This is a genomic window from uncultured Roseobacter sp. (genome assembly GCF_947496515.1).
Taxonomy (GTDB): Bacteria; Pseudomonadota; Alphaproteobacteria; order Rhodobacterales; family Rhodobacteraceae; genus Roseobacter.
Genome location: NZ_CANMDB010000003.1, coordinates 1 through 57,671, shown reverse-complemented (window position 1 = coordinate 57,671; position 57,671 = coordinate 1). Strand labels below are relative to the sequence as shown.

The 57,671-nt window shown below is 60.0% G+C and carries 50 protein-coding genes and 1 pseudogene; 32 read left to right on the top strand and 19 right to left on the bottom strand.

Going from position 1 to position 57,671, the window contains the following annotated elements; genetic code table 11:
* Positions 1–42 precede the first annotated feature (42 nt).
* Together Q1A53_RS07410 and Q1A53_RS07405 are read left to right on the top strand one after the other, a co-directional pair.
* Positions 43–1,212 (top strand): Hint domain-containing protein, encoded by a 1,170-nt coding sequence (locus Q1A53_RS07410; protein ID WP_299964601.1) that lies wholly within the window; start codon positions 43–45, stop codon positions 1,210–1,212.
* Between the two features lie 508 nt (positions 1,213–1,720).
* Entirely contained in the window at positions 1,721–4,207 is a 2,487-nt protein-coding gene (locus Q1A53_RS07405; RefSeq protein WP_299964599.1) for a hypothetical protein, read from the top strand.
* A 497-nt stretch (positions 4,208–4,704) separates the two neighbouring features.
* On the opposite strand, the gene Q1A53_RS07400 is transcribed toward Q1A53_RS07405, so the two are convergent.
* Entirely contained in the window at positions 4,705–5,676 is a 972-nt protein-coding gene (locus Q1A53_RS07400; protein WP_299964597.1) for a sulfotransferase domain-containing protein, read from the bottom strand.
* A gap of 213 nt (positions 5,677–5,889) precedes the next feature.
* Between Q1A53_RS07400 and rfbC the strand changes: the two genes are divergently transcribed.
* The 6 genes from rfbC (at position 5,890) to Q1A53_RS07370 (ending at position 11,360) form a co-directional block, all read left to right on the top strand.
* Entirely contained in the window at positions 5,890–6,447 is a 558-nt protein-coding gene (gene rfbC, locus Q1A53_RS07395; RefSeq protein ID WP_299964594.1) for a dTDP-4-dehydrorhamnose 3,5-epimerase, read from the top strand.
* Complete coding sequence (gene rfbB, locus Q1A53_RS07390; RefSeq protein WP_299965260.1) at positions 6,444–7,490, top strand: dTDP-glucose 4,6-dehydratase; 1,047 nt, start codon at positions 6,444–6,446, stop codon at positions 7,488–7,490. The genes rfbC and rfbB overlap by 4 nt, the downstream gene beginning before the upstream one ends.
* Positions 7,491–7,537: 47 nt before the next feature.
* On the top strand, positions 7,538–8,584 hold the full coding sequence (locus tag Q1A53_RS07385; protein ID WP_299964592.1) for a glycosyltransferase family 4 protein: 1,047 nt from the start codon (positions 7,538–7,540) through the stop codon (positions 8,582–8,584).
* Positions 8,581–9,429: a dTDP-4-dehydrorhamnose reductase gene (rfbD, locus tag Q1A53_RS07380; RefSeq protein ID WP_299964590.1), complete on the top strand. Its 849-nt coding sequence runs from the start codon at positions 8,581–8,583 to the stop codon at positions 9,427–9,429. The genes Q1A53_RS07385 and rfbD overlap by 4 nt, the downstream gene beginning before the upstream one ends.
* The gene (gene rfbA, locus Q1A53_RS07375) at positions 9,426–10,328 is read left to right on the top strand and encodes a glucose-1-phosphate thymidylyltransferase RfbA (RefSeq protein WP_299964588.1); all 903 of its coding nucleotides are present in this window, start codon (positions 9,426–9,428) and stop codon (positions 10,326–10,328) included. The genes rfbD and rfbA overlap by 4 nt, the downstream gene beginning before the upstream one ends.
* A gap of 297 nt (positions 10,329–10,625) precedes the next feature.
* Positions 10,626–11,360, top strand: coding sequence for a VPLPA-CTERM sorting domain-containing protein (locus tag Q1A53_RS07370; RefSeq protein ID WP_299964586.1), 735 nt, complete (start codon positions 10,626–10,628; stop codon positions 11,358–11,360).
* Between the two features lie 78 nt (positions 11,361–11,438).
* Here the strand turns inward: Q1A53_RS07370 and Q1A53_RS07365 are convergent, their stop codons facing one another.
* From Q1A53_RS07365 to Q1A53_RS07350, 4 genes are read right to left on the bottom strand one after another with little or no spacing between them, the layout of a single operon-like run.
* Entirely contained in the window at positions 11,439–13,220 is a 1,782-nt protein-coding gene (locus tag Q1A53_RS07365; protein ID WP_299964584.1) for a hypothetical protein, read from the bottom strand.
* The gene (locus Q1A53_RS07360) at positions 13,220–13,510 is read right to left on the bottom strand and encodes a hypothetical protein (protein WP_299964582.1); all 291 of its coding nucleotides are present in this window, start codon (positions 13,508–13,510) and stop codon (positions 13,220–13,222) included. Before Q1A53_RS07360 ends, Q1A53_RS07365 begins: the two co-directional genes overlap by 1 nt.
* Positions 13,510–13,923 carry a hypothetical protein gene (locus tag Q1A53_RS07355; protein WP_299964581.1) on the bottom strand — a complete coding sequence of 138 codons (414 nt, stop codon included), beginning with the start codon at positions 13,921–13,923 and terminating at the stop codon, positions 13,510–13,512. Before Q1A53_RS07355 ends, Q1A53_RS07360 begins: the two co-directional genes overlap by 1 nt.
* Before the next feature lie 49 nt (positions 13,924–13,972).
* The gene (locus Q1A53_RS07350) at positions 13,973–14,233 is read right to left on the bottom strand and encodes a hypothetical protein (RefSeq protein ID WP_299964580.1); all 261 of its coding nucleotides are present in this window, start codon (positions 14,231–14,233) and stop codon (positions 13,973–13,975) included.
* A gap of 342 nt (positions 14,234–14,575) precedes the next feature.
* Between Q1A53_RS07350 and Q1A53_RS07345 the strand changes: the two genes are divergently transcribed.
* From Q1A53_RS07345 to Q1A53_RS07330, 4 genes are read left to right on the top strand one after another with little or no spacing between them, the layout of a single operon-like run.
* The gene (locus Q1A53_RS07345) at positions 14,576–15,991 is read left to right on the top strand and encodes a hypothetical protein (protein WP_299964577.1); all 1,416 of its coding nucleotides are present in this window, start codon (positions 14,576–14,578) and stop codon (positions 15,989–15,991) included.
* A gap of 9 nt (positions 15,992–16,000) precedes the next feature.
* Positions 16,001–16,963: a glycosyltransferase family 2 protein gene (locus Q1A53_RS07340; RefSeq protein WP_299964575.1), complete on the top strand. Its 963-nt coding sequence runs from the start codon at positions 16,001–16,003 to the stop codon at positions 16,961–16,963.
* Position 16,964: 1 nt separating this feature from the next.
* A complete protein-coding gene (locus tag Q1A53_RS07335; protein WP_299964572.1) occupies positions 16,965–17,822 on the top strand; it encodes a sulfotransferase in 858 nt (285 codons plus the stop codon).
* Entirely contained in the window at positions 17,819–18,787 is a 969-nt protein-coding gene (locus tag Q1A53_RS07330) for a glycosyltransferase (RefSeq protein ID WP_299964569.1), read from the top strand. The genes Q1A53_RS07335 and Q1A53_RS07330 overlap by 4 nt, the downstream gene beginning before the upstream one ends.
* 18 nt (positions 18,788–18,805) lie before the next feature.
* On the opposite strand, the gene Q1A53_RS07325 is transcribed toward Q1A53_RS07330, so the two are convergent.
* Both Q1A53_RS07325 and Q1A53_RS07320 read right to left on the bottom strand, forming a co-directional pair.
* Entirely contained in the window at positions 18,806–20,236 is a 1,431-nt protein-coding gene (locus Q1A53_RS07325; protein WP_299964567.1) for a hypothetical protein, read from the bottom strand.
* Positions 20,233–21,375 carry a glycosyltransferase family 2 protein gene (locus Q1A53_RS07320; RefSeq protein ID WP_299964565.1) on the bottom strand — a complete coding sequence of 381 codons (1,143 nt, stop codon included), beginning with the start codon at positions 21,373–21,375 and terminating at the stop codon, positions 20,233–20,235. The genes Q1A53_RS07325 and Q1A53_RS07320 overlap by 4 nt, the downstream gene beginning before the upstream one ends.
* A gap of 274 nt (positions 21,376–21,649) precedes the next feature.
* On the opposite strand from Q1A53_RS07320, the gene Q1A53_RS07315 reads away from it, so the two are divergent.
* Both Q1A53_RS07315 and Q1A53_RS07310 read left to right on the top strand, forming a co-directional pair.
* Entirely contained in the window at positions 21,650–23,020 is a 1,371-nt protein-coding gene (locus Q1A53_RS07315; RefSeq protein ID WP_299964563.1) for an oligosaccharide flippase family protein, read from the top strand.
* A 133-nt stretch (positions 23,021–23,153) separates the two neighbouring features.
* A complete protein-coding gene (locus tag Q1A53_RS07310) occupies positions 23,154–25,403 on the top strand; it encodes a hypothetical protein (RefSeq protein ID WP_299964560.1) in 2,250 nt (749 codons plus the stop codon).
* A 71-nt stretch (positions 25,404–25,474) separates the two neighbouring features.
* Here the strand turns inward: Q1A53_RS07310 and Q1A53_RS07305 are convergent, their stop codons facing one another.
* Complete coding sequence (locus tag Q1A53_RS07305; protein WP_299964558.1) at positions 25,475–26,356, bottom strand: hypothetical protein; 882 nt, start codon at positions 26,354–26,356, stop codon at positions 25,475–25,477.
* Between the two features lie 389 nt (positions 26,357–26,745).
* Here Q1A53_RS07305 and Q1A53_RS07300 point away from each other — a divergent pair, with 389 nt between their 5' ends.
* The 3 genes from Q1A53_RS07300 (at position 26,746) to Q1A53_RS07290 (ending at position 29,844) form a co-directional block, all read left to right on the top strand.
* The gene (locus Q1A53_RS07300; RefSeq protein ID WP_366872471.1) at positions 26,746–27,960 is read left to right on the top strand and encodes a glycosyltransferase family 4 protein; all 1,215 of its coding nucleotides are present in this window, start codon (positions 26,746–26,748) and stop codon (positions 27,958–27,960) included.
* Entirely contained in the window at positions 27,957–28,892 is a 936-nt protein-coding gene (locus tag Q1A53_RS07295) for a sulfotransferase (protein WP_299964556.1), read from the top strand. The genes Q1A53_RS07300 and Q1A53_RS07295 overlap by 4 nt, the downstream gene beginning before the upstream one ends.
* Before the next feature lie 109 nt (positions 28,893–29,001).
* Positions 29,002–29,844, top strand: coding sequence for a sulfotransferase (locus tag Q1A53_RS07290; RefSeq protein WP_299964554.1), 843 nt, complete (start codon positions 29,002–29,004; stop codon positions 29,842–29,844).
* A 31-nt stretch (positions 29,845–29,875) separates the two neighbouring features.
* Here the strand turns inward: Q1A53_RS07290 and Q1A53_RS07285 are convergent, their stop codons facing one another.
* From Q1A53_RS07285 to Q1A53_RS07275, 3 genes are all read right to left on the bottom strand, one after another.
* A complete protein-coding gene (locus tag Q1A53_RS07285) occupies positions 29,876–32,506 on the bottom strand; it encodes an AMP-binding protein (protein WP_299964552.1) in 2,631 nt (876 codons plus the stop codon).
* A 240-nt stretch (positions 32,507–32,746) separates the two neighbouring features.
* Positions 32,747–35,152 (bottom strand): tetratricopeptide repeat protein, encoded by a 2,406-nt coding sequence (locus Q1A53_RS07280; RefSeq protein ID WP_299964550.1) that lies wholly within the window; start codon positions 35,150–35,152, stop codon positions 32,747–32,749.
* Positions 35,153–35,397: 245 nt separating this feature from the next.
* Positions 35,398–36,090, bottom strand: coding sequence for a sugar transferase (locus Q1A53_RS07275; RefSeq protein ID WP_299964548.1), 693 nt, complete (start codon positions 36,088–36,090; stop codon positions 35,398–35,400).
* Between the two features lie 473 nt (positions 36,091–36,563).
* On the opposite strand from Q1A53_RS07275, the gene Q1A53_RS07270 reads away from it, so the two are divergent.
* The 4 genes from Q1A53_RS07270 (at position 36,564) to Q1A53_RS07255 (ending at position 40,878) form a co-directional block, all read left to right on the top strand.
* Positions 36,564–37,445 carry an AAA family ATPase gene (locus Q1A53_RS07270; protein WP_299964546.1) on the top strand — a complete coding sequence of 294 codons (882 nt, stop codon included), beginning with the start codon at positions 36,564–36,566 and terminating at the stop codon, positions 37,443–37,445.
* Positions 37,442–39,004 (top strand): chain length-determining protein, encoded by a 1,563-nt coding sequence (locus tag Q1A53_RS07265; RefSeq protein ID WP_299964544.1) that lies wholly within the window; start codon positions 37,442–37,444, stop codon positions 39,002–39,004. Before Q1A53_RS07270 ends, Q1A53_RS07265 begins: the two co-directional genes overlap by 4 nt.
* A gap of 51 nt (positions 39,005–39,055) precedes the next feature.
* Positions 39,056–39,841 carry a CpsD/CapB family tyrosine-protein kinase gene (locus tag Q1A53_RS07260; RefSeq protein ID WP_299964541.1) on the top strand — a complete coding sequence of 262 codons (786 nt, stop codon included), beginning with the start codon at positions 39,056–39,058 and terminating at the stop codon, positions 39,839–39,841.
* A 500-nt stretch (positions 39,842–40,341) separates the two neighbouring features.
* A complete protein-coding gene (locus Q1A53_RS07255; RefSeq protein WP_299964539.1) occupies positions 40,342–40,878 on the top strand; it encodes a hypothetical protein in 537 nt (178 codons plus the stop codon).
* A 10-nt stretch (positions 40,879–40,888) separates the two neighbouring features.
* On the opposite strand, the gene Q1A53_RS07250 is transcribed toward Q1A53_RS07255, so the two are convergent.
* Genes Q1A53_RS07250 through Q1A53_RS07240 form a run of 3 tightly spaced genes read right to left on the bottom strand, consistent with a single transcriptional unit; the run spans position 40,889 to position 43,596 of the window.
* Positions 40,889–41,683, bottom strand: coding sequence for a WecB/TagA/CpsF family glycosyltransferase (locus tag Q1A53_RS07250; protein WP_299964538.1), 795 nt, complete (start codon positions 41,681–41,683; stop codon positions 40,889–40,891).
* The gene (locus Q1A53_RS07245) at positions 41,683–42,552 is read right to left on the bottom strand and encodes a hypothetical protein (protein WP_299964536.1); all 870 of its coding nucleotides are present in this window, start codon (positions 42,550–42,552) and stop codon (positions 41,683–41,685) included. Before Q1A53_RS07245 ends, Q1A53_RS07250 begins: the two co-directional genes overlap by 1 nt.
* Before the next feature lie 12 nt (positions 42,553–42,564).
* Complete coding sequence (locus tag Q1A53_RS07240) at positions 42,565–43,596, bottom strand: Gfo/Idh/MocA family oxidoreductase (RefSeq protein ID WP_299964534.1); 1,032 nt, start codon at positions 43,594–43,596, stop codon at positions 42,565–42,567.
* Here Q1A53_RS07240 and Q1A53_RS07235 point away from each other — a divergent pair.
* Both Q1A53_RS07235 and Q1A53_RS07230 read left to right on the top strand, forming a co-directional pair.
* On the top strand, positions 43,595–43,864 hold the full coding sequence (locus Q1A53_RS07235; protein ID WP_299964532.1) for a hypothetical protein: 270 nt from the start codon (positions 43,595–43,597) through the stop codon (positions 43,862–43,864). The two genes, Q1A53_RS07240 and Q1A53_RS07235, sit on opposite strands and share 2 nt — an antisense overlap.
* A gap of 102 nt (positions 43,865–43,966) precedes the next feature.
* A complete protein-coding gene (locus Q1A53_RS07230; protein WP_299964530.1) occupies positions 43,967–45,394 on the top strand; it encodes a mannose-1-phosphate guanylyltransferase/mannose-6-phosphate isomerase in 1,428 nt (475 codons plus the stop codon).
* A 128-nt stretch (positions 45,395–45,522) separates the two neighbouring features.
* On the opposite strand, the gene Q1A53_RS07225 is transcribed toward Q1A53_RS07230, so the two are convergent.
* Together Q1A53_RS07225 and Q1A53_RS07220 are read right to left on the bottom strand one after the other, a co-directional pair.
* Positions 45,523–46,272 (bottom strand): hypothetical protein, encoded by a 750-nt coding sequence (locus tag Q1A53_RS07225; RefSeq protein WP_299964528.1) that lies wholly within the window; start codon positions 46,270–46,272, stop codon positions 45,523–45,525.
* Positions 46,269–46,643, bottom strand: coding sequence for a hypothetical protein (locus tag Q1A53_RS07220; protein WP_299964526.1), 375 nt, complete (start codon positions 46,641–46,643; stop codon positions 46,269–46,271). Before Q1A53_RS07220 ends, Q1A53_RS07225 begins: the two co-directional genes overlap by 4 nt.
* Between Q1A53_RS07220 and Q1A53_RS07215 the strand changes: the two genes are divergently transcribed.
* A complete protein-coding gene (locus tag Q1A53_RS07215) occupies positions 46,633–47,283 on the top strand; it encodes a hypothetical protein (RefSeq protein WP_299964523.1) in 651 nt (216 codons plus the stop codon). The two genes, Q1A53_RS07220 and Q1A53_RS07215, sit on opposite strands and share 11 nt — an antisense overlap.
* Positions 47,284–47,341: 58 nt before the next feature.
* A complete protein-coding gene (locus Q1A53_RS07210) occupies positions 47,342–48,220 on the top strand; it encodes a hypothetical protein (protein ID WP_299964521.1) in 879 nt (292 codons plus the stop codon).
* 18 nt (positions 48,221–48,238) lie between these two features.
* Here Q1A53_RS07210 and Q1A53_RS07205 read toward each other — a convergent pair whose 3' ends face one another.
* Genes Q1A53_RS07205 through xrtD form a run of 3 tightly spaced genes read right to left on the bottom strand, consistent with a single transcriptional unit; the run spans position 48,239 to position 52,074 of the window.
* Positions 48,239–49,378 (bottom strand): acyltransferase, encoded by a 1,140-nt coding sequence (locus tag Q1A53_RS07205; protein WP_299964519.1) that lies wholly within the window; start codon positions 49,376–49,378, stop codon positions 48,239–48,241.
* Entirely contained in the window at positions 49,375–50,433 is a 1,059-nt protein-coding gene (locus tag Q1A53_RS07200) for a glycosyltransferase family 4 protein (RefSeq protein WP_299964517.1), read from the bottom strand. The genes Q1A53_RS07205 and Q1A53_RS07200 overlap by 4 nt, the downstream gene beginning before the upstream one ends.
* Before the next feature lie 30 nt (positions 50,434–50,463).
* A complete protein-coding gene (gene xrtD / locus Q1A53_RS07195) occupies positions 50,464–52,074 on the bottom strand; it encodes a VPLPA-CTERM-specific exosortase XrtD (protein ID WP_299964515.1) in 1,611 nt (536 codons plus the stop codon).
* A gap of 350 nt (positions 52,075–52,424) precedes the next feature.
* Between xrtD and Q1A53_RS07190 the strand changes: the two genes are divergently transcribed.
* From Q1A53_RS07190 to Q1A53_RS23395, 7 genes and pseudogenes are all read left to right on the top strand, one after another.
* The gene (locus Q1A53_RS07190; RefSeq protein WP_299964513.1) at positions 52,425–53,771 is read left to right on the top strand and encodes a glycosyltransferase family 4 protein; all 1,347 of its coding nucleotides are present in this window, start codon (positions 52,425–52,427) and stop codon (positions 53,769–53,771) included.
* Positions 53,772–53,785: 14 nt separating this feature from the next.
* Positions 53,786–54,727, top strand: a complete 942-nt coding sequence (locus tag Q1A53_RS07185) for a glycosyltransferase family 2 protein (RefSeq protein WP_299964511.1) — start codon at positions 53,786–53,788, stop codon at positions 54,725–54,727.
* 313 nt (positions 54,728–55,040) lie between these two features.
* Positions 55,041–55,133: a hypothetical protein gene (locus Q1A53_RS23400; RefSeq protein WP_366872464.1), complete on the top strand. Its 93-nt coding sequence runs from the start codon at positions 55,041–55,043 to the stop codon at positions 55,131–55,133.
* A gap of 257 nt (positions 55,134–55,390) precedes the next feature.
* A complete protein-coding gene (locus tag Q1A53_RS07180; protein WP_299964509.1) occupies positions 55,391–55,807 on the top strand; it encodes a hypothetical protein in 417 nt (138 codons plus the stop codon).
* 16 nt (positions 55,808–55,823) lie between these two features.
* Positions 55,824–56,117 (top strand): transposase, encoded by a 294-nt coding sequence (locus tag Q1A53_RS07175; protein WP_299964506.1) that lies wholly within the window; start codon positions 55,824–55,826, stop codon positions 56,115–56,117.
* A gap of 14 nt (positions 56,118–56,131) precedes the next feature.
* The gene (locus Q1A53_RS07170; RefSeq protein WP_299964504.1) at positions 56,132–56,563 is read left to right on the top strand and encodes a hypothetical protein; all 432 of its coding nucleotides are present in this window, start codon (positions 56,132–56,134) and stop codon (positions 56,561–56,563) included.
* 234 nt (positions 56,564–56,797) lie between these two features.
* A pseudogene (locus tag Q1A53_RS23395) lies at positions 56,798–56,848 on the top strand (hypothetical protein); the annotation flags it as partial.
* Between the last annotated feature and the right edge of the window lie 823 nt (positions 56,849–57,671).

The window sequence follows — 57,671 nt, the reverse complement described above, 5'->3', positions numbered from 1 at the left end:
AGCTTATACTGGTACGACCACGCGGTGGTGAAGGAGCGTGGTATGACAGCCAACCTGCAGGGCGTCCGGTTCGATCAGATCTACGCAGATAACAACCCGCAATCCAGCTCTGAGCAAACCCTTGATACCGATGGTGATGGCACCGCCACCCAAGAGGATGAGTTTGTCTCCATCACCAACGACAGCGGTGCGCCGCTGGATGTCTCCGGCTGGCAGATCTGGTCGGATTCGACAGGATATGGCGCGCCCGATACCGCTCAGGACGGGTTGTACCACACGTTTCCACCCGGCACCGTTTTGAAGACTGGGCAAACCCTGCACATCATCAATGAAATCAGCGGTCCCGTACCCCCTTGGGCGCAGGAAGCCTCCGAAGGGGGGGTTGAGTCCGGCTCGGGCGGTGTGAGCACCAACTTGCTGAGCGAAGGTAACGTCGGCTCCCATGATGAGGCCATTGCGCTCGTTAACCCCGCCACGGGCGACTACATCGTCTTCAACATGTCATCGGATCCGCCGGCAATTCAAAACCTGCCGGGCTTTCCCGGTACCAACAACGTGGGCACGGTCGATGGCAGTGCCGTCAGCGAAGATCCGACATCGGGTGTCTCCTACAGGTATCACGAGCCGACTGGTACCTACCGCAGCGAAGCGGCGTCAATCCCCTGTTTCGCCAGCGGTTGCCGCATCGACACGCCACGCGGCCCTGTTGCAGTGGAGGCGCTGCGGATCGGCGATAAGGTGCTGACCGAGGATGCGGGGCCACAGCCAGTCCGATGGATCGGGATGCAACATCTGAATGCCGATGACCTGCGCGCCACTGGCCAATACCCGATAGAATTCAAACCCGGCAGCCTCGGCCCCGGTGCACCGACCAGATCTTTGCAGGTGTCGCCTCAGCACCGACTGCTTTTGGCAGGTTTGTTGGTACCCGCGCGGGGGATAACCGACCTGCCTAGTGTACGTGTGATGTGGGGCCGCCGTCAGGTCACCTACCATCACGTACTCCTGTCACAGCACCATGTCATTCGGGCCGAGGGGGCGAAAACGGAGAGCCTTTTGCCCGGTCGTATGTTTCTGGCGGGGCGCAGTATTGCCGATCAGTTGGAGATCATGCGGATCGCTGGCCCCGACCCCAAGCCGGCCCGCAGCTGCCTCACCGTCGGTCAGGCGCGCGCGCTGGTGGCGGTTGGGGACGTGTCGCTCTCTGGGTGAGAGTTCAGCCTCGTCTTTTGTCCTGTCGGTCTGGCCTCATCGCTTCGACAGGCTTTGGTATGTTGGGCTTCGCTGATCAGGACGTCAGTTGGCCCCGACGTGTCGTCTCCCCAAAAGGGCTGGGGGCGGCGACGCGGTTCAAGGTGTCTGCGGATCTCTATATTAACGGCGTGCAACCAGAGTGATGGCAGAGTGGCGCGGGTGTCGCTCTGCACAACCGAGTACCGCGCCGAATGTAAGAGCTTTGGCCCAGGCATGCGACGCGACTTTTACCTGTCGAAGCGGAATGGGCGGGTCACTCGGGCGGTAACTGGCCTTTCTATACCGTGAGTTTTGGACCGCGCCTCTCCGCCCGTGTTGCACGCGAACGCGCCATATCCTGCGAGAGCCTCACCCTGACAAAACAGGCATCCCGGGGTGCGCACTGTCGTGTAAGAGAGAATTGGCATTTGCAGCAGATAGTGCCGGTTCGCACCGCCCAATCTCTGACTGCAAAAGGAAATCTCTTATGGCTACGTTTCGTTGCAAACCTTTTGCGGGCGGTCATATGCCGCCACCGAATGCCGGGACCGCCATCGCCGGACCAAGCGACTGGTCCGTTGCCGATGATGGATCCGCAAACGGTGATATTCTACGTCTCGATGTAAGCGCGCCACCCCAACCGCTTGATGGCTACAAAGTCGTCTACTATGAGTTGGCCTTGTCAGAGAGGAACGGCGCCACAACGATCCGGCGCGTTCTGGGGGGGCCAGCCCTGAACTATGTGCGGCGCTTTCGCGCCGACAGCCCAACGACGCCTCAGCGTGTGCAGTTGCGCACTGTCTGGCAGCGCCTGAACCAGATTTCCTGGTCCTCTACAAGCAACCCAACCTACACCCCTGCGGCGGGCGATCAGGTGGTCCAACCCACCACCGGTGCGAGCGCTACTGTCCGCACGGTCACCGGTATCAACGCCGGTTCCGACTACCTCACGCTGGAGAATATTTCCGGCAGCTTTGAGGATGAAACCGCGACCATCGTGGCCGGTAACCCCGGCAATCAGGGCAGTTCGATCCACTGCACGCATATTGATGCCAACCGCGAAACGCTGCGCAGCGAATGGTCATTGCCGCGTGATGTTCTGCCGGAGGCTGGCACGCCGCATGTCCAGATCACCGCCTCCAAGACCACCTGTCTGCAGGGTGAGGCCGTGATCCTGACGGCGCTTCCCTTCGGCTTCGAAGCGGAGCGACCCACTCACGATCTGCGGTTTCGTTTCTTTGTGCCAGCCGCGGGCGAACAGGGCGCCTATGCTGCCTTGCCGGACTATTTTGAGAGCTGTTTCGGCGAGGGTGCCAACAACCGCGCCGAAGGGTACGCGCAGGTCTGGGCCTTTGCGCCCCGGACGACAGGCTCTGTCACGGTGCACTGCGAGGTCATCGACGGTGCGGGTAATACGGCCACCGGATCCCTCGATCTCACGGTGATCCCGCCCGTCTCCGATTTTGCGGATGCGGATATTTATGCAGCGTCTGCAGCCCTGACGCCCGTACCGGGTGCCCCCGGCGCCAATGTTTACGCCACACTGGCGGAACTGGAAGCCGCCCTGCCGCAGGGTGGGGAGGGGCTGGTCCTTCTGGACACCAACGACCTGCATGGCCCGGGTGTTTTCACCGATCTGTTCTTGCAGGATTATCTGACAGAGCGGTGCGTCTTCATGCCCTATAACGCGACCGGGGTGGGGCCGTCTGCCGGGGCACGCGCGACGATGAACCGGGCGCTGACGAGCCGTGCCGCCTCCTTTGCTACCTTTGGTCTCAACCTCATTGGTCCCTACAAGCCTGCAGATCCGTTCTCCGTCACCGATTTCCCGCCCCATGGATTCAACATGGATCTGGTGGGCTATAACTCGATCGCGGAGTGCGACATCATCGGGTGGCGCGAAAACGCCAAACTGCCCTTGCCGCCGGGCAAGGCAGCCTACGCTGATGTGTATAGCACGGATTATCACAACTTTGGCTGGTTTGGCAGCGATGTCGGCGAGCATGCCCTGGCGGGCTGCTACACGTACACCAACCCGCTGTCCTGGCGGTCCATCGGCAAGGACCCCGGGAGCGACAATGCGACCGTCGGCTTCTTTGTCGATCATGGACCTTACCGGTCTTCGCGCCCGGATGGTGCACGTGGTTTTTCGAAATGCGCGTTCTTCTCGTGTTGTTCCTGGGGCGGGACCGGCTTTCCGCAGAACACCGTCCGCCTCTTTGGCAACGGCGCCACCGATCGACCGGAGATTACCTACGGCTCCGAAGTCCTGACCGAGGGTGGCTCGATCTCGATCAATTCCACGACCCGCGGCGGAGGCGAGACGACCGGGCATCCTCAGGATCTGGTGTGGGACAAGTTCTTTCACATTACCTCCATGCAGCCGGCGAGCGCGATGTCGATCGGTTTGGGGGGCGTCACGGTGCGCAACGGTGTGGTGGCGACGAGCAGCAACGCTTTCGAAGTCAACGAGGGGGGCGTCCGGACCCATTTTGGTTTTTCGAACGCCAGCCCGATCCCCGGCCAGAACGACAATGAGAACAATCCGGTTCACATCTCTTTCGTCTCCGTCGTCGATTTCAGGCTGGATTCCGGCCAGAACACCCAGGAACTGGTTTTATCCGCCAATGATCCCGCATTCCCGATGAAGAACATCTCCATCGAGAACCTGCTGACCTATGCGCCGAACTTTACCCTGACGGATCGGGGGGCAGAGCCACTGAGCGATGCACCACGTTGGACTCCGCTTTATGCGGGGCAGTACTTCTGGGATGCGACCACCCCGACGGTTGCCGCACAAAACCCGGATACCTCCTGGGCGACGCCGGCGGAGGTGACCGCGTCTTTTGAACCAGCTCCGGGATCGAACGCCTACGAGTCGGCCTCGGGTACAGTCCCCTATGATGATGTCCGAAGCCGGGTTCGTCCTTTGGGGACGGCGTCCAAAGGAGCCTACGACCCGGGAGCGGTTTGAGCCACCGCGTATAACGAGGGATACAGGCGGAAGATCCTGCCGGCTGCATCCCTCGTGTTGCATTTCTACTGCCGGGATTGGTTGGAGGCGGAATAGATCACCGCGCCGGATCCGGTATGAGAGACGCGATTTCCTCCGTCAGCATGGATGGAGCAGCGGCTTATTGTGTCGCGGCATGCTGACGGACCGGGCAGACCCGCATCAGCACTATTCTCGACGGAGGCCATTGTTTGAAATGGGGTGATTGCCGTTAGGGCCAAGCCATTGTTCCGGCAGGTAGACCCCAAGCCCTTGACCGATGCGCCGCCGATTGCAGTGCAGTTGAGGTGCTTTACGGTCTTGTCCGGGACCACCGCAGCCTATTACCCCTCTGGTCGTTTCGGTGGTCGGCACCGCAGAGTGGAGGTGAGGCTGGCGTAGTTGGGGGGGTGTTTTTGCGCCAAGATCGCGACGGGCAACCTCCTGATGCGTGGATCGTCCGATTCTACGGCACCGTTTCAGTTCCACCAATCGCTGAGGTCGAGCCCGGTCAGCGCGGCGAGCTTCGCTGTTTGGGGGCGGAACCTGGCGGTGAGCTGCTCTTCGGTCGCCTTTTCTGGTTGAGGCGGAATGTGGAGCTGGTCGTCTTTGGCCTGTGCTGCCACCCGGGTGCGCAGCTTGTCGCGCAAACCTGCGGGCAACAGCAGGCGCAGGGCCCAAAGGCCACCCAGCTTGCTGCGCATCCGGTGCAGGGCGCGTTCGTGACCGCGCCGCCGGAAATGGTTGGCCGCGACGTTTCGGGTGACGCCTTGCTTGTCGAAAACCTCGGATGACAGCGGTGCTATTCCAAGAAAATCGGTGATCTGGCGCAATGTGCCGGGGCGATCCGTCACGAAGTCCTCGAACTTCAGGAACAGGATCTGAGTGCGCGGAAAGTGAGCGCACCATGCATCGATCTGAGCCAGATAGTCGCTACCGGCCAGGCAAAGCTCTGGCGTGTCCGGCAGATGCGCGTTCGCCTGGGAGAACACCATGTCACGGGGTGCGGCATTGGCGTGCCGTTCAGGGTCGATGAACTCCTCGAAACTGCGATGCACGGAGAGGTCATTCGTCACGTTCTGATAGTTTTTGAGGATCTGTACGTAGAACGAATACGCCCGTTTTACCGGCTGGCGCATGACGTAGATCAGTTTTGCCTGCGGTGCATGTTCGGCCATTCGCGCGGCTGCATCCGGAAAGAAGGGCGAAAGCGTGTAGATGGTGGAAAACTCGCCTGTGATCTGATCCGGGCGGGCATCCTTGAAGTTCTCAGCATAGCTTTCCAGACCTGCCGCGTATTTTTCGTCCCTGGCAAAGAACTCCGGTTCTTTCGCGTCGGGCACAAACACATCGGGGTGTTGCTGAAGCAGCCTGTAAAGGCTGGTTGTCCCGGATTTGGCCGCTCCGATCACGACAAAATCAGGCATCCGCAGATCAGATCTCACTGTCATGGTCGGGCGTTCGAGAGCTGCTTGGGGATTGTTATATATATGGTTTTACGCACTTAGTCCTTGCCTCGATGCCACCCGCTGAGGCAACCACATCGGCGCATCTATTGTCAACGGACCTTGTTTTGCAAGGGGGCGGCCCCGCTTCTTTGGCGTGACAAATATGTGGGACGTTGCTAGAGGAAAGACCATAATTTTGCCAAGGTTTGGTATCCAGTGATTGTAGAGAAGACAAAGCTAGACGGTGTCGCCATCCTGACACCCAAACGGTTCGGGGATGCGCGTGGTTTTTTCTGTGAAAGCTGGAACCGGCAGGCGATGGCCGCGGCAGGCTTTGACATTGACTGGGTGCAGGACAATCACTCCATGTCAGAGCGTACCGGTACGTTGCGCGGTCTGCATTTTCAGGCGCCCCCTCATGCGCAGGCCAAGCTGGTACGGTGCGGGCGAGGCGCTCTCTTCGATGTGGTGGTCGATATCCGTCGCGGCTCGCCAACTTTCGGGCAATGGGCGGGTGCCGAATTGAGCTTTGAGAACGGGCGACAGATCCTCGTGCCGGAGGGCTTTGCCCATGGTTTCGTGACGCTGCAGCCCGAGACAGAGATCATCTACAAATGCTCGGACTTCTATGCACCCGAGGCCGATGGCGCCGTTCTGTGGTCGAGTTGCGGTGTCGATTGGCCGTTGGAGGGGGATCCGGTCTTGTCAGAGAAGGACGCCGCCGCCCCCGCGCTCGCCGATTTTGACGGCCCCTTCACATGGCAGCAGCCGTGAAGCTTCTGGTCACAGGCGGGGCCGGGTTCATCGGGTCTGCAGTGGTGCGCCGGGCGATCGCTGGCGGTCATGATGTCGTCAACCTGGATGCGCTAACCTATGCGGCGTGTCTTGAGAATGTGGCAGAGGTGAAAGGCGCGCCGGGCTACAGTTTTGTACAGGCTGATATCCGGGACCGGGCCGCCCTGGACAGGGTCTTTGCCGATCATACGCCCGATGCGGTGATGCATCTGGCCGCGGAATCCCACGTGGACAGGTCCATCGACGGGCCCGGCGATTTCATCGACACCAATATTGCGGGAACCTACAATCTGCTGGAGGCTGCGCGCAGCTACTGGACGGCACAAGGCACCCCTGAGGCGTTTCGCTTTCACCATATCTCCACCGATGAAGTCTTTGGCAGCCTGGGGCCGGAGGGGCAGTTCACGGAAACGACCCCTTATGACCCGCGCTCACCCTATTCCGCCTCCAAGGCGGCGTCGGATCATCTGGTACGCGCCTGGCACGAAACCTACGGCCTGCCGGTGGTCCTGACCAATTGTTCCAACAATTACGGACCCTATCACTTCCCCGAAAAGCTGATCCCCGTGGTGATCCTGAACGCGCTTGGCGGCAAACCGTTGCCGATCTACGGGGATGGCTCCAACGTGCGCGACTGGCTCTATGTGGAGGATCATGCCGACGCTCTGTTGCTGGTGATCGCCAAGGGGCAGGTCGGGCGGTCGTACAACATCGGCGGTGAGAACGAGTGCTCCAACCTGCAACTGGTGCAGATGCTCTGTGGCATTCTGGACGAGATGCGGCCACGGGCCGGGGGCGGGTCCTACGCCGATCAGATCACCTTTGTGCGCGACCGGCCCGGTCATGACGCACGCTACGCGATTGATCCCACCCGCATCCGCGAGGAGCTGGGTTGGCGACCCTCGGTGACGGTGGAGGAAGGGCTGCGCCTGACCGTGCGCTGGTATCTGGATAACGAGCCCTGGTGGCGCGCGCTGCAAAACCGCGCAGGCGTCGGCCAGCGGTTGGGGGTCGGGTCATGAGGCCTTTGCGGATTGGGTTTCTATCAATTCACAATCCGCATAACCGGATGAATTTCAGCGGTGTTCCTCACTATATGCTGCGTGCTCTGCAGGCACACCCACGGATTGAGGCCACCGTGATGGGAGACCATCCGCGCTATCTGCCCGGCTTTGCGGGTCGCGTTCAAAAGAAGCTCGCAAAGCCGGGGCCTCTTGATCTTGCCGCTGTCGTGGAGCCCGAAAACCTCGATCTGATCCTCAGCGTTGTATCGTCCCGTTTTGTCGCGGAACATGCCGGGCGGATGCGCGCCCCGGTGTTTCATGTGACCGATGCTACGCCGAATTTCCTCAGACAGGTCTACGGGCGCGACATTGCACCGGCGGCGGATGAGATGGAGTCCGCCTGTCTCGCGGCAGCGGCCAAGGCGGTCTACTCCTCTGACTACATGGCCCGGCGCGCGCTGGAGGAGTTCCCGGACCTGCGTCCCGAGCAGGTACATGCTTTCCCCTTTGGTCTCAATCTGGATGACATTCCTGCCGAGACGCCCTCAAAACCGCCGCTGGAGGCGCTCAACCTGCTGTTCATCGGCAGTGATTGGGTGCGCAAGGGCGGCACACTGGCCGTGTCCGTGCTGGATCAGCTGCGCAGTCGTGGGGTTAACGCAACGTTGACAGTCATGGGCAATACAGAAGCGGAAAAGCTCAATCACCCTCATGTCAGAAGCCTCGGGTTCGTTGACAAGAACACGCGAAAGGGGCGCGATATCTTCGAACGCGAACTCACACAGGCACATATGCTGCTGCACCCCACCCGCGCGGATTGCTCCGCAATGGTGGTGGCGGAGGCAAATGTCTATGGCTGCCCCGTGGTGGTGACCGATGTGGGGGGCATTGCCAGCGTGATGGACCCGGGCCAGAACGGACATCTGTTCGATCTTGAGGATGGCCCCGAAGAGATTGCCGAGCTCATCATGTCCATGGTGGGGGATGCCGACCACTACCAAAAGCTGTCCCAGACCAGCCGGGAGCACTACACGCACCGTCTGACATGGGATAAATGGGTCGAGAACCTGCTGGACATAGCCCCTGTCGTGCAGGATGGCCTGCGAAGATGAGGGGGCTTTTGGTATTCGGGCGCACAGGCCAGGTGGCCACGGAATTGGCGCTGCGCCGCCCAGACGCGGTTTTTCTGACGCACGCTGCGGCGGATCTGTCGGATCCCGAGGCCTGTGCGGCCGCACTCCGGGAACATCGTCCAGCGGCGGTGATCAATGCCGCCGCCTACACTGCCGTGGACCGGGCCGAGGAAGAAGAGGCGCTGGCCACTGTGATCAACGGTGACGCCCCCGGCGCGATGGCGCAGGCCTGTGCCGATCTGGATATCCCCTTGGTTCAGATCTCAACCGACTATGTATTTGACGGATCCGGCACACGGCCTTTTTCCACGGAAGATGCGACCGGACCACTCGGCGCCTATGGCCGTTCGAAACTTGCGGGCGAAGAGGCCGTGCGGCAGGCCGGCGGCACGCACGCGATCCTGCGCACATCCTGGGTGTTTTCCGCGCATGGTAACAACTTTCTCAAGACCATGCTACGGCTGGCGCAAACTCGCGACAGGTTGAATGTTGTTGCCGATCAGATCGGCGGGCCGACCCCCGCAGCGGGGATCGCAGAGGCTTGCCTGACCATGATCGAGAGTTTGTCGGAGGATCCGGGCAAGACCGGCACCTACCATTACAGCGGTGCACCGGATGTGTCGTGGGCCGGTTTCGCGCGCGAGATCTTTGCCGCGGCGGGGCAGGAGGTGACAGTCGAGGACATTCCCACCGCCGAGTATCCGACACCGGCGGCCCGGCCGCTGAACTCCCGCCTTGAGTGCGCGGGATTGGATGCGCAGTTCGGCATCGGGCGCCCGGACTGGCGGGCCGCTACCCGTGACATCTTGAAAGGGTTGATATGACCGCTCAGAACGGCGCGGCGCGCAAAGGCATCATTCTGGCGGGTGGCTCCGGCACGCGGCTCTACCCGATCACCATGGCCGTCTCCAAGCAGCTGTTGCCGCTCTATGACAAGCCCATGATCTATTATCCGCTGTCGGTGCTGATGCTGGCGGATATCCGTGAAATCGCAGTGATCACCACACCTCAGGATCAGGCGCAGTTCCAGCGGTTGATGGGTGATGGCAGCCAATGGGGTCTTGAGCTGACCTGGATTGTACAACCGTCGCCCGATGGTTTGGCGCAAGCCTATATTCTGGCCGAGGATTTTCTGGACGGCGCGCCCTCTGCGATGGTGCTGGGCGACAACATCTTTTTCGGCCATGGGCTGCCCGAAATCCTCGCGCGGGCCAATAGCGTGACGTCAGGTGGGACGGTTTTCGGCTATCAGGTGACCGACCCCGAACGCTACGGTGTGGTCAGCTTTGACGAGACGGGCACCCAGGCCGTAGACATCATCGAGAAACCCGAGAAACCGGCGTCGGATTATGCGGTGACAGGGCTTTACTTTCTGGACGGGAGCGCGCCTGAGCGGGCGCGGGCGGTACAGCCCTCCGCCCGGGGCGAGCTGGAAATCACATCGCTTCTGGGAAGTTACCTCGGCCAAGGGACCCTGACGGTTGAGAAAATGGGTCGCGGGTATGCGTGGCTGGATACCGGCACCCACGCCAGTTTGCTGGATGCCGGGAATTTCGTGCGTACGCTGCAGGACCGGCAGGGGTTGCAGATTTCCGCACCGGAAGAGATTGCCTATCGGAGGGGCTGGATTGACCGCCAGCAGCTTGTCGAGCATGCGCGGGTCTTTGCCAAGACCCACTATGGCCGCTTCCTGAGCCGTCTTGCAGAACGAGACGATGGGTAGGCAGCCACCGGAGTGATTCGCGGTCTGGGGCCTGATATTGGTCAATAAATCCGCGTTTGGGGGTTTTGAGTTGCAGACTCAGAGGATTGTCAACTTAGACGGGTAACGATGGGCGGAAATCGCAAAAAAATGCTATTTTGCTCGTTAAGATCTTAACTAATTTTGACGAAGGTAATTCACAAGCTATGGAGATAGTGCTAAATCAGGGTCTGTAGTCCCGGATCAACGATGATCGTCCCGGGTAAATTTGAGCCGTTTCGCGAGTTCGAGGAATGGTGTAATGATGGGTAAGATATTATGAAACATATTTTAGCGACTGCGGCTGCTGCGGTGTTCTCGATGGGCACAATGGCGTCTGCTGCAAGCTTCTCGCTGGATCTGAACGGTCTGGACGGCGTGGGCGGTACAGCAGATGACGCAATTTTGACAACAATTCCTGGCGGCCTCGAAGGTGCTCAGACTGAAACGCCGCTGAACAACGTTCTGCAAGGTCTCGGTCTTGGCACAGACACAGGCGGCGGCATCTTTGAACTGGGCGGCTATCAAGGCGCACAGGTCAACTTCTCCGGCGGTGGCAAGGTTCGTGTTGAACTCTTCGGCTGGGAAGCTGGTTTTGAGAACACATTCTCGCTCGACGGCAACACAGTCGGCAAAGTGAATGGTGATCCAGGTCTCAACGTCGCGGCTGATGTCAACACACCACTGGACTCGTTTGTCACGAGCCTCCTGGGTGCTGGCGCACTGAACTTTGACTTCACCAGCGTGAACGGCCCGGGCCTGACACCTAAAGGTGGCGTCAGCAACGGGACCAACCCAATCGTTGGCCAGAACTTCTTTGCCTCCTTCGGGCCCGGTAACGAAGATGCAACCAGCGGCAACAAACTGTGGCTGTTCTACGATGATGGTGACGTGTTTGGCGACAACCACGACGACCTCGTGATCCGCATCTCGGCTGTGCCACTGCCAGCCGGCGCACTGCTGATGCTCACAGGCCTCGGCGCTCTGGCGCTGCGTCGCCGCAAGAAAGCTTGATCTTTCAGGACTTCTCCGTAGTTAAATAAAAACAGGCCTCCTTTCGGGGCCTGTTTTTTTTTGCAGAGCTGTCAAAGATCAGCTGAAACTGCCCGAAGGGATAAAAGACGCCAGTGATCCGTCGTGGGATCCCGCGTTGTAGGCCGCCGCATTGCCGTCGAAATCCACGAGTGGCTGACCGAGAGCACTGCGTGAGAATGCCGGATCGGTCATACCGGTGGAGCCAGCGAACAACTCACGAACGGCCGGATCAGCGATATCCGCGATCGGTGTCGATCCTGTGCTTGACCAAAGCGCGACACGGTTGACCGTCCCGGCGAACGCATGGTTGGTTTTGTCCGAGCGGGTGAAAAGCCGCAAAGGATCGGGACCAAGCTGCAGGCTCGTGCCTGGCGCAGAGGTGTCCGTGGTGTTGATGACCTCCGCCCAGTTTCCAGTTGCTGCATCCAGCACCCAGCTTGTGACATTCATCACGTTACTGGCGTCAATCCAACCGGAGACAAGCAGGTGATACCGTGTTCCCAGCGTGATCGTTTCGACGTTCTGGCTGATGCTCGCGACACCATCCTGAAGCCGCACCCGCACGCCGCTGGCACCATCACCGGAGCTGTAGTTGGAGTGAATGCCGCCGTTGGTGCCATTCCAGGTGGCAAGCGCTGTTCGTGCGTCAAGCCCCGCATCCTGCGTCAGGGACGAGAAGAACAGCAGTGATCTTGACGTGCCTGGCAGCGGTTCGGCCGAGGTCAGATAGCTGCCTGATGGCACGGTTACGCTGTTTTCGACGAAATTGCCGGTGATGGCGTTTGTAACAGGGAGCGCGGTGAAGGCCGCGACCGGGTTCGCTACCGCATCCGCCAGCCCGTTTCCGGTATAGGACAGCAACAGGGTTTGACCGGTCGTGGCAACATCCGTGAGCGCCAGCGTCACGGCGGATCCGGTGACACTGGTGGTTGCGATGGCCAGAGTGGTCCCGTCCGCCGTCAGCGTCCAGTCGACCACGTCAGTCGTCCCGATCAGGTCTTCGGAGAAGACCAATTCAATCTCGAAACCCGAACCGGACGTTTGTGCCGTTGTTACCTGAGGGGCCGTTGTCTCCAGAAGAAACCCGTTGGAAGAGGCGACATTGGCGTCGCCGCCACCGGCTGGCAAGACATGCAGGTAATAGGTCTCGGGTGCCAAACCGGCCGTAATGTTGGGCAGTGTCTCTGTCCCCGATGTCGTCCAGATGTCGGAAAAACTGCTGGCGACCGGTGCTCCCAGATGATCCTGCCCCGCCAGGATCTGCGCGGCAGAAGGGCTGGTCGCAGCGCGCGTCAGCACACCGGCCACGGTGCTGTTCTGATCAATGGAGTAAGCCAGTTCCACCGTACCGGCAGGGGACTGCTCGGAGGCGAGAAGCCCGGTGATGACGGCTGCGCTGCCACTGGCTGATGTCACGACCTGCGCGGCGGAGGTGGCTGTATCACTGCCCTCTGCATTAGTGTCCGTCTGGCGCACCGAGACGGCTGCACCTTCGTCGGACGCGCCAAGAGCGAACATGTCGGTGGTTGCCCCCGCGACTTCCACGCCGTCGCGCAACCATTGCCATGTCGTTGTGATGGGCGCGGTCCCGGTTGAGGGAGACGCAGTCACGCCGAGCGTTTGGCCCACTTGGGCGATACCCGTCAGCACAGGCACACCGGTGATCACAGGCGCGGACACCTCTACCGTGGGTGTGATGACGAAGTTCTCGCCCGTGTCTGCGGCGACATCATAGGCAAGCCCACCTGTGGCGGGAATGCTGAAGGGCACTTCGCCCTGGTGCTGGGTCCAGGTCCCATTGGGATCGGATTGCAGTTTGGTCCAGATGGTACGGGGCATTAAGCGATCTCCACGATAATGGTGTTCACGGACGGTGTGGCAAAGAGTTCCGGACGATTGGGCAGAGGTGCCAGGGCCTCGACGCTGATTTCATCGGGGTCCGGGGTGATAATGGTCGTCGGGTCAGGGTTCTCCACGAGAGGCGTGATGACAAAGGTGCGTCCACCGTCGGTGCGAACGTCATATGTCAGCCCCCCGGTCACGCTTATGCTGAAGGGCGCTTCCCCTTCGTGCAGTTCCCAGTTTCCATTGGGATCGGACTGTAGCTTGGTCCAAACGGTACGAGGCATTAGGCAATCTCCACGATGATGGTGTTAAAGGTCGGCTGAGGTGACAGGTTCGGCACGGTGGGCAGAGGTGCGAGGCTCTCTACGCTGATTTCGCCGGGGTCAGGGGTAATCACGGTTGTCGGGGCCAGATCGGTCACCACCGCAACAGACGACGCGAAGACATCATCGCCCTGACCAACGGAGAGATAGAGAGTGGTGCCTGCCGCGGCTGACGGCACCTCCAGTTCCGGACGGGTGCCATACTGCGACCCACCCGGAGAGCTGCCCCAGGCATGGGTATCAAACACTGTCCCGTCCGAGAGGCGTGCGCCGAGTATGTTGCCAACAACGGCCTGACCGTTGCGGAGGCCCGTCACGACGAGACCGGGTTCACTTGTAGTGCCAGCCACAAAACCGACTGAAATTGAGATCATGAAGGCCTCTCCGGGTTTTCCGCGTGTCGTGGTGACTGGCGAGCGGTTGTCACGCCAGCGCCGTGATGTCGGTCGCCGTCGTTCCGCTGTTCCAGATGCGCGCAGCGCGGACGGGAAAGGCGCTTCCCGCGGCCACGTAGATGGTGGCCGTGGTCCCATCGACAGTTGTAATCCGGACGGTCCCGCTCGTGGCCACATTTATCGCCCGGCTGGCTTCGTCCATGTCATCTCTGTCGTTGGGCGTGACCTCCCATATCCGGGTAGCCGGGCTTTCAAGGCCGACCTGGTACTGCGCAAAGGCGTCCGTCATCTCTGAACTCTCCTCGTGACTATTTGTTTTCGTTAGGGGGCTAAGGACCCTGCTGACCTGAGCGGGCCGAGTCTGGAAAAAATTGGTTAAGATAATCGGAGACGAGCGCGCGCATGAGGCAAAGCACCCTGGCAGGAGCATTCCCGCCGGTGTCATGCAGAAGTGATGCATCTTTGTGGGAGCAGTTGTTCTAAAAGTAACCTTAGTAAGGTATATGCCCTGTCAAACGGATCATTGACGGACCGGTTCTTTCCGATGCCCCCACTGTTAGCCCTCTATTTATGGCCGGTTATCAGCGCGGTAATCCTGAGCAAGTTGCGATTGCCGCTGGCAATTTTGATCGTGATATTCACGGGTTACATGTTCCTGCCGGTTAGATTCGCCATCGACTTTCCGATGGTGCCGCCGATGGACAAACACGTCGTTCCTGTCCTGACGGTGATGGCCGCAACGATGCTGGTCGCTTCCCTGCGCGACTCCGTCCCGCATCAGCCGGGTCTCTTGCCAAAGAGCATGCTCGCGCGCGCGCTGATTGCGATGCTGCTGCTCGGGGCGGTGGGTACCGCCGTGACCAACGGTGACCGGATCGTCACGCCACTTGATGTCAAGCAAGGGCTTAGGCTCTATGATGGTGTCTCCGTTGCGATCAGCTATGCGCTCACCATCCTGCCGGTCCTGCTCGGGCGCAAATTCTTTGCCAGTCCCGAAACACATCGCCTCATCCTGATCGTCTTTTGCGTTGCGGCCTGCGGGTACGCGCTCTTGGCCTTGTATGAAATCCGCATGTCGCCCGGGCTGAACCGCTCCGTCTATGGCTTTACGCCGCATTCATGGCGACAGCACGTGCGTGGCGGCGGGTTCCGCCCAATGGTGTTTATGGAGCATGGGCTGCGGGTCTCGCTGTTCTTTGCCATGGCATTGATCGCCGCGGTGGGGCTGTTTCGCATGGGTTGGAAGACCGGACCCATGTTGCTGGCGATCGGCTGGCTCTTCGTAACGGTGGTGCTGAGCAAGTCTCTCGGTGCGCTGATCATCGCGTTGCTGATCATCCCGATGGTGTTCTTTCTCAGCACCCGGATGCTGATCCTGGCAGCGGCGGTGATCGCCATGACGGTGCTGACCTATCCGATGCTGCGCGGCGGTGGCTATGTGCCGGTTGACCGCATCACCTCCTTTGCAAACAGCATCGACGCGCAGCGGGCGGCCTCTTTCACTACCCGTCTGGAAAACGAGGACCTGCTGCTGGAACGGGCCGCCAAAAGGCCGATTTTTGGCTGGGGCGGGTTTGGCCGGTCCAGAGTGCGCAATGAGAAAGGCCACGACATCGTCATCCCCGACGGCTACTGGGTCATCATCATCGGTGTGGGTGGCTGGTCCCGGTATCTTGGAGAATTCGGGCTGATGACGGTTCCCATGCTGTTTTTGTTCCTGCAGCGGGGTCGAATGCAGATCAGCCGCGATACGGCGATCCTGTCGATCATTCTGGCGGGTAACATGATCGACCTTATTCCCAACTCTGGTCAGACCCCGATTACTTGGCTGATTGCAGGCGCGCTATGGGGCCGGCTGGAGTACAAGAGCACCGACAAAGGCGATGAAAAGGGGGGGGATCCACCGCCCGATGATCGAACCCGGGACACCGAACCGCGGTATGCCAGGGACTTTGGCACCCGACCTCCGCCGCGCCGCGCCAATGGCCAGCGCGCTATACAAGCGCGCTACACCCGCTATACCGGGGACCACCAGTCTAAGTCGTAAAGAGTTGGCATGACCTGCAAGATTGTTATTTCGATCATCAATTACCGTACCCTTGACCTCACGCTGGACTGCGTCCGCTCCGTGTTGGCTGACATCGGCACCCTCGATGCACGTGTTGTGGTGGTAGATAACGCATCTCAGGACGGATCCTGTGAAGCGATCGCCGACTGGATCGCGGAGCAACCCGCAGGGACCCCGGTGGAATTGGTCAGCTCCCCCGATAACACAGGTTTTTCAGGGGGGCATAACCAGGGCATCGCCGCCATAGAAGCCGAGTTCTATCTGCTGCTCAACTCCGATGCGGTGCTGCGGCCCGGCTTCTTGCAGAACATCCTGACCGCCGCCGAGGCGCACCCCAGGGCGGGGCTCATCGCGCCGCAGATCGAAACCGACGCAGGCGATATTCAGGTGAGCCAGTTCCGATTCCACAACCCGTGGAGCGAGCTTGTCCGTGCTGCGGGCACCGGCCCGATCACCCGCGCGTTCCGGCGCCATGTGGTGGCGCTGCCTCCGCCCGTTGATCCACAGCGTGTGGAATGGGCCTCTTTTGCCTGCATCATGCTGCGCGGCGAGATGGTGAAAGAGCTGGGCCCCATGGACGAAGGGTACTTCCTCTATTTTGAGGATGCCGAATACTGCCTGCGCGCGCATCGCGCGGGATGGGGTGTTGCGCTGGCTCTCGACGCGGTGGCGGTGCATTTTCGCGGCGGTTCCGGCCCGGTCAAGGCGGATGCCAAGGCGCACAAGCGCCTGCCGGCCTACTACTACAGCTCTCGAACCCGTTTTTTCTATCAGGCGCATGGCCGTTTGGGGCTGCTCAAGGCGAATCTGGCGTGGCATCTGGGCCGTGCCGTTGCGGGCCTGCGCCGAGCCGTCGGCGGGCGTCCCCACCCTGCCGTCGATCGCGAAGCGCGAGACATCTGGACCAATTTCACCACCCCGCTGGGGCCGCGCAACGCGCCGGGAGAGTAAGATGACCGAGCCTCGCTCCCTGCCCGATTTTCTGGTGATCGGTGCGATGAAATGCGGCACGACCACGCTTCAGGCGCAGCTTGCGGCACAGGAGGGCGTGTTCATGTCCACACCCAAGGAGCCGAATTACTTCTCCGATGACGATGTCTTTGCCTTGGGAAGCGACTGGTATCGGGGCCTTTTCGCTGCTGCCCCCGCGGGTGCGTTGAAGGGCGAGGCGTCCACGCATTATACCAAGCTGCCGACATATCCCGACACGCTGACCCGGATGCAGGACGTCCTGCCGGAGCCCAAGCTGATCTACATGATCCGGAACCCCATGGCGCGGGCGATTTCGCATTACATCCACGAATGGTCTCTGCGCGGCGCGGGCAGTGATGCGGAGGGAAGTTTTCGCAGCGAGTCGAGCTTTACCGACTATGGCTGTTACGGCATGCAGATCGCGCCCTTCGTCGAAGCCTACGGTAAGGAGCGCATTCTCCTGACCTGCCTGGAGGCCTTCAAGGCTGATCCGGTGGCGGAATTTACCCGGGTCGCGCGGTTTCTCGATCTGCCGATGACCGCGGTCTGGCAACCCGATCTTGAGGCGCAGAATGTCTCCGGCGAGCGATTCCGGCGGCTGCCGTTTCAGTCGCTTTTGGTGGATAACCCGGTGGCGCGGGCGGTGCGCTATGCGCTGGTGCCTAAATCCGTCCGCGAAAAGATCCGCGCCCGCCGCCAGATCAGCCAACGTCCGGAGATCCCGGCGGATGTCCAGCGGCAGATGCAGGCAAGGTTTCTGGAGGACCGCGATGTGCTGGCGCAGATTTTCCCCGGCAACCCCGCATTGGATCTGTGCTACACCTTCGAGCCCAAATGAGCGTGGGGCAGGATATCGGGGCGGTGGTGATCGGCCGCAACGAAGGCCAGCGCCTGATCGATTGTCTGACTTCGCTTGAGGGGCAGGTCTCCCGCATCATCTATGTGGATTCCGGCTCTACCGATGGCTCGCAGGAGGCGGCGCAGACGCGCGGTGTTGAGGTCATCACGCTTGATACCACGATCCCCTTTACCGCGGCCCGCGCCCGCAACGCCGGGCTTGCGCGGCTCACGGAAACGGGGTCTGCACCCGCTCTTGTGCAGTTCATGGATGGTGATTGCGTACTTGACCCGGATTGGATCGCGGCCGCTACCGGTTTTCTGGACGCGCATCCAGAGGTCGCCGTGGTGTGTGGGCGCCGCCGGGAACGGTTCCCCGATGCGACGGTCTTCAATCGTCTGATTGATCAGGAGTGGGACACACCCATCGGCGAGGCGCGCTCCTGCGGCGGCGACGCACTGATGCGCGTGGCCGCGCTGACGCAGGTGGGGGGGTACAATCCGGGTCTCATCGCGGGTGAGGAACCGGAGCTTTGCGTGCGGATGCGGGCCGCGGGCTGGAAAGTCTGGCGGCTGGATCACGAGATGACGTTGCATGACGCGGCGATCACCCGGGTCGGCCAGTGGTGGCAACGCACGCGGCGCGCCGGGCACGCTTATGCCGAAGGAGCTGCCTTGCACGGCGCGCCACCGGAACGGCATAATATCGCACCGCTGCGGCGCGCCCTGCTTTGGGGCGTGGTCCTCCCCGGTCTGACGCTTTTGGCGCTACTCATCTGGTTACCGTTGGGTGTTTTCTTGCTGCTGATCTGGCCCTTGCAGGTTCTGCGGCTCAGGCGGCGGTATGGCGATACGTCGATGGCGCTGGCCATGACATTCGGCAAGCTTGCGGAGGCGCAGGGCGCTCTGACCTACTGGTGGCGCCGCCTGATCGGGAAACGCTCCCGCCTGATCGAATACAAGTAGAGCCCTGCCGGGGGGAGATCAGGATCTGGTGCGGCGGGCCAGCAGCACCGCGAGGATGCCGCAGACGACCAACCAGGTTCCGAACACCAGCGCCGGGGACAGTCCCCAGTTTGCCATGCGGAAGAAAGCGTTTTGCCCGGTCAGCAGGTTTTCCAGGATCGGATCCTTGAGTGGAAACCGCATGCTCCCCGGCACCACCATTGTCATGGCCGCACAGGCGATGCTGAAGAAAAGGGAGAGCGCAAAGAGCCCCTGCAAGAGCTGCCGCGCGCGTCCCTGAAGGCTGTTCCACAGCCACAGCAGCGGCAGTGCCATGAAAAAGACGGCTGGCATTGTGTGGCGCGGCCCGACAGATGCGCCCCCGCCCCAGTAGAAATAGGAGGCGTTCAGCAGGAAGTAATAGAGCACCATGGCGATGCAGAGAGACATCTCGACCCGCTGCCCGGGCCCCCCTTTGGCAGGTGCACGCAGGCCAATCCAGATCCCCCAGGGGACCAGTACCAAAAGCGGTGAGAGCCAGAGGATCCCGCGTCGAAAGCCAAAGATGATGTGCCACAGGACGACCGGATCCGGCGCGGTCAGCCCGAGGAACCCTTCCTGCATACCCTCAAAGCCGACGACGCTGGAATAGCCGACCCGAAACGGGCTGCCAAAGCTGATCCAGTGATAGATCAGCATCGGTGCGGCGGCCCCCAAGGCAGCCAGCAGCGCCAACGCCAGAAGGCGCAGCGCCACGTCACGCTCCAGATAAGTGAGCCGCCAGAGCGCGTAGAGCGCCACCATGAATGCGGGGGGCGCTGCGGTATATTCGATGCTGACCGCAAGGCTGAGTGCTGCTCCGGCCAGTGCCGCGCGCCATCCCGGAGAGAGCCAGGTACCATCCCGACCCAACCCGGTGGAAAGCGCGAAGGCAATCGCCAGCGCGCCGCCTGCCCCCACATGCCCGAAAAACTGAACTGACCAGCCGAGCACGGGGGTTGCAAGACAGACCGACAGGCTGGCCATCAATGCGGCCCGAGGTGAAGCCCCAAGGCGTAGACCCATCCGGAAGAGAGCCGCGCCAGCGAGCGCCATCAGCAAACCACCCGTTGTCCACGCGATGGCCCGCCAGATCACCATCGTGGCAGCAGGCAGGGTATCGAGCGGCTGGGTCAGGCGGAACAGCGCGTCAGCCGCCGCAGGTGCCAGCGCGCGGCCGGTGGTGTAGGCCGGTATCGCCAGCAGTGCCATCCCCGGCGCCTTGTCCGAGTAGAAATGCGCGCCCGCCTGCGCCTTGTCCACCGTCATGTCGGCATGCCGGTCGATGCGCGTGGTGCCGTCGTCTATCAATGCACCTGTCAGCATCAGCCGAGTAGAGGAATTCGCGCCGCCAAACTCTGGCAAAAACGGCAGAGGAACCGCCATCAGCAGGATGAAAAGCAGCGCGGCAGTGAGGCGGGCCCCGCTCATCTACGCACGAAACGTTTGCGGAATACGAGGTACCGTGCGCCAAGGAAGTTGAACCCCATCCCTGCGGCAATGCCCGCCAACGCTGCCAGCTGCAAGGCAAAGGGTCCGTCCTCAAGCACGTTCATGCGCAGGCTGAGCGCCACGGCATAGTTGACCACCAGCCCCAGAAGCGATGCGCTTACAAAACCCAGAAACTGCCGCAGAACAGGTTCGCGGCGCGCATAGGAAAAGGTGAACCGACGGTTCAGCAGGAAGTTGGTGCACAGGCTCACGCCGATCCCCGCCGCGAGACAGAACCATTCCGGCAGACCCACCAAGACCAACAGGCTGAGGACTGCCAGGTTCACCACCACACCGGAGGCGCCGACAAACAGGAACTGTAAAAGATACATCATGCCGGAAAATTTGTGCATGTAGAGGCGGCGCAGGTGCTGGATGTACTTCAGCTGTTCGATCAAGGTCAGCTTGCTTTCGCCATGCTGTCGGTCGGTGAAATGAATGGGCACCTCGCCCACATTCTCAAAGCTGCATTTCACGATCAGCTCCAGCGCCACCTTATAGCCCACGGGATTGAGGTCGCGCGCCGCGTCAAAATCGGATTTGCGCATGGCAAAAAAGCCCGACATCGGATCTCGCACGGCTGTTAGGGGCCGCGCCAGGACGGTCGCAACAAAGCTGTTGAACCAGCGAAAGAAGCCCCAGTCGTCATCTGTCGACCCGCCGGGCACATAGCGAGAGCCGATCACGAATTGCTGGCTAGAATGCAGGCCCAGCACGAGGTTCGGAATGGCTTCAGGCGGATGACTCAGGTCGCAGTCCATGCAGATCAGGACCGGGTAGCGCGCCGCTTCAAACCCTTCGATTACCGCGGGGCTCAGGCCACGATCCGCCTTGCGCACGATGATGCGGGCCCAGTCAAAACCGGCGGCTGCCACTGCCTCGACACTGCCATCGCGGCTGTCGTCATCCATGAAGAGAACCTCCAGCGTCAGGTCCCGCGCCTGGCGGAGCGTATCGATGCGCTTGAGGATGTACGGGATGTTCGCCGCTTCTTGGTAGGTCGGAATGATGATGCTGATCCCCGCGGTAAAACGGATATCGCACAGATCGATTGGGTGTTCGCTGATCGCCTTTGTCATCGCTTTACCACGTGCCCTGTCCGAAAGCCGACGCCTTGGCCGCTTGTGTCATGCTTTCACGTGCCGCCAAAAGCCGATCCACAAGATCCTCTTTTTCCGAGACTTTAGGTGGATCATCTGGGGTAATTCTTAACACTTCAGTGCGATGAGAGGTCTTGAGCAACGTCTATCATTCCTCTGGGCTTGCGTGACGTCTTGTACTACAGCTTAGGCATTCAACAGAGCTTTAACAGAAGTTCGTAGCAAACCAGATCGCAGCGAGCAATTCTCCCCGATGGTTCAGTTTTCTCCCAGTGCATTGATGCGTGGCGAAGGCACAAAGGCCCGCGTGGTGCGCGGCACCATGATGACGCTCGTCGGGTTCGGTGGCAGCAAGGTCCTGCGGCTGATTTCAAATCTGATACTGACGCGGATCCTGTTTCCCGAAGCCTTCGGGATGATGGCGCTGATCACCGTTTTTGTCGGTGCGTTGGAAATGTTCTCTGACATGGGCGTCAAAACATCCATCATTCAAAGCAAGCGCGGCCATGATCCTGTCTACCTGAACACCGCCTGGACGGTACAGATCCTGCGCGGCCTGTTGCTTTATGTGGCCGCGCTGTTTCTTGCAGGTCCAGCGGCCAGTTTCTACGAGGAGCCGCTGCTCGCCCAGCTTTTGCCGGTTGCCACCCTGTCGATGGCGATTTCCGGGTTCGGCTCCACCAAGGAGGCGACGGCAAACAAAAAGATCCTGCTGGGCCGGATCACCGCCATCGGTCTGGGCTGTCAGGCGCTAGGTATTGTGATCAACGCAGGCATGGCGATGTGGCTACAATCGGTCTGGGGCCTGGTTTTTGGCGGGATTGTCGCCAATATTGTCAAAGTCACGCTGACCCACGTGGCCCTACCGGGGGAGCGTAACCGGCTGGCCTGGAACTGGGAAGTCTTCTGGGACATCTTCCATTTCGGCAAATATATCTTTGTGAGTTCCATCGCGGGCTTTCTGATCAATCAGGGCGATCGGGCAATTCTGGGTAAATTCGTCAGCCTGACCGAGCTTGCGGTCTACAATATCGGCTGGCTGATGGCGTCGATCCCCATGGCGTTCAACCGGCTTTTCGGGCGGCGCATCCTGTTCCCGCTCTACGCGGAAAAGCCGCCGTCCGAGAGCGAGGCGAACCGGCGCAACATTGCCCGGGTGCGGTTTGTGATGACCGCCTGCATGCTGAGCATCAGCCTCGCGTTGGGTATCACCGGGGATTGGCTGATCCAGACATTGTATCTGCCTGCCTATCACCTTGCCGGCCCCATTCTGGTTCTGGTGGCGCTCGCCGGGATGCCGACTGTTATCACAGCCGCCTACGGCGGCCTGCTGCTGGGCAGCGGCGATTCCCGAAGCTTTACGGTGCTGTTGATCGTGACCGCCGCCGTGCAGACAACCTGTCTTTACTTCGGCGTTCAGGCCTATGGATCACTGGGCGCCATCTTGGCGCCAGCCATCGCGGTCGTGGTTGTCTATCCGCTCAACGCGATGCTGGTGCACCGGCACGGTGGCTGGAACCCCCTGCATGACGGGGTCTACGCTCTCGTGGCGCTGGGTATCACAACGGTCGTGTTGACCCTTCATTCGGATGCTGTCGCACGGGTGCTTGCAGGCGAGTACTGACGGGCCAACGGCAACGGTATGGGGGCCGGAGGTCTTCACGTCTCAGTGCACGGGGATTGTCTGGGCCTCTGGCAATGTTGATATTGGAACTGGGCATGAAATGTCCCGTGACTGACAAGGAGACCGCCCTGATATGACCACCCGCCGCACAGCTTTGGGACTGTTCTCTGCGGCGGCGCTCTCGCCTCTCATGCCACGGGTGGCGCGCGCGGACACGCTGGGGGTCTCCATCCGCGTCACCGCTCCGCCGCTGGCCGTGGCCCCGATGGGCGTCTTTTTCGAAGCGGAACTTGAGACACCCTTTGACACGACGCAGCCCGGCGGTGCTGAGTTTCCAGCCGCCTACCGCCCGGCCTTTCACGAGATTACCTATGTCTGGTCGCTGCCGGATGCGGGACCGGCGCAAGCCCCCGAACATCTCGTCGAGGCCCACCGCCGAACGGATCAGGCCATGGGGCCTTTCATGGCACGGGTGTTTGCAACACCGGGTCGACATCGTGTGGCGGTTGACGCCTTTGCGCCTGACGGTCGTCGGGGCCGGGCGGAGGTTATCGTGGATGTGGCGGATCCCGAGCGGGTCTTTGGGTCGGATGGCACCATCGTGGTGTCATCCCGCGGCGATTTTACCGGAGCGCCCGCCCACAACCGGCGCAATGCGGTCACGGATCTCGCGCGCGCGTTCAAGCGTTACAACGCCCTCACGGGCAATGGGCACGTTCGCATCCTGCTGCGGCGTGGCGAGGTGCATGTGCCTCCCGCCAAACGGGGGCTTAGCTTCCGATCGCAAGATGCACATTGCCATATCGGCGCCTGGGGCGAGGGGCCACGACCGGTTGTTGATCTTTCCGGAACAGAGGCCAGCCTGTTTTTGCTGCACCCGGAATGGGATGGGCACGCTCTGGTGCTTCGGGACCTCCACTTGCGCGGCGGCTGGGACCCCACGACCGAGCTGTGGCGGGATGCGTACCAGGGTGCGGTAATTGCCACCCGGGGAGATGCGGCGCTCTTGCTTCACAACTGCCGGGAGGAAGGCTGCGCCGTCACCGTGAACAGTCGTGCGCCCAAACGCTCCAGCGGGATCCGGGCCATGACGTTCTTCAACGAATACGTCAAAACCGATTTCAAGGACTTCCTGTTGCTCAGCCCGCGGGATGAGGTGGATGTGGCGATTACCGGCTGCCGAGTGGTGCAACACCCCGAAGCCCTCAACGGGGGAGAGAACCGAGCGGTTACATCCTACGGGCTTTACGGGCGCAATGCGCATAGCTTCATCCGTTGCAGTGCCCGCAGGCTCTATGTCGCGTCGAACGACATCTTCACCCGTCACGGCTGGGCCTTGCAAAAGGTGTTTGACAACCCGGCGTTCCGGCTCAATCGAAACGACATCCCGGACATGCAGGTGGTCATCGCCCGAAACCACATCGAGGGGATGATGGTGCGCGCCTCCAAGCGCGGTGCGGTGCCGATGAACCTGTTGATCGAGCAGAATTACATGATCTCCAACCCTGCCACGGCACGGGCGATCAACCTGGGTGGCGGGGCCGCTACTCTGCGCAACAACATCATGGTGGAACATGACACACCGAAACTGCGCGGCACCGGGCCGGGGTTCCAGGGCTTCGTGAAACTCAGCTGGGACGGTAAGAACACCACGACCCGGGACATGCCGTTTTTCGTCTATAACAACAGCTTCATTCTCTTGCGCAGTGATCGCAACACCAATCACGGGCCGGGAACAGTGATCAACGAAGAGGCCGGTTTTTCGCAGGTCAAGCAGACCAACAACCTGCTCTGGGCGCCTGCGTTGTCGAAGGATCCAACGGGGGATGGGCCGCTCAATACCACTTCGCTGGGTTGGGATTCGCGCTATCTCGGGGCGCGGCTGGGTTGGGCGCGCTTGACTGATCAGACCCTGCCCCGGCAGATGTTTCCCGGCGACGAGATGCTTGTGCCCTACTGGAAGGACTTCTTTGGTACCCCCCTGCAGCAATCTGATTTCGCGGGTGAAGCAGGCCGCCACGTGATCCTGGTGCGCCTGAAGGGCAAGAAGAGGACCGCTTTCGAGGCGCTGACCGGAGACGCCGGTTTCCGGTTTGAGCCGGAAGGCGTGCGGGTCACCAACCTCAGCCCGACGCGCTGGCCCGAGGGCGCGGAGTTCACCCTGCATTGTGATCGGGGCACCACGCCGACCGCGATGCAGACAGAATATGGCCATCCGCCGGGCACCCTGTCGCTGTACCGGCCAAAGCCCGAGGCGGGTGCCTGGCAGAGTGCCGAGCCGCAGCTTTTGGCATTTCACGACTTTCTGGGTGAGCTACGACCGGGGACGCCCCATCCCGACGCGCCGACGGGACGCGCGTCGCGCGGTGCTGTGGAACCTTGAGACGCAGTTGGCAAACGAAAGAGGGCGACCCCGAAAGATCGCCCCCTGTAAGCTGGTGTCTGTGGTTGCGTTTACCGCTGCTTGCGCCGCAATTGCCAGCCGAGCAGGATCAGGCCGCTGGCTAGGAGGGGCAGACCCGCAGGGCCAGGCACCGGTGAAGGGGTCGGTGTGGTTGACGTTCCCGTTCCGGCACCAAGGAAGTCCGCTTGCAGCCGCGCACCGGTAAAGATGTTTCGATTGTCGTCTTCGGTGACGCGGATAAAGCTGTTGTTCGACGACGCAAAGCGGAACAGCCAGGTTTGATCCTGGGTGCTTTCAGCGCCTGAGTCGTCGGCGGCAAAGAGCCCCGTGCTCAGCAACGCGTTGCGCGCGCTGCGCTGCAGACCGGCAAAGATCGTTTCTACTACGGAACAGGTCGCATCGCCACACAGGCTCAGGTTGAAGGGGTTCAGACCACCCAGATCGGACAGGATGAGGTCGGTAAAACCACCCGACACCGGGTTGAAGATGATCGAGGAATTCCGCCCGAAATCGACCTGCTCATCGGCCTCAACCGTCGTGCCGGAGATGCCCGAGTTATCGAGGCTGGCAATCTGCGAATTGACGTAGCTTGCCGTACCGGCGCCCACCTCATCCTGATCGGTCAGAAAATTCTCATTGGGTGCACCGCTCGACGGCCCGCTGCTGGGATCATTCAACGAGGAAAAGCTGAGCGAGGCATTGGCCCCATAGCTGAAGTTATCAACCTTCGTTGCCGATCCGGCATTGCCGCGGTTGTTGAAACTTCCCAACTGGTAGACCGACTTGGTGGTGAACGAAAAGGGCACACTTGTGGTGCTAGCCGGCACCGTCTGATCAGCGATCAGGAAGATATCCACGCTCGCCGCATCGGCAAATTTCGGTATCGCGGTCACGCAGGTCAGCAGTGCGACCGCAGGAAGCGTGCACTTCAAGAAATGAACGCCCTGGTTTTGAAAAACAGTGCTTGCAAACGACATCGTATACGAACCCTCACTAAACCTATCACAGCTAAATAGCCCGCAGGGGCGCTTGCTGCCATATTTAATACAATCTTAATTACGACACGACATATCACAGAGTCTACGCTGATCGGCCAATAAAAAAGCATCTGCCGCGAAAATTCGCCCATCATGCTTAAGGAGCATAACCATCGGTAGAAAAGATAGATCAAAGCGCACCGGAGGTGGTGTTTGCCATGATGCGCGTGCTCGCTTTACTCACTGAGTGACATTCGACATAAGCTAGAAAACGCTGCCAGGATCCGCCCTTACCCATGCCATCTCCGTTGCGCATAGCTTATCTGACGGCCCTTTACCCGGCAGTGTCGCATACATTCATCCTGCGGGAAGTCGAGGGGTTGCGCGCCCTGGGGCTCGAGGTTGAGACGATTTCAGTGCGTCATCCAGGGCCTGAACATCTGCTGGGCGAGACCGAGCAGCGCGCCGCGCGCAACACGTTCTATATCCTGAAATCCGCTCGGCAGGGGCTGACCCTTTTCAAGGCAATCGGCGCCGCGCTGTCCCGGCCCCGCCCGCTTGGTCAGGCGATTCGCTTGGCCTGGCGCACCCGCCCGCCCGGGCTGCGGGCGGCGATGTATCAGATGTTCTACCTGATTGAAGCCCTTGTGCTTGCCCGGCATTTGCAACAACGGGGCATCACCCATCTGCACAGCCATTTTGCCCAGGCCAGCGCCAGTGTCGCAATGCTTGCGGCAGCATTTGCCGAGATCCCCTTCAGCTTCACGCTGCACGGCCCGGCGGATCTCTACGAGACAAAACACTGGCATCTGTCCGAAAAGATTGCGCGTGCTGCCTTTGTTGCGTGCATCAGTCATTTCGCCCGGTCGCAGGGCATGCTGTTTTCGGATCCTGAGCATTGGGACCGGTTGCGCATCATCCACTGCGGTGTCGTACCTGAGATGTATGAGCGGAGCGCAGCCGCGTCACCGGATCCGGGGCATGAGCTGCTCTTCGTCGGTCGCCTGGCGCCGGTCAAAGGGTTGCGCGTGCTGCTGCCCGCACTGAGTGCCGCGCGCGAAAAACACCCGGATCTGCGGCTGACCGTCGTCGGGGATGGTGAGGATCGCGCTCATCTGGAACAGCTTGCCGCACCTCTTGGAGCGGCCGCGCATTTCACCGGCTATTTGTCGCAGGAAGAAGTTGCGGACAGGCTCGCCCGGGCCGACGCCTTCGTCCTCCCGAGTTTTGCCGAAGGGTTGCCGGTGGTTTTGATGGAGGCGCTGGCCGCGGGCAAGCCGGCCATCGCGCCGCGGGTAGCTGGCGTGGCGGAACTGATCGAGGATGGGCGCACGGGGTACCTCTTTCACGCCGGTGACGTCGCGGGGCTGCGACGCGCGCTGGAACATCTTGCCTCTGATCCCGAAGGTGGCGCCGCCCTTGGCGCGGCGGGGCGCGATGTTGTCCGCGCGGAGTTCGATGCGGGGATCGAGGCGGCGCGCATAGCTCGATTGTTCCTGCACGGCCCAGGTCAGGCCCTGCGCCCCGAACCGCTCCAGCCTGAGGAGATCGCACAGTGACCAAACAGGATATCACCGCGCGCAGTTTCATCGTCTTTGGCGCGCTGCGCTCGGGCACCACGCTGCTGCGCATGATGCTCAATGGTCATCCCCGTCTGTCCTGCCCGGGCGAGATGGATTTCATCGTTGATCATCTGGATCCGTCGGGCCGATACGACCGCCAAGCGCTGGAGGAAAGCCGGATCTACCGCGCACATGAGGCGCTCTATCCGGAGACACCGCTGGCGGATCCAACGCCCGAGGGGTTCGTCTCCCGCGTTGCGGGGCCGGACGATGGTATTGCGGCGGTGATCATGCACCGGCATCTGGATCGCGCGCTTGAGGTGTTTCCCGGAATGCGCGTGTTGCACCTGATGCGCGATCCCCGGGATGTGGCGCGCTCCTCCATTGGGATGGGCTGGGCCGGGAATGTATACTACGGCGTGGATCACTGGATCGGCACGCAAAAGGACTGGCAGCGGTCACTGGATCGCTTGCCGGAGCCTCAAAGGCTTGTCGTGTTCTACGAGGATTTGATCCAGAAATCCGAAGAGACCCTGAGTGGGATCTGTCAGTTTGCCGGGTTGAGCTTTCACCCCGATATGCTGGCCTATGACGCGGATAGTACCTATTCCAAACCGGACCCGCGACTGATCCTGCAGTGGAAGCAGAAGCAAACTCCCCGCGAGGTCGGGCTGGTCGAGGGCAAGATCGGGCCGATGCTGCAGCAATCGGGGTATCCGCCGTCCGGTCATCCACTGGTGCATCCCGGACTTCTGGACCGGCTGGGGCTGTGGCTGCAAAACAAGCGGGCGCAATGGGCCTGGCGTATCGAGCGGCATGGTCTGGTGGACCCGGTTTTGGTCAGGATTGCCAGCCGCACCGGTTTGCCGGGGTTGGGACGGGCCGCCAAGAAACGTATGGACAACAGAAAAATCCATCATTTGAAGTAGCGTAAAGCGAGACCCTGCGATGCTGCATCACACAGACCGGCCCAGAGGTCCGTATGACACCAGAACCCGCGGGTGAAACCAACGAGCCCCATTTGTTTCGGAGCGATCCATGAGCCAAATTCCCAACCTGTTCATCATCGGAACCCAAAAGGGCGGCTCAACCTCTCTTTACCATCACCTGTCAAAGCACCCTGATATCGGGACTTTCCGGGAAAAGGAGTGCAACCTCTTTATGGAAGGGGTCGATATCCCGAAAAAACTGGAGGCCCTTGGGCCCTCAACCGGCGGTGACAGGTATCTCTTGGATGGATCGATCAACTATTGCCGCTATCCGCGCCACAAGGGTGTGCCGGAGCGTATTCTGGAGCATGTCGGTCGTGACACGCCGCGGTTCATCTACACAATCCGCAATCCGGTCGATCGGTTGATCAGCCAATACTACTGGAATTCGGAACGCTACGGTGAACATCGCGATCTGCTGACAGCGGCTGCGGAGGACGAAACCTATGTCGCTACAGGGCAGTATGACATGCAGATGGCCCGGTACCTCGAACATTTCTCGATGGATCAATTCCTTTTTGTGCAGTTCGAGACCTTTCGCGCGGCGCCTCAGGCAGAGGTGAACCGTGTGCTCGACTGGCTGGGTTTGTCGCCAGTCACCATCAATACCGACGTTCAGCTGGCCAGTACCAGTACCAAGACGACGCGGTCTCTTCGGCTTCCGGGGCTGCACGCTCTGGTGTCGGGAACACCCGCGCTGCGGCGCGCGGTTCAGGGGATGCTGTCGGATCGCACCATCCGCCGGTTGAACAAGCTGCTGTCCAGAGAGGTTGCCCGCGAGCCTGTGGACAAAGCCACGCGGCACGAACTTCTGAACCGCCATTTTCTGGAGAGTATAAACAAGACCGAGGAGATGTTGGGCCTTGATCTGAGCAGTTGGAAACAGCTCTGAACGGCGGCGAATTCAAAAGTGTCCGCCCGGGTCAGGAGCCATACATTCGGTACACCCGGCGGCCCAGATAGAACATGATCGCAAGGAAAAAGCCCATCGGCAGTGCGAGCGACAGCGGATACGGTAGGCCCTGGATCTCCAGCACCTTGTAGACCGGGATCACGAATTGATGCAGCACGTAGATCGGCAAGGCCAATCCGCCGAACGTCAGGGCCAGCCGAAGCAGTTTTCGCAACATGCCGCGAGCGCGGGACCACACCGGGATGACGGTCATGAAGGCCCCCAGCATCAGCAAACACAGACTGCCGTAGTATCCTAGCCCCATCAGTGACGTGTGCATGCGTGTGGATTGGGTCAGCAGGACGGTCCCGTGGGCTTGCAGGAGCGCTGCACCACAAAAAACGGCTCCCAGCCCGCCAATCAGGAGCATCCGCCGCCGCACGAGGTCGAGGTCATCTTGCCTGATGATCCAGTAGCCGACGGCGGCACCGGCGGCGGTCATCGTGCCGAGCTTGAACACGTTATAGCCGCCTGCGCCGAACATCAGTCGCGCCAACTCGATGGGGGAGACATATTGGACGTTGGGCATCGCCTCGCGCATGAATTGCCATGATGCCCAAAGTGCCAGCGACAGCACCAGCAGGCTGGTCACCGGCTTGCGCAGGCGGGCCAAAGCCGGCAGCCAAAGCCGCGCCGTCACGAGCATGATCGTGTAGTAGAGCAGCACGCTGTAGAACGCATTGGAGACGGTCAGCCAGTTCATCAGCGCGCCCCGCATCTCTGCGTAGGCGAGATAGACGATGCCCATCATCACCGCGCCCGTCCCAACAAGCAGCGCAGCCCGGTCCGCCCGGTAGTAGATCGCGCGGGCGTTTCGCCCCATTTCGGGCAACATATAGAGCCCGATGCCCAGCCCGAAAACCAGTGCAAAGCCCGGTGTTCCTAGCCGTGTGTAGGAGATAAAGACGGTTTGCGGCAGACCAAGAACGTTCAGCAGCCCGGGTCCCCAATGTGACAACATGACTGCCAGAACAACCATGGCGCGGGTGAGCGTCAGCGACCAGGTCAGTTGGGTCTGTGCCGGCAATACAGTGCGCGCGGGCGTTTTGGCGCCTGTATCCTCTGAACCCACCAGGGCCACGACGTCGCGCAGCGTTGCTCCCTCAAAGGTTGCGTTGATGGCGGGTCGCGGGACGCCGGCCTTTTCCATGACCAACCCGACCTGCAGACCGCTTAGAGAATCTCCGCCGCTATCGTAAAAACTGTTCTCCGGGCCGATATCCACCTGGCCCAGAACGCGGCTCCACAGGCGGGCGATTTCCGCTTCTTCGTCTGACAGGGCGCTTGTGATCGATGCGGCGTCACCGCTGGCGGTCTCAGGCACATCGCTTCCGTCGATCGCGTCGCGCAATGCCGCCCGGCGGATCTTGCCTGTGGCCGTTCGGGGCAGCGTTGGGAGCTCCAGCCGTTTCAGACTGCCGCCCGCGCTCACGCCTTTTTCGCGGAGCGCCTGCAGGGTGGCCGCGGCAACGAGGTCCATCATGTCGCTCGCTGGCGGTTCTGCCGCGAGCAGGGGCACTTCCCCCCGGATCGGATCGGCCACCGGCGTCAGGGCGAAGTGACCGCGCGCGTCGGGCACCAATGCGGCGACCCGCGCCTCTATCGCCTCCGCACCGACCTTGATGCCGCCCAGGTTCATCTGATCGTCAAGCCTGCCGAGGAAATAGAGCATACCGTCACGGATTTCCCCGCGATCAGAGCTTAACAACCACCCATCCGCATTTGTCAGCGCCGTGAAGGTCCCGCCGGGCGTGATCCGACCAGGGGCCACATGATCGCCCCGAATTTCGATGGCCCCGCTTTCGTGGATGCGCACAAGCTCCCCCGCCGTACCGACCGATTCCAGCCGCGCCATATCCTCTTCGTCCGAAATGACCAGGAACGTCGTCCGCGAGGCTTCGGTCATGCCGTAGTGCTGCACGATCCTCGCATTGGGAAAGAGCGTCTGCATCTGCCGTTTTTCCGCGGCCGTCATGTACTGGCTGCCGATCTCGATCCAACGGACAGCTTTGCCCGCGTCACCGATCACATCCGGTGCGGTCAGCACCAGACGCCAGAGGCTGGGCACAGCAGAGATCGCGTTGATATCGCCCGCCTCCAAAAGGCGGCGGATTTCGACGGGATCGAACCGTTCCGGGAGGAAGAACGCCCCACCTGCCGCGCTGACCGCCCGCGCGCGCCCAAGCCCGAAGGAGTAGGTGACCGGTACGCCCACATACTCCCGGATTTCATCGGTGACCTGCATGACCGTGTTCAGCCGCTCGACCACATCACCAAGGTTGCGATGGGTCAGCACGATTGCCTTGGGTTGGCCTTCGGTGCCCGATGTAAAGACGATCTGCGCCGGGGTGTCGGTTTGCGCAACGTGGTGTTTAAACCGGGCCCAACCACGGGTTTCGCTGGCATGTGTCAGGGCCGTGACGTCGGCCCCGTAAACGGATGGGTCCACATCTGCCCGGGTGATGGCAAAGAGCGTGTTTGTGTCATAGGCGCTAAAGACGGCACGCAAGAATTCCACCGAATTTGCGGCTTCAATTGCGGTCAGGCCCGCCTCGAACACATCGGCGATCTGGGCGGCCTCTATATCAGTTGCATGGGTCATTTGCTGGCCCCGTGATCATGCCGTGACCCACGCGGACAGGTATCCGATAAGCGGAGAAATCGGGTGTTGGGCTGAAGTCTGGTAGGCCAATCGCGCGCGGACGAGCATTTCGCTTGTTGCCGGAAGCCTGACCGACCGCGCTCGCTCAACACCCAGATGAATTGGGCCAAATACATGTCAGCTTACCTTGCGGGGGGATAGGAGGCCCCAGATCCGGGGCATTCCATCTTCCCGCATCGTCTAGTTTTCCTGCTGCGCCTGCAAATTCTGGATTTGCTCTTTTGCGCGCGCGATCTGGTCGCGTTGATCTGCGGGTCCCGCAATGCTCACCGCTGCCTGGAATTGCTTCAAGGCCTCATCACTGCGACCCAGCGCCAGATAGACCTCGCCCAGATGGTACTGGACGACCGGATCCCCCGCGAGGCCTTCTGCCGCGTCTTCCAGGTAGGGCAGCGCCTCTTCGCTGTTGCCACGACGATGCAGGATCCAGCCATAGGTATCCTGCAGCGCAGGTACCTCAACGTCGCGGAAACGGCGTGCCACGACCCATGCCCGCTCCAGGCTTTCAGCGTCCTGCTTGTGGGTGGCCAACAGACTGGCGAGGTTATTGGCGACAATCGCGGAGCTCGAACTGCGGGCGTAGAGCCCTTCGTAGATCGTGATCGCTTCGTCGATCTGACCATCCTGTTCGAGATGCGACGCCTTGGCCCAAAGCAGCTTGGGATCCTCTGGCATATGGGTCAGCGCTTCATCAACAATGTCGCGGGACGCATCCGGGTTTTCCTGGCGCACTTTCAACCTTGCCAGTTCAAGCCAGACATCACTGCTGATCTGCGGGTCATTCTGCACCAACTGACGATAGAGCGTTTCAGCCTCGTCCAGATTGCCACCGATCGCCTCGACACTGGCCTGCACGCCGATAACGACGGGCTCGTCCGGCATTTCCTCCCGGAGCGTCCGAATAAGCTCCAGTGCGCCGTCAACATTGCCCGTGGTCAACCTGGCCTGCACAACAGCAAGCTGCGCGCCGAGAGAGGCATCGGCAGAATCGGCCAGCTCCTCCAGATAGGACATCGCTTCTTCAGCGCCGCTTTGCCGGTTGATCCGTTCAGCTTCAAGCCGGTTTGCCGCTGGGAGAGCACGCGGGTTGTCGAGCCTGCGCAATGTCTGAACCACCTGTTCAACACGGCCCAGATCGTCCATCCGCATATAAAGCTCACCCGTCAGCAGCAATAGATCAAGGTCCTGGGGCGCAATCCGCAAGGCCGACAACAAGATGTCTTCGGCCGACAAATAGCGCTCCTCACTGATCAGAAGCTGGGCATAGCGTATTGTCTCCGCGGGCGCATTGCCGGACGCCTCCACCGCCAACGCCATGAAGTCTTGCGCCAGTTCCGGACGACCGGACCGCTGATAAGCCTGTGCCATGAGGGTCATGGCCTGCGCATCGTTCGGCACCCGATCAAGGGCAAGCCGCAATCCGGCGATTGCATTATCGGCCTCGTCGGCTTCAATCTGCCAGGCCGCCTGCATTTTCAGGGCTTCTGCGTGCCCTTCATCAGCTGCGAGAACCTCCGTCACCCGCGCGCGTGCGCCCACCTCGTTGCCGGTGGCAAGTTGCATCCGCGCCAGAGCGATTTTGGCGTTAAGAACATCTTCGTTGTTTTCGGCATCGCGTACGAGTTCCTCAAGAGACGCGATGGCTTGCTGCTGATCGCCGACCTCAAAATCGAGACCCGCCAGAATAAGTTGGAACGGTACAGGGTCATCGGCCTCCGATGCCGCCGCTTGCAGTTCCTCCCGGGCAGCCTCCGCACCGCGCAGCTCCACCAGAAAGCGGATCAGATCCATCCGCGGACCGGTGTCTTCTGAGTTGTCGGCACGGTCCCGCAAGAAGGCTTCGGCCTTGTCGAGGCTGTTGCGAGACAGATAAAACCGGATCAGCGTTGCAGTGTATGTCTCATTGTCCGGGAAGCGTACGATCATATCCTGAAGCTGCGCTTCGATCGCCGCGTCGTCGTTCATCTGGCCCAGGACATCGAGACGCTGCATCAGCATGCGTTGATTGTCCGGATCGCGTTCCAGCATCCAGTCCAGATTGCTCAGCGCGACATCAAAATCACCATCACGCAAGGCAGCATCAACAATCAGTGCTTTCAGGAACATGCTGTCAGGCTGGTCCTCCAGCATGGCCGTTGCCTGACGCATCACCTCGCGTCTGGCCGGTTCATCCTGCTCGCGTGCGGCAGCGCCGTAAGCCCGCACCAATGCGATGGCCTGCACCCGCGGGTCCTCTGGCGCAACGGTTTCAATGTGGGAGCCGTGCCGCTCCACTTCCTCCAGGTTACCGCTGCCCAGAGCGATTTCCGTCAGGATAATCCGGGTATCGACGTCATCGGGGTACTGTTCGATGATGCGCAGGAACTGACGGTAAGCACGCTGCTTGTCGTTTTTCTGCTCCAGATAGACTTCACCCAAAGCCCGGCGCGCTTCGAGATGGGTCGCATCCAGCTGAAAGACGTTCCGAAACTCCAGGATCGCCCGATCAACGTCACCGCTTTCCAGAAGGGCCTGACCGTTCTCGAAATGCTCGTTTGCCCGCTCTTCCGCTGATTTGCAGCCAGCCAGAGCCAAAAAAGCCGCCATAAGCAGGGCCAGTGATCGCGCTGACATAACAGTACCCACGCTGTAGTCCTTTCGTTCGAACTCATTATTCAAATACAACAGTAAGCTGACATAAGCAGCTTAACTTACTCCTTACGCAGGAGATACTGAGATATCAAATGACCATCGGGCAACAGAATTGCAACGACATGGATGGTACCAGAGCAAAGTGACAGATGTTAAGTCTTTAGGCGGAACCGTCTGTTCACTTTACCTTCATCGCCAGGTCAGCATCCCGTGCCGCGTAGCACGACACCGATCGTTCTGAAAATGACCCGAAGGTCGGTATTCAGCGACAGCTGACGTTCGTAGAGATCATCATAGTGAACCCGACCGCTGAATTCGCAATTGTTGCGATCCGAGACCTGCCATAGACCCGTGAGCCCGGGGCGCAGGTTGTAGTAGGCTCTGCCGGTGTAGCTGTCACGTTGAGAGACCATCATTGGGCGGGGTCCGACCAGCGCCATATGGCCCGCGACCACGTTCCATAGCTGCGGCAGCTCATCTAGGGAAGTCTTTCTGAGGAAACGACCGATAGGCGTGATCCGCGGATCGTTGCGCAGTTTTTGCGTCTGGTTCCATTCCGCACGTGCGGCGGGGTTGGCGGCCAGGTAGGCCTCCAGCAGGTCATCAGCGCCATGGACCATTGTCCGCAGCTTCCACATGCGAAAGACCTGACCATTTCGACCGACACGGAGTTGTGAGTAGAACGGGTTGCGGCCGTCCAGCGCGACCAGAACCGCCATGACGGGAACGAGCAGCAGCACGACGGGCGCTGCCAGGATGCAAAGGACCGTTTCAAATAGCCGCTTGAAGAAAGACCGGTACAGGTTGCTTGGAACGAGCTCGTCCAGCTGAACATCAATCGGTTCTGAACTGTTGATCAAATTTCTGTCGTGCGAAGAAAGCCGGAGTGTCATAATCTACCTAACATATACCTTGGATCTAAGTGTCTGATCCGCCAAATCTTTAACGTCTGAAGTTAGTTTGAAGTCTTACAGTAATTTACGAAAATTTGGTTTATCTAACACCAGAAAGTCGCACGGGCAAAGCCAACAACGCAATAAGATGAAATTTTCATGAAAATCTTCGCTTTTCATCTGTTTTTTGCGATAAGTGCGCGTTGAGGTTGTGGCCTTGGCTGCTCTATAACGTCAGACGAGCGCTCGCTGCCGGACACCAGACGGCTTGTCGGCGCAAAAGCGCGAATCACCACGTTTAAGAAGTTTTCAAGATACTATAGTAGAGTCCGGCGGAAAATCGCCACACGGCTGGCAGGTAGGTCCGGGAACGGGCTTGGTTTGGTGAAAATTTTCACATAGCGGGGCTGCGGCACCCTATATTATGTTTGTAGGCCAGGACCGCATGGTAGTGAGAAGAGGACGCGTCGCAGATGGCGATTGAACTGTATACGGCTCATTTCGGCTTTCGTGAACGCCCGTTTGCGCTGTCTCCTGATCCCGCTTTCCTGTTCTGGTCAAAGGCCCATCGTCGCGCGCATTCCGTGCTGGAGTACGGTCTGGCTACCTGCGCTCCGCTGACCGTCGTGACCGGCGAGGTTGGCACAGGTAAAACAACCCTGATCCAGGCCTTGCTGCGCAAGGTCGATGTGGACATCGTCCTGGGCCTTATCTCCAACGCGCAAGGGGATCAGGGGGACCTGCTGCGCTGGGTGTTCAATGCGCTCGACGTGCCTCTACCTGCGCAGACGGACTATGTCTCTCTGTTTCAGCACTTTCAGAACTTCGTGGTGAACGAGTACGCAGCGGGTCGTCATGTGGTGCTGATCATCGATGAGGCGCAAAACCTCGGCGCCGAGATGCTGGAAGAACTGCGGATGCTGACAAACATAAACTCTGGAAAGGACGAGCTGCTCCAGATCATCCTGGTCGGTCAGCCAGAGTTGCGCCACCTCATTACACAGCCTGAGTTGCGCCAGTTTGCCCAACGGGTGAGCGCGACCTTCCACATCAACCCGTTCGATCTGCGGGAGACGCGGGCCTATGTCCAGCACCGGTTGCACCATGTCGGCGGTACGGGAAGCGAGATCACGTCAGAGGCTGTGCGCCATATCTTCGAAGAGACCGGTGGCATTCCGCGCATGATCAACAAGCTGTGTGATCTTGCCCTTGTCTACGCGGCCGCCGCCGGCAAGGACAAGGCGGGCCTCGGGGTGATCCGTGAGCTTTTCGAGGATGGTTTGATCCTCAAACCCGCAGAGCCGCCGCTTTACCTTACCAACCCGATCAATGTTCCCCATAAGGCTGCCGAATGAATATCGATCTTTCATTTTACTGGAGACTTTTCGCGCATCGTTTGCCGATGATGCTCCTCTTTGTGCTGCTGTGCTCGGGTCTGGGGGTCATCACGGCTCTGAAGCTGCCCGAGACTTTCCGGACCTCCGCCCGCCTTTTGGTCGAAGAGCCGCAGATTCCCGAACGGCTGGTGACCTCTACCGTGCAGACCGACGCCGGCGAGCAGCTCGACGTGATCGAGCAAAAGCTGGTGACCCGGGCCAGGCTCATCGACATTGCAAACCAGTTTCGGGTCTTTCAGGACATCGGCCAGATGAACCCGGACACCGTCTTTCAGGAGATGCGCAGGGCCACGTCGATCCGGCGCGCAACCGGGCGTAACCGGGCGACGGTGATGACGATTTCCTTTGAGGGTCGCTCAGGACGGGTCGCCGCCAATGTGGTCAACGAACTGGTGACGCTGGTCCTGCAGGAAAACACGACCTTTCGACGGTCTCGCGCGGAGAGCACGCTCGATTTCTTCCGTCAGGAAGTGCAGCGACTGGGCGACGAACTCGATAAGCAAAGCGCTGAGATAGCCGTGTTCAAATCTGAGAATGCCAGCGCGCTGCCCGATGAACAACGCTACCGTCTGGACCGGATCAACCTTCTGCAGGAGCGGATGGCCCAGCTGGAAAGAGAGCGGGAATCTCTCGACAATCAGCGCGATGAAATGGTGCGGATCTACGAGAGCACGGGGAATGTGCCCAACGAAGCCGCGGCACCCCTCAGCCCGGAAGAACAGCAGCTCAAACAAGCCGAATCGCAGTTGCAGCAGGCGCGGTCACTCTATTCCGAAACGCACCCCCAGGTTATCCGGCTGCGCAGCCTCGTTGAAAGACTGGAGGCCGTGGTTGAAGAACAGGTTCAAAGTGCGCTTCAGCAAGAAGAAGAGAACAGTGAAACCGGCGAGCAGTCCGTTGAAAACCTGCTCTATCAGACTGCCTTGTCCGACATTGATACGCGCATAGAAACCATCAGCGGCGAGACCACACGCATTCAGGACGAGATTGCTGATTTGCAAGAATTCAGCGCTCAGAGCGCAGCCAACGGCATTCGGCTCGCGGCACTGGAGCGTGACTACGTCAGCATTCAAAACCGGTACAACTCCGCACTGAATAACCTCAACACCGCGCAGGTCGGAGAACGGATCGAGAGCACCGCACAGGGGCAACGGATCACCGTGATCGAAAACGCCAGTGTGCCGCAGACACCTTCGGGTCCGAACCGACCGCTGATCGCCATGATGGGCGCAAGCGTCGGACTGGGGTTGGCGGCAGCTTACTTTGTTCTGCTGGAAATCCTGAACCGATCGGTCAGACGCCCGGCCGAACTGCGTCAGAAGTTCAACATCGTGCCCATCGCTGTGATCCCCTATATCGAAAGCAAGGCGCGGCGGACGACCCGGCGCTTGATGCGCGTGGCGGCCATGCTCGTTGTCCTCGTCGCGGTTCCGTTGGGGCTGTGGTACGTGGACACCAATTACATCCCATTGGAGCTGGTGGTCCAAAAGGGTCTGGCGCGCTTTGGGTTGGGCTAGTTGAGATCCGCAGACACGCCGAACAGCATAGTTATTAAAGAGTAGGCAAACATGGAAAAGCTACAGGCAGCGCTGGAAAGAGCGCGACACAGCCGGGGTGCTCCCCAAGAAACGAAGGCCATTACCGCCGGGTTGCGGCCGACGCCTTCAAACCTGTGGACAGATATCCCGACGTTCGACGTGGCCGATCATTTGTTGCAGTCACATCGGGTCGTTACCCGACAGGCCGGTCCGTCGGCGGCGCCCTTTGATATCCTGCGGACCAAGCTCCTCGTGCAGATGCGCCAGAATGGCTGGCGGCGCCTGGCGATCACCTCGCCCACCCCGAATTCGGGAAAAACCACGGTGGCCTGCAACCTCGCGCTGGGCCTCGGGCGTCAGAGTGACATGCATTCAATCCTGATGGATCTCGATCTGCGCTCTCCCTCCATCAGCAGCTTTTTTGAAACCAAGCCTCCGCACGATATCGGTGATCTGATGACCCGCAAGGTAGACTTCGCACGACAGGCGCTGCGGTTTGGCGACAACGTTCTGTGCTCGATGGCCAGCCACAAGGACAATGACCCCAGTCGTATCCTGTTGGCCGAAGAGACGACGGAAGTGATCGATGAAATCGAGGCGACCTACAAACCTGACCTCATGATCTTTGATTTGCCGTCTGTGCTGGTCAACGATGATACACGCGCCTTTCTGAAAAACGTGGATTGCGCGTTGATCGTCGTCCGGGCCAATACCACCCGCTATGCCCAACTTGACGTTTGCGAGCGTGAGGTTGCCGAGCAGACCAATGTGCTCGGTGTGGTGCTGAACGCTTATCCTTATAGTGAAAAAGCATAAACTGACTGCCTTCCCGGCGTAGACGTGGACGAGACATCTTGCCTTGCAGCGGGCGACCAGATCCTAAGGCAGAGCTTTGTGTTCTGGTTTATGGACCTGTGCCTGTCCTAGGTCGATTTAACAGCTCGAACTCGCACGTCGTCAGTGGAGTCAGGATCCACAAGTATCGCGGCGTTGGTTTATCAGATTTAGTAGATGGCACGGCGCATCTGCCTTGGAAGAGTGTCAATGTTTCAAGCAGATATAACGCTCTTCAGGGGTGAAACCTGACAAGGTCGAAGGGTGTTCAAGTCATATCGTATCAGCGTTGCGCGCCGCTGTGGAATACAACGACGCCTCCAGCACCGCGCAAATGCGAGATATTGTCGTGTGATGGGCGCTTAACATGTAGAACTAATGGCTTATGACCATAGTCGCCGTGTGTTTTGGGTAACCATGCCGGCGATTTTCTACATTTTGGGAGGTTTTATATGAAGTATCTATTTTACGCATTTTGTCTGATGCACAGTTGGTCTATCGCAGTATCTGCAGCGACCCTGGTCTACGAAGGAAACTCTTTTGACCGGTTCGGGCTTTACAGCTACTCCGATGAAGATGGGCGGCGGCCCTATTCCACGTCAATGTCTGTCTCCATGACAGTGGTGCTTGATCAGCGGGTCAAAGCGAACATGACCAATCAGAGCTTTACCGGTCAGGTGCGGGCTTTTGACGGTATCAACAAGGTGATCGGAACGGATATTCGCCGCATCAACCTGTCAACGGACGGTTCAAAGAAAGTCATCGGTTGGGACATCTACGTCTGCGATGGATACTACTGCGACGCCTTCGACTACAACATCATCCGAATATCTTCCCGTAACGGCGACTTTGCCGCTTATGACTATGAATACTCCGACAATGCTGTGGATGATGCGGGCCACCGCGCATTTGCCTCTGTGCCCGGCAATATGGGGATTGCGCCCGTTCCGGTGCCGGGTGCCCTTGGCCTAATGCTGAGTGGTCTTGTCCTGCTCGGTATGCGCTGTCGTCGATCCTGAGCGGCTCCGATCAGGCAAAAGGGTCGCGATACAGACCCAGCTTTTGCTTCAGGATTGCCCAGAGGAAAGGTGGTTCATGCACCACATAGCGGTGAAAGCGTGCGCGTGGTTCTTTTAGCAAGCGGTAGAGCCACTCCAGACCGCCTTCGGTAATCCAGGCCGGGGGCCGTTCGAACGTGCCGGACTCGTAGTCAATCGTCCCGCCCAGAGGCAGCCACAGCTTCACGCCGGGCATCCGGTCGCGATGGGTCATGATGAACTTTTCCTGCCGTCCGCCAGCAAGACCGACCAGGCAAACGGTGGCACCGCTGTCATTGATCGCGGTGATCATGCGCTCGATCTCTTCTGGGTTGCCGTCGAAATCAAAATCCGGACTGTCGGTCCCCACCACCATCTCGCGGCCGACCTTTGCATTGATGTTCTGGGCGGCGAGCTCTGCCACACCCGGTTTACCGCCGCAGAGGAATACGGTCATCTGCGGGTCCTTGGCATAGCGGGTATAGAACTTGGGAAAGTAATCCGACCCCGACACCCGTTCGCGCACAGGTGTGCCCAGAAACTTGGTCGCAAAATACATGATCTGGCTGTCACAGGTGATCACGTCAAACTGGTCGATGATGTTGTAGAAGTCGCGATCCTGCTGGAGCTTCATGATCATATCCACATGCAGCGTCAGCATCGCTCCTTCGCGGAAGTTCTCCACCAGATCATCCATGCCGATGTCGTGCACATAGGCATTGAGCATCTGGACTTTCTCCATCTCGCCCAGGCCTGGCACGTGATCCGCAGAGTGATCTTCCGCCATCACGTCGCTGCCCCCATGTATCGGTCGACCAGCGCCTTGGTACCGCGAATATTGCCCGCTGAGGAGGCGCCAAAGACAAGCGATTCGACGCCCGGCAACTCAGAAATCCAGTGGATCGCCTCATCCGCAGGGATCGCGCCGCTGGCGTATACCGACATTGCGACAGCCCGCACGCGGCCGGATTTCAGCGCATCCAGATAGGCATCGAAACCACCGGACATCCGAAAACCGATCTTGTTGATGTTGGAACAGATGATCGGGCGCTCTATGCCCTCATTCTCCAGCGCATCGAGCAGCATGGGCATATTCATCGTGATATAGGCGGGTTCGGCATCGTAGTTTGCGCGGATATGTTCATCGAAAATACGAAAGGCGCGCGTGAACCCCATGCCCAACAGCAGATCCGTGAACACGTTCTGGATGAAAATCACCGGCGCCTTGGTCCCCTCGAACATCTTCATTTCCATGTCGATGAGGACTTTGGCGATCCCGTCCACTTCTTTGGTGGCCAGCGCCTTGGTGCCTGTCAGTGCCGTCGCGAGAAGCCCGTCCTTGGGCATGAACTCACGCAGCGCGCCCACCATGCCGTGTTCAGTCACCGCATTGGCGTATTTATGGGCATAGGGCATGCAGGGATAGAACTGGAACCCGTCATAGCGGGCAGGGTCGGCCTTCACCCGTTTCGCGATCTCGGCGATCCGGTCGTGCGTGGTACACATAAACGTGCGAATACCAGCGTCATAGGCCACGTCCAGCACATCCATGATCGCATCGGTGTGTTGAAACCGCATCGCCTGTGCACGGGCTTTTTCTTCTGACATATGGTTGATGCCAAAAAACTGGTTGTCGCCGAAAAGAAGCTTATCCATCTGGTCTCTCTCTCAGCGTCCGAACCAGCTGCGCTTTTTGCGGGCTTGCGGTGCTGCGGCACGTGCTTCACCCACCGACAGGCCGGTTTCTGCATTCTCAATGATCATTGCCATGGTCTGGTCGGTCTCGGTGGCGCTAGCAAAGCTGTTCTGACGCGCCCCTTTTTCACCGTTCTTGACGGCGTTGATGAACTCGTCCAGCTGGCCCGAGTATTCCTCGCCGCGCAGGTAGAACCAGCGGTCGTCGGTCAGTTCGGTGGTATATTTCACGGTCCAGCCAGCGCCGTGATCGGGCAGGCTGTCGACAGGTTTCCGCAAGTAAAGCTGACATTCCTGACGATCTGCATAAATTCGACCATTGGTGCCGATCAGGCTGATTTTGGTCGACATCTTGCGGTGGCTCTCATCCGACCAGTTGACGGAAAGCTGTGCGGTCGGTCCATCGTTCCAGCGCAGGGTGGAAAAGACCTCGTCATCCGTGCCTTCCGAAAAAATCTGCCCCAGATGCGATCCGATGACCTGATCGGGGCTGCCGAAAAACCAGTTGAGCAGGTTGAGCGGATGCGCTGCATAGTCATAAAGACAGCCGCCGCCCTCGGCCTTGTCTGTGCGCCACGTAGTTCGCTTGGGGCGCATGACGACGGGCCCGTAAGCTTCGGCCAGAACGTGGGTGATGCGCCCGATGGCCCCCGCCTCGATCAGCCGTTTCATCTCCTGGAATGCACCAACGTAGCGATAGTGATAGCCAACCTGCGCCACCAACCCCTTGCTGGTGGCCAGCTCACTCAGCCGCAGACTGTCGGCCCAATCCAGACAGAACGGCTTTTCACAGAATACGTGGCAGTTTTTCTCGAGAGCGGCCTGCACCATAGGGGCATGCATCCGCGACGGGGTGGCAATGACGACGGCATCGAGTGGCTCGCGCGCGAGCATGTCGGTGTAGTCTTTGTAGATCGGCGTCGAGATATTCCGGCTCAGCACGTCCACCATGAAGCCTGATCCATCACAGGCGACGGCATCCACATCCGGGTGCGCGTTAATCATGGAAAAATGGCTCAACCCCATTTTGCCCAAGCCGACGACGGCGGTTTTTACCTTGGTCAAATCACTGCCCTGCACATCACTATCGGTTCACATCGCACAGTGTCGCACGACATGTGGAATATTGCGTTTCATATCCTTTATTCGCCGTAACCATGCAACCGCCATCAGGCCGGAATGGGCGGTGCATCGGAACATTCATGTGGTATTCTTCCCTATTCGATCTGTTTTTCGGCGGATTTTGGTGTCAAAAGGCCTTAAACAAAATTGATTGCAGGTGGGTTAAGCCCAAAAAAAGGCAGCTGTGACACAACGTCGGTGCCGACGACCGATGCGGCAAACCAGTCCGACAATGATCAATGGAGACCCTAGAGTGACTATAACGCCCGTTCTGCTGTGTGGGGGCTCCGGTACCCGCCTCTGGCCGCTCTCCCGCAAGTCATATCCAAAGCAATTCGTCCCTTTGATAGGCGAGCAGACGCTGTTTCAGGCCTCTGCCTGCCGCCTGTCGGGGCCCGATTTTGCCGCCCCGCTGGTTGTGACGGGCTCTGATTTCCGTTTCATCGTGACAGAGCAGTTGCAGGGTGCGGGCATCGATCCGGGAGCCATTCTGATTGAGCCTGCGGGGCGCAACACGGCCCCGGCTGTGCTGGTCGCGGCCTGTCATGTCGCGGCATCGGATCCGGACGGTCTGATGCTGGTGGCGCCGTCTGATCACGTGGTGCCGGATGCGGAGGCTTTTCGCGCTGCGGTTCAGGCCGGCGTCGCCGCGGCCGAGACAGGTCAGCTTGTCACCTTCGGGATCACGCCGGACCGGGCCGAAACCGGGTATGGTTACCTGAAACTTGCCAGCGCGCCGAGCGGCACGACGCCCGTCAGGCTGGAGCGTTTTGTCGAGAAACCGGATGCGGAAAAGGCCGAGGCCATGCTCGCCGACGGACAGCATCTTTGGAATGGCGGCATCTTTCTGTTCCGCGCCAGCGATATTCTGGCAGCCTTTGAGGCCCATGCGCCTGATCTGATGGCGCCTGTCCGGGCCAGCTATGACAAGGCGCGGGCTGATCTGGGGTTTCTTCGGCTTGATCCGGAGGCCTGGGGAGAGGCCGAAGACATCTCCATCGACTACGCGGTGATGGAGAAAGCGGACAACCTCAGCGTGGTACCCTTTTCGGCCGGTTGGTCGGATCTGGGCGGCTGGGACGCGGTCTGGCGCGAGACTGGCCCGGACGCGGTCGGTGTTTCTGCCGGGGCAGGGGCCACGGCGATCGACTGCAAAAATACGCTTCTGCGTTCCGAGACCGACGGCATGGAGGTCGTGGGAATCGGGCTGGAGAACATCATCACGGTTGCCATGCCGGATGCGGTTCTGGTCGCCGATATGTCGCGCGCGCAGGATGTGAAAAAGGCTGTCGCCGCACTCAAGGAAAAAGGCGCCGCACAGGCGACCATGTTCCCCAAGGATCACCGCCCCTGGGGGTGGTTCGAAAGCCTCGTGGTGGGAGAGCGGTTTCAGGTCAAGCGGATCTTGGTGCATCCCGGTGCCGCGCTTTCGTTGCAATCCCATCACCATCGCTCGGAGCATTGGATCGTCGTGCAGGGTACGGCCAAGGTTACCGTGGATGACGACGTCAAACTCGTGACCGAAAACCAGTCGGTCTATATCCCATTAGGGGCGGTGCACCGGATGGAAAACCCCGGCAAGGTGCCCATGGTGCTGATCGAGGTGCAGACCGGCTCCTACCTGGGTGAAGACGACATCATTCGCTATGAGGACGTCTACGCCCGCGACGCTGTGGATTGATCCCTCGATCCACAGCGTCCTGCAAAAGACCTGCGTCACGCAGCGCCGCTTGAGATATAAGATTTCAACGCGTTGCGTGACGCGTGATATCTCGCCGAATGATCCTTTTGACTACTCAAATAGACCGTTCAGGCGGAATTTTGCGCCAGCAGCTGCTGCAGACTGCGCCAGAGCACACCGGCGATCCGCGCGGTTCCGGTCGGGTTCGGATGGTGCAGGTCGTCTTCCAGCCAGAGGGCGGTGTCCTGTTGCAAGACCTCGGTAACCGGCGCCCGGGTCCATCCCTCAGCTTGGGCGATGCTGTCGTAGTGCGCGGTGATACACCGGGCGAAATCCGCGGGATCCGCGGGTGGGCGCGTTAGAATCCCTGCACCCTCCTGGTAGACCCTGTGCCCCGGCGGAAAGGCCCAGGTCGGATAGAGCAACACCGCACGTGCCTGCGCAGCCTGTGCCATTTCGCGCATTGCGTGGGCCGATCCCCAGCGATCCGGCGCACGCAGGCAGGTGGTGGAAAAATCCTGCAGTACCAATACATCCCAGCCGGTTGCCAGCGCCGCGCGCAAGCCTTCGATCTGCCATGCCTCGACCAGTCGGCTGCCGCGGGCGGCGGCGTGGGCGATCTGCACGGAAACACCGGCTTCCGCGGCCAGAGCCGCGACCTTTGTTGGCAGATCATGGCGCAGCGTCATGGAGTTGCCCACAAAGAGCACCCGCGGCCCTGTACCGGCGGGAAGGGCCTGCAGATTGCGCAAATGCGCGTCACTCAGACCTTGTGTGCGCCGTGGGCTGGCATGCCAGCGAAATGTCATCGTCCCGATGCCGGCAAGACCCGTGCCCAGGGCCATGCCCGCACCCAGCAGCATCGTGCGCCGTCTCACGCAGCGCGCCCTTTGATCTGGCAATCCGACACGCTTGGGTTGATGTAAGGCGTGTTCGCGGCGGCGTTTTCAGCACCGGACACCCAGCTGCCGCGAAAAGCACTTGTTGCCGGAACCTTCGCGGGAATAATCTGGCCGCCAGTAGTAACCGGGAGGAGATATGCGTATGACTGAGAGGGTCTATTCATCAAACCTCGCTTCTTCGGCAGGTTTTTAAGAAATACGGGCAGTAAGAGATTGAACGGTAAGGCAACATTTATCAACAAGGTCCTTAGACCGACTGGCTTTGAAATGCGCCAGCGCGGCCGCTCACTTTCTGACCTGATGTCTGAGCCGCGGCAAACAACCGCCGGATGGACGATGGAGTTCATCGGGACCCAGGGCATCGGCAAGACCACGTTGAACAATGCGCTCTACAAACCTTTTCGGGCGCATTGGTTCTTTCGCTTCGATCTCGGCCAGACCGGCCCCTCTGCGACCGCCTCGACGGCCATGGAGCAGCTGCATCGCGATATCTACTTCAGCAAGATCCAATATGTTCAGCAAGAACAGACAGATGCCTGGAAAAGCATCACGATCCCGCGCCAGATGTCGCGTGTCATCAGCGAAAGCCTGACCATTCTGAGCAACGACTTTCCCCGCGGTTTCGTGCTGGACGAAAGCCTGTTCAAAAATTTCCCTCGCGAGGTCCTGAGCCTGACCGAAAACGGAGGTGCCGCACTCTGGAAGCAGCGGGCCTTTATCCACCTGCGCGCCCGCGATCCCGAATTCGTCGTGTCCCGGTATCAGTCCCGCGTGGCCAAACGCGCCCGCGATGGCATGCTGCAAAGCAAACCGACGGATGCCGACGTGCGTGCACGGGTCGATCAGGACAACGCGCTCTTTGACACCATCACACAGAAAGCTCAGACGTTTAACTGTCCTGTGATCGTCCTCTATGCGGAGGATGACGCGCAGGATAATATCCGCAAGATTCTGGAGTTCGAAGAGAATTTCCGCACCCAGATGTGACATCCCGTTCGCGCGGGCAGGTGTAGAACGAGAGTTGGACAAGGGAACCGCGTCACGCATGCCTAAATTTCGCTCCAGAATAAGCGGTTTGCTGCCGCGCCGTGTCTTGCCGTTTTTCAAGCGGCAGGTACGGCAGTTCGACCGGCTGCGCGGGCTGCCCGCGGCCCGCAACCGCCCGGGCGTTGTGCTCATGCTGCATGTGGGGCGTTGTGGCAGCACGGTTTTGGCAAATTTGCTGGGGCAGAATCCGGATGTTTATTGGGATGGCAAACTGCCCCGAAAGGCCAAGCAGCTCTACGGCGACAGCGTTCGCAAGTTCGACTATGCGGCTTGGACCAAGGCGCAATTCGCGATCTCGGGGGATCGGTTCTACGGGTTCGAGTTCAAGATCCTGGCTGATCAGTATCCAGCTGTTTTCGGTACCAACACAGCGGAGTTCCTGAGCGCCTGCCAGCGGATTGGCGTGACCCATTACATCTTGCTGACGCGGCGCAACACCCTGCGCCATGTTGTGTCGCATTATGCCAGCAAGAGCCGGGGCAACTGGCATGCGGGCGCTGGTGAAACCGTGAAAAAGAAGGAATTCACGCTCGACATTGATGGGATTACCACCGGGGGCGCACCGGGCCGACCCATCGTGGAATACCTGCAGGAGGTCGAGACCGCCCATGACCAGGTGCGCAGCCTGCTGGCGGATCAGCCGTTTCTGGAAATCGAGTACGAGCGCGATATCGACGCCGGCGGCGCCGAGCAGGCCTATGGCCAGATCTGCAGCTTTCTGGGGATCGAGCCGGGCGAGGTCCATATCCAGAACCGCAAGATGAACCCGTTCCCGCTGGACACAGTGTTGATCAACTACGGCGAGGTGGCGGAGGCGCTTGCGGGCACCAAGTTTGCCTGGATGGCACGCGACGACGAAGCCGTCGAGCGTACCTGACACTCGCGCGAAAGCGCGTCAGTCAGCGTTTTGCTGCGGCGCGGCTTTTGGTTTCGGGCGGAATCGCTGGAAATAGGCTTCGAGCGTGCGAAAGCTGAGCTCCGCGATCAGATATGCCAGTATCGCAAAAAGGATGAAGGCCACCCATTTCGGCATGACCTCTGTTGGCAGCAACCGGTGCACGAGATCGAGAGCGATCAGATGGTAGAGATAGATCCCGTAGCTGACGGCTCCCACCCGTACTACAAGCGCTTGTTTGAGAAACGGACTCAGGAGGCTCTCCTCACGCAGGACGAGCGCGATCAGACAGAAGGTCATTGTGGTATGAACCGCCAGGTTCGGCAGCCCGCGCAAATCGCCCGGCAACAGGTGAAACAAGGCGCCGAGCAGCACAAACCCCAGCACCGCCGCCCCAGGACGGCCCGCCACCGCATTCAGGGCCATGAAGCTCTTGCGCCGGTGCAGCAGGATCGCCGCCAGCGAGCCGAGGATGATTGGGGCGTAGGTCGCAGCCGGAATGGCGATCTTCAGCGGCCCGGCATAATGCGCCATCGGGCCGAAGATACCCGATGAAATCGCAACATTCACGGCGATCAGTATCACCGCGACAGAGACCAGCAGGCGCGGCGGCAACAGCACGATCAACAGCGGCCAAAGGACATAGTATTGCTCTTCCACCGACAGCGACCAGGTGATCGTGAGTAGCGGAATGTGATCAATCAGGAAATTCGACAGGAACAGGTAGTAGAACGGCAAAAGTTGCAGCAGTTCTGTCTGGCCCTTTACGAGGATAAAATAAGCGGAGACGCAGGTCACAACGAAGAAGTAGACTGGCACGATGCGCAGGATCCGGCGCAGATAGAAGTCGCGCATGGAAACCCGACCGGTCTGGGCAGCTTCGCGCAGCAGCAGTGTGGTAATGAGAAAACCGCTCAATACAAAGAAGAAATCGACACCCAGAAAGCCCCGCCGAAAGCCCATCCATTGTTCCAGATAGGGAAACGGCGTAAAATGGTGCCACATCACCATGAAAATGCAGATGAAGCGGAGCCCGTCCAGATTGCCGAACCGAGAGCGGGCGCGGTAAGCTGCGTGAGCAGCCTCATGGCTTGACCGGGCGACGCCCGCCGGATCGGAGATGTCGGAGGACAGGCTCACGCTGGCGCCTCCTCTCGCAGGGCCTCGAGCAAACGGTCCGTGGCGTCTCCCCAGCTATAGGCGTGCGCCGTCTCGCGCGCCGCGTCCGACATCTTGCGCCACGCTTCGGGCGACAGCGAGGCCATGCGCTGGAGTTCGGCGAGGAAGGCTTCTGGCTCAGGTGACAACAGTGTGCCGTTTGAGCCCGTCACGATCTGCGGTGCTCCACCGGCGGGTGTTGCCAGTACGGGCGTCCCGCAGGCCATGGCCTCCAGGATCGGCAGGCCAAATCCTTCGTGCAGGCTGGTGAACAGCCACACATCACAGGAGGCATAAATCTTCGCAAGTTCCGCCTGTGCCGGTGTCCGGTGGTATTCGATCCAGTCGGGCAGGGGCAGCTTGTCCAGCGGCGCGATAGATCCAAAGGCGATCACCTTCAGCCCGGGGATTACCTCGCGCGCCTGTGCCAGCACGTCGATGGCCAGTTTGACGTTCTTGCGGGTCTTGCCGGTATAGAGGAAGCCGGCGGTCAGTCCCGGCCCTTTCTCCCTGGGGTCGGCGCTGAACTGGGTGCAGTCGACCGAATTGGGAACCACCGCTACATCCTGAATGTCGTGATTCTCGGCCAGCATGCGGGCAATATAGTCTGATACTGCAATTTTTCGCAGCGGCAGGTCATAGGTGGCACTGACCAGCTCAAACCGCCCTTTCTTGAAGGTTTCATAGTCCTGAAGCAGATAGAATTTGCGGCCTTTGGAGGCGGGTAGATCCGCGACCCATGGCGCCGTTTCCCACCAAGTGGCGATCACCACATCGCCATCCGGCACGTCGGCGGCAGTGATCGGGCCGTTGTGGTTCACCACCACGTGGTTGGCGCCGAGCACATCAAGCAAGGGCGTGGACTTCTTGACCGGTCTCAGCTTGGCGCGCCCCATCATGGCGCGGATCCGCAGTTTCAATGGCGGCGTCGGGTGCCGCATGGACACGACGGTGACCTCATGCCCGCGTGCCTGCAACTCCGCCGCGTAGATCGCCATGACGCGCACACCGCCCGCAAGCGATGTGAAGGGGCTCAAAAAGGTAATCCGCATACCTGCCGGACCGCCTCACTCGCCCAAGGGGATAAAACGTGGCAACGGTTTCTGGATCGCTTCGAGCACTTCCATCAGCCGTGCTTCCGCATCCGCGTCTGCCTCACCCCGCGCAATCGGCGAGGTCAGCCGCACCAGCGCGCCATCGGTCCGACCGCTGCGCACACCGTCGACCATCAACCAGAACTTGGCGGCAAAATCCCATGCGACACGGCGTTCTTTCTGCTGGAACCAGTAAAACACCATCATCCGGGTCTCGCCCTTCTGGATGATCGCGCGGTTCACGCGGAACGGCGTATCCGCTTCCATGACCTCAGTCAGATCCGTCCGCTCCAGCCAGGCGATTTCCCAGCCGGATCCGGGCAGGCAAACCTCGGGGCTGTGCACCCCGCCTTTGGACTGGTCATCGTACCAGGCCATAAACAGACCCACATGGCCCGCAGTACCCGGTTTGACAAAGGAGACCTGGTGGTAGTCATCCGCCCCCAGTTTGCCCGCGACACCCGGTTTCAGGAATTCGCGCGGACCGGCCTGACGCCAGCCACCCTCAAGCTCACGCGGGAAAAGCGCAAAGCTGTCACGTGCTGGCGCATTCGCCCCCCGCTCGGGCAGCGCTTGAAGGCCGATGACTGCCACGAGCATCAGGCCGCCGGCCGCAACCAGCGCTGTCGAGGGGAAAACGTAGCGGACCCGGGCAATCTGCGTGCCAAGCCCGTCAGTATCCAGATCAAGCGCCTGGGTCAGCGATGGGCGGTCAGGATGCAGCCACAGCATGAGCCAGGCCAGGAAAAACAGGATCATGATGCAGGCGAGGAAAATCACCCAGCCTTCGAAGAAATGGGTGAAACCTTCGAGCCATGCGTCGCCGTAATACTGCACGATGACACCCGCCACCGCGATCCGGATAGAATTCATGACGATGGCAATCGGTACCGCTGCCAGCAGCAACACGGCCTTGTGCCAGACCGGGCCGCGGTAAAGCGTGGCAAAGATGTACGAGAAACTCATGATCGGGAACATGTAGCGCAGACCGGAACAGGCCTCGGCCACATGCAGCTTCATCACACCCAGATCAATGATATTGCCGTCCAGAAAGACTGGCACATCCATCAGTCGCAGGAACCAGACGCCCAGTTCGGACGACATGAACTGCAGGCTGGTCGTTACCTTGAAATAGATCACCCCCGGCAGCGGCAGCATGAACACCAGATGCACAACGCCGGGCCAGAAGTGCCGGCCTGTTTGCCAGCCCCAGCTGATCAGCAGCATGCCACCGACCCAGAAGATCAGCGCATAGGCCACGATATCGTCGATATTCGACAGGATACCCACGAGCCCGAAGAGGATCGAGATCATGACAATCGCAACACCCGGCCAGCGATCGGTTTTGGGGCCGGGCACGACCGGCACGTCGCGCAGCTGTTTCAGGAACAACAGACCCGAGAGCAAGGGAATCAGGGGGCCATGGCTGTACTCGGGCAACTGCCACGCGGCCAGCAGAGCTTCGATCCCGTTGGAGAAGAAAATACCGGCAGCAACGATGGCAACCAGCAGCCACACTGTACCCCAGTGCAGGAACCCTGAGATGGAAAAACGCTCTCGGTAATCTGATGAAGTAAATGACATGGAAACTCTGCAATTATAAGAACAATGGTTACACCGAGGAGCACCTACCACAAATTCACTGCGGATAGATAAAAAAACCGCATCCGCTGGGCACTTTTTTGTGAGGTGCAATCCTTAGGTGCAGTACGGCAGGCGGTTCGCATTCTTCGGTTTTTCGGTTGGTTCGCGATCATTTAGCCGGTGCGGTAGGACAAGTACAGACCAGCCTTTACAACAGGTTAACCAGATCCCCCATGGTCCGGGCTTGCAGGTTTGCAGCCTGACCGGAAACATGGCAAAAGAAGCGGCAAATCAACACTCTGCTGCCGATTTTACCCATATTTTACCACCGTCGAGTAGGACTCTTCACCATGGAAACACGGCCGCGCGTTCTGGTCATCGCCGAGGCGGCCAATCCTGAATGGACAAGCGTCCCCCTGGTGGGCTGGTCACTGGCCCGCGCGCTCAGTGAGGTCGCCGACGTCCATATCGTGACCCAGATCCGCAACAGGGAGGCTTTCGTGCGCGCCGGGCTTGTCGAGGGAGCGGATTTTACCGCGATTGATACCGAACCGCTCATGCGGCCACTTTGGCGCCTGTCCAACATGCTGCGCATGGGGCAGGGCAAGGGATGGACGCTGAACACCGCCATCAGCGCACTTGCCTACCCCTATTTTGAGCACAAGGTCTGGCAGCACTTCGGGGCAGACATAAGGTCAGGGGCGTATGATATCGTGCACCGGGTCACCCCGCTCAGCCCGACCGCACAATCGCGGATTGCACCCCGCGTCAAGGCGGCGGGCGTACCGTTTATACTGGGTCCGCTGAACGGCGGTGTACCCTGGCCTGCGGGCTTCGATTCAGAGCGGCGGCGCGAGCGGGAGTGGCTGTCCTACATCCGCGGTATCTACAAGCTGATGCCGCAGCGGGCCCGCACGCTGCGCTGCGCAAGCGCCATTCTCGTGGGGTCCCGTCACACCCAAGGCGAAGTGCCGACCCCGCACCGCGATAAAACCGTCTATGTTCCCGAAAATGCCATCGATCCGGGCAGGTTCAACCTGCAGGCCAAACAGAACGCTGATGGCCCGCTGCGCGCCTGTTTCATTGGCCGAATGGTGCCCTACAAGGGGCCGGATATGCTTCTGGAAGCGGCGATACCGCTTCTGCGCGACGGCAGAATGCTGCTCGACATGATCGGGGACGGCCCCCTCGCCAACGGTCTGAAAGAGCGGGTGAAAAAGGACGGGGTCGACGCGGCGGTGACCTTTCACGGGCTGCTGCCCCACCAGGACGTGCAATCGGTCGCCACCGACAGCCATATCCTGGCGTTCCCCTCCATCCGCGAGTTCGGCGGTGGGGTGGTACTGGAGGCCATGGCCCTCGGGGTGGTCCCGGTGATCGTCGATTATGCCGGACCCGGCGAGCTGGTCACCGATGCTACGGGCTACAAGATCCCCATCGGCACGCGGCACGAGATCGTTATGGCGCTGCGGGCACAACTGGAAACGCTGACGCGCGACCGCAGCGGTCTTGCGCCCCGCGCCAAGGCAGCGCGGACCGCGGTGCAGCAGAGCTTCACATGGTCAGCGAAGGCCCAACAGGTGGCCCGCGTCTATGACTGGGTGCTGAATGGTGGGACTGGTGCGGCTCCGGATGTGCTGGCACCGCCACCCGGCACTGGCGCCGCCCCATCCCGCGTGCAGACCCCCGACAGCTGAGGCAAGGAAACCCCGTGAACACCGACACCGCTTCCCCCGATCCGCGCTCCTATGTGGTGATCTCGCCCTGCCGCAATGAAGCGGCCTACATGCGCCGCACGCTCGACAGCATGGTGGCGCAATCGGAACCTCCGACGCTCTGGGTCATCGTTGACGATGGCTCCACCGATGAGACCCCGCAGATCCTCGCCGACTACACCGCTCAGCATGACTGGATCAAGGTTGTGCCCAAACCTGATCGCGGCCACCGCGCCGTGGGTCCCGGCGTGATTGAGGCGTTTTACGCCGGTGTCGAGACGGTCTCGCTGTCGGACTATGCCTATCTGTGCAAGCTTGACCTCGATCTTGATCTTCCGCCGCTTTACTTTGCCACGCTGATGGACCGGATGGAGGCCAACCCCCGGATCGGCACCTGCTCTGGCAAGGCCTATTTCCGCAATGGCGCGGGGGAGCTCGAAAGCGAGAACATCGGAGACGAGATGTCGCTGGGCATGACCAAGTTCTATTCGACCGCCTGTTTCGAACAGATTGGCGGCTTCGTGCGCGAGGTCATGTGGGACGGCATCGACTGCCACAAGGCGCGGCAGCTAGGGTGGGCTCCGGTCAGCTGGGATGATCCTGCGTTGCGGTTCGAGCACCTGCGGCCGATGGGATCGAGCCAGCAAAGCATCTTTACCGGACGGCGGCGGCATGGTTTCGGTCAGTACTACATGGGCACCCATCCGCTGTTCCTGATCGCCTCCGCGGTGAATAAATCGCGCCAGAAACCCTATGTGCTGGGCGGGCTGGCGATGCTGCAGGGATACTTCGGCGCCTTGCTGCGCGGAGAGGCACAACACGGCGACAAGGACTTGATCGCCTTTATCCGAGATTACCAGAAACGCGCCCTGAAAATCGGCAAGGCCCGCGCTGTGGCCGAGATCGAAGCGGAGCGGGCCGATCTCTTGAAAATCTGAGCGCAGGTAACAAATTTTTCAGGCGGAGCGCTGTTGCCTCTGGCTTGGCCTTCAAATGAAGTTCGGGAATAGCCCGTTTGGGACCTAGATTGCCTTGTCCGAGCGAAAGAAACTGGCCGTCCGCAGCGACCTGATAAACGATCCGGTCTGCGGAGAGACCGTGCGAGAACTCCGAGGGTTGTTTGAAGGACTATGTTGGCGCAGACAGCCCAGTTCGAGCGATTGATGTCCTTGTAGAGATGCCTGGTTTTGCAGTGCTCGGCTTTAACGCGTTGCCGCTGCGATCGGTCGGCCGGGCTATCATCCGGGGCTGATGCTTCGGATCTATCTGTCCGGTTACCTCAATCAGGTTCAGGCATCGCAGCGACTGGACCGGGAGTCTGGTCGCAATCTCGAGCTCATTTAGCTTGAAGCCTGACTTTAAGACGATTGCAGACTTCCGCGAGGACACGGCCCGGCGATCCGTACGGTATGCCAACAGTTCGTTGCGCTATGTCGCGACCTCAATCTGTTGGGCGTGAACCTGGCGGCGATCGGTGCCAGTCGGTTTAAGGCGGTGAATCCCAAAGCCAAGAGTGACACCCGTGGCAAGCTGCGCCAGAAGCTTGGCGAGACCGACAAGGATCTTGAGCGCTACCTGGTTGATTGGGTCGCGCCGACGAGGTGTTTCAGCAGACCGGAACGGTGTTGCCAGAGGCGCGCATGGAACAAATGTTGCGAAAGCTGTGGCATTTCCGCAAAGAGGACGTGCGCTACAGATCCATTGAAAAAAACATGGACAAAACGAGCGAAACGCAGGTCGCGCTGAGCGATCCTGACGCGCGATCCAAGGCCACGACTCCTCGCATGCCGTGCGTCGTCGGCTACAACGTGCCAACCGCGATTGAGGCCGAGAACCATCTGATCGTCGCCCGTGAGGTCACTTTGCATAGCTACGACCGGGACGCTTTGTCGATGATAGCCCTTGATGCGATGGCCCCAGATCGGATCGAGGCATCATGGGCAAGGGATACTACAAAGGCGGAGAAATCCTCGCCTGCGAACAGGCCGGGATCGCGGTTGTCGTCCCCAAGCCTTTGACGACGCATGCCGATGCTTGCGGCAGTTCGACAAAGCTGATTTTGCCTGTGATGCAGAGGCTGACGCCTGCATCTGCCCGGCAAGTCAAGAGCGGGGCCATCGGTTCACGCGCAAGCAAAATGGCAAAGCGATCCGATTCTACTGGTCCAGCCGTTGCGAGGGCTGCGTGCTCAAGGGCAAATGCACCAAAAGCAAGGAGCAGTGCAGTCGCCGGTGGGAACATGAAGACCTGCCGGAAAGGGCTCAGCACCGCTTGGAGAAAGATCCAACCCAACTGGCTCTGCGCAGCATTTCGGTTGAACACCCTTAAGGCTTGATCAAATCATGGATGGGTGCGACGCACTTCAAGATGAGGCGGCTGAAAATGTCGCCACCGAGATAGCCCTGCATGTCCTTCCCTGCGACTTTACCTGCGTCATGATGATCATTGGCATGTCCGCCTCGATCGCAGCCATCGGGGTATCAACAGCTGCATATTTCGCCAGGTTATGTTGCATTGTTTGCCCGCGGACAGGGGCAGGCTACGTCGGGCGCCTTTCACGCCGCGAGACCGTCTCAGATGGCAAAAAGGCAGCCATCGCCTCGTTGTCCTTTCCTGATCATGTGCGCCGTCTCAATCCCGGCCAAGGTTGCCGTTGCTTATGTGAGAGATGTAAAGGCCATCATCCGATGCGCTCGCCTTTTGACGCCCCGGTGATCCTGCTCGACGATGTTATTCATATGCTTTTATCTGTAGATCCGGATCCGACGCGGTGAGCTGACATCTCGCGGCACCTCATTCATGGCGTTCATGTCAAACTTAACACAACCGCACCATAACCCCATGCAGTAACCAAACTGATCCGCGATACCGACAGCCCGCCCGAGCTGCGGGCACTGCTCCGGTCGGCGCAGCGCCTAAAAATGGAGGTTGGTGAGGTCTTTCGGACTCATGGGCCTGCCTATCGTTGGGCCAATGTGGGACATCTGACTCTCTGATAACTCAAAGTCATGTCAGCAATGGAAGCCTGTCGGAGAGAAGCGCTCGGCAGACATATGGCAGTTTGCACCAGATGCAATCATCAGTACATTGCGTACAACAGCTGCAAGACCGGCATCGTCCCATATGCCAAGCACCCGCGTGCGCAACTGGATGGCGGCGCGGGCCATCTACAGCCTGCTGTTGGCAGTATCGGCTGAGACGCAGTACAATGCGCATCTTTGAGACTTTCCGGCGTGGACAAAAAAAACTAACCCGAGCGCCACCAAGAAAGCAGGCCTCGTGACGAAAAACCCACCCTCTGCCTACGATAAGATCAGACGCTCAAGGGGCCGGGCACAGATGGCCTTTGGCTCAACCCCGATCTCGATGAAAAAGATCATAGAAAGCGATAACGCAAACGTCCCCGGCGGTACGCCAAACGCCGACCAGCGGAGGGAACAGATTTGGCACATCCAGCGGCTCTCAACCCGAACTGTAGGACAGACGCCTGCACTTTCGCCATAGCACAGCCTGCCCATCCCGCGACTTCAACCTTGTCAGATCTGTCAAAGCGGACCAAACCACCAAGGCCAACCCAACCACCCGGCACGCATCCGCCATCTAGCGACCAACAGCGCTTATGGTCAGATACTGCAGTGGCAACGTGTCGAACAATATCGTGTACTGCGCTATGACGTGGGGCTTTGCCAGACGGGGCTCTTGTGCAGGTTTCTGCCGATCTGGCCCGCCCGATGGGCCTGATCGGAGACCAACCTGTTCAGATGTCTGGTCCCTATGATACCCGTTGAATGGTATTTTTTGGGTATGGAGCGTGTGACATTTGGTGATGCTGCGCGCCTGTCTCGGGCAGATGTGGCATGAGCATTCCAGCGGATGACTATA

Excerpts from the sequence above, each read along its gene's own strand:
- Q1A53_RS07410 (WP_299964601.1), top strand. The coding sequence starts at position 43 with ATGACAGCCAACCTGCAGGGCGTCCGGTTCGATCAGATCTACGCAGAT.
- Q1A53_RS07405 (WP_299964599.1), top strand. The coding sequence starts at position 1,721 with ATGGCTACGTTTCGTTGCAAACCTTTTGCGGGCGGTCATATGCCGCCA.
- Q1A53_RS07400 (WP_299964597.1), bottom strand. The coding sequence starts at position 5,676 with ATGACAGTGAGATCTGATCTGCGGATGCCTGATTTTGTCGTGATCGGA.
- Q1A53_RS07385 (WP_299964592.1), top strand. The coding sequence starts at position 7,538 with ATGAATTTCAGCGGTGTTCCTCACTATATGCTGCGTGCTCTGCAGGCA.
- rfbD (WP_299964590.1), top strand. The coding sequence starts at position 8,581 with ATGAGGGGGCTTTTGGTATTCGGGCGCACAGGCCAGGTGGCCACGGAA.
- rfbA (WP_299964588.1), top strand. The coding sequence starts at position 9,426 with ATGACCGCTCAGAACGGCGCGGCGCGCAAAGGCATCATTCTGGCGGGT.
- Q1A53_RS07370 (WP_299964586.1), top strand. The coding sequence starts at position 10,626 with ATGAAACATATTTTAGCGACTGCGGCTGCTGCGGTGTTCTCGATGGGC.
- Q1A53_RS07365 (WP_299964584.1), bottom strand. The coding sequence starts at position 13,220 with ATGCCCCGTACCATCTGGACCAAACTGCAATCCGATCCCAATGGGACC.
- Q1A53_RS07360 (WP_299964582.1), bottom strand. The coding sequence starts at position 13,510 with ATGCCTCGTACCGTTTGGACCAAGCTACAGTCCGATCCCAATGGAAAC.
- Q1A53_RS07355 (WP_299964581.1), bottom strand. The coding sequence starts at position 13,923 with ATGATCTCAATTTCAGTCGGTTTTGTGGCTGGCACTACAAGTGAACCC.
- Q1A53_RS07350 (WP_299964580.1), bottom strand. The coding sequence starts at position 14,233 with ATGACGGACGCCTTTGCGCAGTACCAGGTCGGCCTTGAAAGCCCGGCT.
- Q1A53_RS07340 (WP_299964575.1), top strand. The coding sequence starts at position 16,001 with ATGACCTGCAAGATTGTTATTTCGATCATCAATTACCGTACCCTTGAC.
- Q1A53_RS07335 (WP_299964572.1), top strand. The coding sequence starts at position 16,965 with ATGACCGAGCCTCGCTCCCTGCCCGATTTTCTGGTGATCGGTGCGATG.
- Q1A53_RS07330 (WP_299964569.1), top strand. The coding sequence starts at position 17,819 with ATGAGCGTGGGGCAGGATATCGGGGCGGTGGTGATCGGCCGCAACGAA.
- Q1A53_RS07325 (WP_299964567.1), bottom strand. The coding sequence starts at position 20,236 with ATGAGCGGGGCCCGCCTCACTGCCGCGCTGCTTTTCATCCTGCTGATG.
- Q1A53_RS07320 (WP_299964565.1), bottom strand. The coding sequence starts at position 21,375 with ATGACAAAGGCGATCAGCGAACACCCAATCGATCTGTGCGATATCCGT.
- Q1A53_RS07315 (WP_299964563.1), top strand. The coding sequence starts at position 21,650 with ATGGTTCAGTTTTCTCCCAGTGCATTGATGCGTGGCGAAGGCACAAAG.
- Q1A53_RS07310 (WP_299964560.1), top strand. The coding sequence starts at position 23,154 with ATGACCACCCGCCGCACAGCTTTGGGACTGTTCTCTGCGGCGGCGCTC.
- Q1A53_RS07290 (WP_299964554.1), top strand. The coding sequence starts at position 29,002 with ATGAGCCAAATTCCCAACCTGTTCATCATCGGAACCCAAAAGGGCGGC.
- Q1A53_RS07285 (WP_299964552.1), bottom strand. The coding sequence starts at position 32,506 with ATGACCCATGCAACTGATATAGAGGCCGCCCAGATCGCCGATGTGTTC.
- Q1A53_RS07280 (WP_299964550.1), bottom strand. The coding sequence starts at position 35,152 with ATGGCGGCTTTTTTGGCTCTGGCTGGCTGCAAATCAGCGGAAGAGCGG.
- Q1A53_RS07275 (WP_299964548.1), bottom strand. The coding sequence starts at position 36,090 with ATGACACTCCGGCTTTCTTCGCACGACAGAAATTTGATCAACAGTTCA.
- Q1A53_RS07270 (WP_299964546.1), top strand. The coding sequence starts at position 36,564 with ATGGCGATTGAACTGTATACGGCTCATTTCGGCTTTCGTGAACGCCCG.
- Q1A53_RS07265 (WP_299964544.1), top strand. The coding sequence starts at position 37,442 with ATGAATATCGATCTTTCATTTTACTGGAGACTTTTCGCGCATCGTTTG.
- Q1A53_RS07260 (WP_299964541.1), top strand. The coding sequence starts at position 39,056 with ATGGAAAAGCTACAGGCAGCGCTGGAAAGAGCGCGACACAGCCGGGGT.
- Q1A53_RS07255 (WP_299964539.1), top strand. The coding sequence starts at position 40,342 with ATGCACAGTTGGTCTATCGCAGTATCTGCAGCGACCCTGGTCTACGAA.
- Q1A53_RS07250 (WP_299964538.1), bottom strand. The coding sequence starts at position 41,683 with ATGGCGGAAGATCACTCTGCGGATCACGTGCCAGGCCTGGGCGAGATG.
- Q1A53_RS07245 (WP_299964536.1), bottom strand. The coding sequence starts at position 42,552 with ATGGATAAGCTTCTTTTCGGCGACAACCAGTTTTTTGGCATCAACCAT.
- Q1A53_RS07235 (WP_299964532.1), top strand. The coding sequence starts at position 43,595 with ATGGAAAAATGGCTCAACCCCATTTTGCCCAAGCCGACGACGGCGGTT.
- Q1A53_RS07240 (WP_299964534.1), bottom strand. The coding sequence starts at position 43,596 with ATGATTAACGCGCACCCGGATGTGGATGCCGTCGCCTGTGATGGATCA.
- Q1A53_RS07215 (WP_299964523.1), top strand. The coding sequence starts at position 46,633 with ATGGAGTTCATCGGGACCCAGGGCATCGGCAAGACCACGTTGAACAAT.
- Q1A53_RS07220 (WP_299964526.1), bottom strand. The coding sequence starts at position 46,643 with ATGAACTCCATCGTCCATCCGGCGGTTGTTTGCCGCGGCTCAGACATC.
- Q1A53_RS07210 (WP_299964521.1), top strand. The coding sequence starts at position 47,342 with ATGCCTAAATTTCGCTCCAGAATAAGCGGTTTGCTGCCGCGCCGTGTC.
- xrtD (WP_299964515.1), bottom strand. The coding sequence starts at position 52,074 with ATGTCATTTACTTCATCAGATTACCGAGAGCGTTTTTCCATCTCAGGG.
- Q1A53_RS07190 (WP_299964513.1), top strand. The coding sequence starts at position 52,425 with ATGGAAACACGGCCGCGCGTTCTGGTCATCGCCGAGGCGGCCAATCCT.
- Q1A53_RS23400 (WP_366872464.1), top strand. The coding sequence starts at position 55,041 with ATGCTTCGGATCTATCTGTCCGGTTACCTCAATCAGGTTCAGGCATCG.
- Q1A53_RS07170 (WP_299964504.1), top strand. The coding sequence starts at position 56,132 with ATGGATGGGTGCGACGCACTTCAAGATGAGGCGGCTGAAAATGTCGCC.